The sequence below is a fragment of the Flavobacterium sp. W20_MBD1_R3 genome, from assembly GCF_052119725.1.
Classification (GTDB): domain Bacteria; phylum Bacteroidota; class Bacteroidia; order Flavobacteriales; family Flavobacteriaceae; genus Flavobacterium.
In genome coordinates, this window is the sequence record NZ_JBGQOR010000007.1 from 115343 (window position 1) to 160355 (window position 45013).

The window sequence follows — 45013 nt, forward strand, 5'->3', positions numbered from 1 at the left end:
TCAAATCAATAATAACCTCCAATCCATCATTCGATAAAACACGGACAGCATTACCACCGGCAATCGTACTTCCTTCGCTTTTTTCAGAAGCCATGGTATTATTTTGAGTTTGAATATCAAAATAAGTAACATCCATTAGCGGGTTAATAATATTTAAACCACTATTTAAAATATCAGGTTGGACTTCTCCATATAAAGTCTTAACACCCACTTTACCTGCTTCCACTTGTTTAAAAGCCGAGGAAAAAAGACCAAGAAAGATTATTACAAACCCTATTATTCTGGCAATAGTAGCATATTGTGTAAATTGATTTGGACTACTTTTAAGTGAAAAACTTACAATCACTAAAAGAATTCCGAGAATTATAATTAATATCATTTGAAATTATTTATCGTTAGATGCTAATTTACGGCTATTAAAATCGAATACAGAATTTTCAAACAACTTTGGGAGAACTTTAGTCTTTTGGATGTGCAGCGACTAACTTATTTGTTAATCTTACAAAACGAATATATAAAAACAGAGCAGCTGCCGTTAATCCTGCCAAAAGTCCGATCCAAATCCCAACTGCTTTTAGATTTGTATAAATTCCGAGATAGTATGAAATTGGAAAACCAATAACCCAATACGATACAAAGGTAATATACATGGGAATTTTAACGTCTTGCAACCCGCGCAAAGCGCCAAGAACAACAACTTGAACACCATCTGAAATTTGGAAAACAGCGGCTACCAAAAGTAATTTTGATGTGATACTGATAATTTCAGCATTATCCACCATTTGAGCTGAATCAGACATGTTTAGAAACAAATGCGGTAGGTATTTATGAAATGCCACGAAAATAATAGCAAAAATTGTTTCTAAAATGACAGCCAGCAAAAAGATAGAGCGGGCTACAACAATTAATTCTTTATAATCGCTCCTTCCTTTAGTATGACTCACACGGATCATGGCGGCTACACTCAATCCCATGGCAACCATAAATGTAGATGATGATAAGATGAGCGCAATTTGGTTAGCGGCTTGACTGTTTTTTCCAATCGCACCTGAAAGCCAAATAGCAGCGGTAAACAATGTTACTTCAAACAGCATTTGCATCGCAGAAGGTAACCCAAGATCAATGATTTTTTTTAGTACTGATTTACGAATTTCCTTGAAACTAAATTTTTTGAAATATACTTTTAATGCTGCATTTCTCTTGATTAGGTAATGCATAAAAACAACCATCATTATTCTGGAAATTACGGTTCCTAAGGCTGCACCCAAAATCCCTAATTTTGGAAAAAACCAAACTCCGTAAATCAATACATAATTAAAAAATATATGAACCACATTAGCCATGAGTATAGCATACATCGAATACTTAGTTTTTGCTAAACCATCTGCAAATTGTTTGTATCCCTGATAAATAATTACAGGAATCAAAGAAAAAGCAACCCAATCAATATATGGGGCAGCCATATCAGCCACCTCTTTGGGTTGGTGCATCAAATACATGATTTGTTTAGACAAAACGGTCATGATGAATAAAGCGATACCAAGCACGGTACACAAAAGCAAGCCGTGATGAAAAATAGAGCGGACTTTACCCTCTTCTTTTTCCGCATCAGCTTCAGCTACTAAAGGAGTGATAGCCGTTGAAAACCCTATTCCTATAGACAATGCAATAAAAATGAAACTGTTACCAAGTGATACCGCAGCCAGCTCCGTAGAACCTAATTTTCCAACCATAAAATTATCAACAATTCCTATTAAGGTATGTCCCAACATTCCTAAAATGATAGGATAGGCTAATTTTATATTATAAGAAAACTCTTTGAAGTACTGAGATAAATTCACTTTTTGCTTTTTTGTTGGCAAATATAATTAGATGCTTTTAATTGTGTCGATACTATTCGATTTATAAATGTTATTTTTTTGTGCAAACGAACAAGAAACTAGTAATTCTATAACATTACAGAATAATTATATAACTTTTTCAGTAGGTTTATTTCTACTTTTGCGCAGTTATTTTATAGGGTTGAAACCAACCTTAAATAGCAAATAAATTAAAAAATATTTATATGAAAATCGCAGGAAAAATTAAAATCGCGTTTGCAATTACAATCACAATGATGTTTGCAGGCAATGTTCAAGCACAAGAAACTAACACAGTAGCAGATTACGATCAAGGATTTCGTTTAGGAGTTGGTGCAAATGCTGGATATTCAGTAAATGACCCATACAAATTAGCACTTGGAGCAGACGTAAGAGGACAATATGATCTATCTAAGATATACTCTTTGACGTTGACTACAGGTTACACTAATTTATTTGTAAGCAAAGCTGATACGTTTCCTGGTCAAACAGAAGGAAAAGATTTAGGTATTATTCCAGCTAAAGCGGGTTTCAAAGCTTTTATTTGGAAAGACCAATTTTACGTTATGGGAGAAGCTGGTGCAGCATTTGCAGTAAGTAATGTAGACAATACCAGAGACAAAACTTCTTTATTGTTATCTCCAAGTATAGGTTATGCTACTAAATTCATAGATATTTCTTTGAACTATACTCACTACAATCATTTTGATCGTTTAAACAGTAACGGTTCTTTAGGTAGAGGAGTTGGACAAGTTGGTGTACGTTTAGCTTATGGTTTCAAACTATAATCCAAAAAAAATTCCAAAAAAAATGCGCTGAAATTCAGCGCATTTTTTTTTTGGTTTATTCTTTCTTCAACATGTCTTTATACATTTCAAAATTAGCTTTTACTTTTTCATCTAATTGTGGTTCTTTAATATCAGTCCGTTTTTGCATTTCTTCCCAAATAATTTTGGCCACTATATAACGCGCCATTTCCTTATCATCAGCAGGAATGATATACCAAGGCGCATTTTCAGTTGCCGTTGCATTGATCGCCTCCTCATAATATTGCATATATGCATCCCAATGCTCACGCTCTTTCAAATCTCCCGCCGAAAATTTCCAGTGGTGCTCTACCTCTTCTAATCTTCGCAGCAAGCGTTTGCGTTGCTCTTCCTTACTCATGTGAAAGTAAAACTTCAAAATAATAGTGCCGTTTTGCGTGATGTGTTTTTCAAAATTATTAATTTGCTCTAACCGATTGTCCCAAAACGCTGCTGGTATATCAGCAACTTTTTCTATTCCCGGCAAATTTTCATTCAGAATATATTCCGGATGCACGCGTGTAACCAAAACATTTTCATAATGTGTTCTGTTAAAAACCGCAAATTTCCCCTTTTCTGGCAAAGCCAAATAATGTCGCCACAAATAATCGTGCTCCAGTTCTGTTGAAGTGGGTGTTTTAAAACTATGCACCACAACCCCACGCGGATTAAATTCCTTAAAAACTTCGCGAATCAAGCTATCCTTGCCCGATGTATCCATACCTTGCAAACAAATCAAAACACCATACCTGTTGTGCGCATACATCACATCCTGCAACTCACTCAATTTCGCCTGCACCTTATCCAGTTTTTCCTCTTTGGCATCATCACTGGAATCATTGAACAAGTTGGTAGGGATTTTGGCCAAATCAATTTTGCCAATCACTTTAAAATCATCGGGATTTATTGACTTCATAACAAATAATTTATCTTTGTTTTTCAAATATAATAAATTATTAGCAGCATTTTCCAGCTATTCGTTGCAATATTTTATTATTTTAAGGAAAAATAATAAAAGGATTTTCACTACAAACAAAGTTCACTGAACTCCTATGAAAATAGAAATTAGGTGAAGTAATCTGGGCTAGGCATCCCTTTAAAAAACATAAATATGGAAAAATTTACACTCGAATTACTATTTCAAATCATCGGCATTGGTTCCGCATCGGGACTTATTTACAAAGACAATTCCCTACTGATTATTGGGGACAACAGCGGTTACCTTTATGAATACCACATCTATTCTCAGGATTTAAAACGCCATCCGTTGCTAGAAAATCCCACCGAAAACACACCCAAAAAAGACAAAGCTGATTTTGAATCCATCACTCATTTTGGCAATAGTATCTATGTTTTTGGTTCTGGTTCCACCGAAAAAAGGAACAAAATGATACAGGTTAGCTCCAGCCATAAAAAGGTGATTGCCTCAAATGACATTACTAATTTGTATGCAGTCCTGCAAAGTTTTGGAGCGATACAACCCGAAGATTTCAACATCGAAGGCGCCATCTACAATGGTGAAAATTGGTTTTTATTGAATCGCGGCAACGGAAGTTCCAACAAGAATGTGCTTTTTACCATTGAAGGCAAGAACCTCACTGATGATTTTGCTATTCTATCAAACGAATACAAACTTCCAAAAATACAAGGAGTCCGAAGCAGTTTTACCGATGGAATTTTAGTCGATAACCACATTTATTTTTTGGCGACAGCCGAAGACACCGAATCTACTTATGATGATGGCGAAGTTTTAGGAAGTCTTATTGGGAGCATCAATCTGAAAACCATGAAAATCGATTTCACTCAAAAAATAAGCAGTACCCACAAATTTGAAGGATTGACTTTATATTCTAATTCTGAACAAAAAATAGAATTCCTACTCTGTGAAGATAAAGACACTGAAGTTCTAGAAACGGATATTTTCAAATTGACTTTGGACAAAAAATGAAATCAACTTTGATTAAAAAATCTTTATTTCATCCAAAATAACAGAACGTTAAATTTAGATTAAATAGAAAATCAAAATAGATTTCAAACGTAAAACGCACTACTTTTACAGTAAACTGAGCCTTTTTATTGGCTCAAAATAAATTAAAAAATGACAGATTTAAAAAATAAAAATGCTCTAATCACTGGCGCAGGAAAAGGAATTGGAAAAGCAATCGCTTTGGCCTTAGCCAAAGAAGGAGTAAATGTAATTTTAGTAGCAAGAACGCAAGAAGAAATAGAAAGTGTAGCTGCAAAAGTGCGTTCATTACGCGTAAAAGCACTCGCAATAACCGCTGATGTTGCTGATATAAATTCAGTAAACGCCGCTGTGGAACAAGCTTTGGCTGAATTTGGAACTATTGACATTTTGATCAACAATGCAGGAATAGCCGCTTTTGGCAAATTCTTAGAATTAGAACCTACGGACTGGGAACGCATCATTCAGGTAAACTTAATGGGAACCTATTATGTAACGCGTGCCGTTTTGCCCAATATGATCGAAAGACAAACCGGGGATATTATCAACATTTCTTCTACAGCGGGATTGAGTGGTAATGCATTGACAAGCGCTTACAGTGCTTCAAAATTTGCCGTTTTAGGATTAACAGAATCGTTAATGCAGGAAGTGCGCAAGCATAATATTCGCGTAACGGCCTTAACCCCAAGTACCGTTGCCACTGAAATGGCCAAAGATTTAAAACTGACTGACGGGAATCCGGAGAAAGTTATGCAGGCAGAAGATATGGCCGAATTAATAATTGCGCAACTCAAACTAAACCGACGCGTGTTTATCAAAAACAGCAGTATTTGGTCTACGAATCCGTAAATTTTTTAAACATATAAGTCATTTAAGTTTTTTAAACCATTAAGGGATTTAAGATTAAAAGATAAAACCATTAAGAAATTAAGTTTTATTAAGTTTTGTTCTTAATTTTCTTAATCTCTTAATGGTTTTTTAATCTTTTGCTAATAAAACTTTTATATTAAAAACTTAAATGACTTACATGTTTTAAAACTATACCATAGTTGTAACAAAATCCATTCGCACACTACCGTCTTCATCGATTTTAGTCAAATTGATTTCGTGCAACGTATTCACTAATTCTGGATTCCAAGGTGTTTTTACTTTCACATAGTTTTCAGTAAATCCGTGAATATAGCCTTCTTTGTTTTCACTTTCGAACAAAACCGTTCTGTTACTTCCCAATTGGCTTTCATAAAAAGCACGGCGCTTTTTTACTGATAAACTGCGCATCATTTTGCTGCGTTTTGCACGAACATTGGCTGGAACGATACCAGACATTTCTGCTGCTTCGGTATTATCACGTTCTGAATAGGTGAATACATGCAAATACGAGATATCCATATTATTCACAAAATGATAGGTTTCCAGAAAATGTTCGTCTGTTTCACCAGGAAAACCTACAATCACATCCACACCTATACAAGCGTGCGGCATTACTTCCCGGATTTTATTTACCCTTTCAGTATAAATTTCACGTTGGTAACGACGCTTCATTAATTTCAATATATCATTGCTTCCCGATTGCAGCGGAATATGAAAATGCGGTACAAATGTTCTGCTTTTTGATACGAATTCTATCGTTTCATTTTTCAATAAATTGGGTTCTATAGACGAAATTCGCAATCTCTCAATCCCCTCGACTTTGTCTAATTCCTGAACTAATTCCAGGAAAGTGTGTTCGTGTTTTTTATTTCCAAATTCCCCTTTTCCATAATCACCAATATTTACTCCAGTGAGCACAATTTCCTTGATATTTTGTTTCGAAATTTCAGAAGCATTTTTCAGTACATTTTCCAGTTCATCGCTTCTTGAAATCCCTCGTGCTAACGGAATAGTACAATACGTACATTTATAATCACAACCATCTTGAACTTTCAAGAAAGCACGTGTTCTATCTCCTATGGAATAACTACCCACATAAAAATCAGCTTCAGAAATTTCACAGGAATGTACTTCGCCAAAATCATTTTTAGACAAATCATTGATATAATCAGTCAATTTAAATTTTTCAGTTGCACCAAGAACCAAATCCACTCCATCAACAGCGGCTAATTCTTCCGGTTTCAATTGCGCGTAGCAACCTACCGCCGCAACAAAGGCTTTGTTGTTTAATTTCATTGCTTTGCGCACGACTTGCTTGAACTGCTTATCCGCGTTTTCAGTTACAGAGCAGGTGTTGATCACATACATATCAGCCACTTCCTCAAAACCTACCCGATCAAAACCCTCGTCTTGAATGGTACGGGCAATGGTTGAAGTTTCTGAAAAATTCAGTTTACATCCAAGTGTATAAAAAGCAACTTTTTTTCTTTCTGTCATAAAATTTGTTCAAAATCTAATGTTTCTGCTTCATGATAATCCCCTCTAGAATATCTTTAAAGCAGGGTGCAAATTTACACACAATAATCAACAATTTGAAACTGATATTTAATTATATTTGTAATTGTTCCAATAAAACATGTGCCTTGCAGTCCGTTTAAATTCACTAAGATAGTCGTAAACTATTTTCTTCAGAAAGCAACAAAATAATTTTAAATGACACAGAAACTGAATCTATTTGTAACAGCAAAAAATTAAAAATCTTCCTAACAAATCAATTAAAAGCAGAATTTTTCCTTCTAATGTGTTCGACTTTCAGCAAATAAAAAATAAAATAATTAATGCGATTATTTCCAAAAATTCTTATTCTCGTTTTTGTTCTTATCCAGATTTCTTGTTCCAAAAAAACGAAAGAAAACAAGGATCATCTTGTTTTTCGGTACAATGAAAGCTCCAATATTACCTCGCTAGACCCAGCTTTCTCCAAAGTACAATCTAATATCTGGGCTTGTAATCATCTCTTTAACGGATTAGTACAACTTGATGACAGTTTAAACATTCAACCTGACCTAGCAAAATCTTGGACTATAGCTGCTGACGGAATAACCTATTCCTTTCTTTTGCGAAACGACATCTATTTTCACAAACACGTTCTATTTGGCAAAGACAGCACCAGAGCGGTAAAAGCGCAGGATTTTGAATATAGTCTTCATCGTTTGCTTGATGAAAAAGTGGCTTCTCCCGGCGGCTGGGTATTGCAAAACGTAAAACATTTCAAAGCAAAAAACGATAGTATTTTTGAAGTGCAACTCATCAAACCCTTTCCTGCCTTTTTAGGTTTAATGGCCATGAAATATGCATCTGTTGTTCCTAAAGAAATTGTTGCGCATTATGGAGCTGATTTTCGTTCGAATCCAATAGGCACCGGTCCTTTCCAATTCAAATTGTGGGAGGAAAATGTAAAATTAGTACTTCGGAAAAACCCGATTTATTTTGAAAAAGACAAAAAAGGTATCCAACTTCCATATCTGGAAGCGGTAGCAATCACCTTTTTACCCGACAAACAAAGTGGTTTTTTGCAATTTATTCAAGGTAAATTAGATTTTACTTCCGGTCTGGATCCTTCGTATAAAGACGAAATTCTAACTCAAAAAGGAGCGTTACAACCCAAATATAAAAACACTATTAATCTGATAAGCGGACCCTATTTAAACACGGAATATCTTGGTTTTAGAATGGATGGCAGTGACAAAGCCATTCTTGATAAACGCATTCGCCAAGCAATGAACTATGGCTTTGATCGCCAAAAAATGATTACCTATTTGCGAAATAATATGGGAACACCGGCCATAAATGGAATAATCCCAACAGGGCTACCTAGTTTCAACAAGGCGAAAGGATATGATTACGAAATTGACAAAGCAAAAAAATTAGTGCAAGAATACAAGAAAGATACGGGTGATCAAAATCCACAAATTACCTTAAGCACTAATGCCTCTTATGTAGATATTGGAGAATATTTGCAGCGAGAGTGGCAAAAAATTGGCTTGAATGTTCAGGTCGACATTAGTCCGCCTTCAACTTTGCGCCAAGCTATTTCTACCGGAAAAGTATCTTTTTTTAGGGCTAGCTGGATTGCTGATTATCCAGATGCCGAAAATTATCTTTCGCTATTTTACAGTAAAAACTTTTCGCCAAATGGTCCCAATTATACCCATTTCAAAAGCGATGCCTTTGATGCCCTTTATGAACAAGCGTTCAAAGAAACGGATAACGACAAGCGTTATGCTTTGTATCAAAAAATGGACCTAATAATCATCGATGAAGCACCGATAATTCCTTTATTTTATGATAAAGTAGCACGATTTACCAGAAAAGAAGTACACGGATTAGGAATCAATCCTCTGAATTTATTACAGTTAAAAAATGTTTGGAAAAATTAACTCGCAACAAAAATTCCTTTACTTAAACCTAAAAATCCTTGTCAACACTCAAATTGACAAGGCTTTTTGGGTTTTAAACAGCGAAATAAAACGCAGTTAATTTAAAATAAAACGTCTGACCACTTCCGCAACACCGTGATTATTGTTGGACGCAACAATAACATCGCCTGTATCGCGCAGTTCTGGATCTACATTATCAACCCAAACGCCCAATCCAGCATATTGAATCATTGTCAAGTCGTTTCCAGCATTTCCAACAGCTATAATTTCACTTTGAAGAATATTTAGTTTTTCTGCTAAAAACTTGATACTCGTTCCTTTATCAATTCCGTTTTGAGCTACTTCAAGAAAGAAAGGTTTTGACATGCTGACACTAAGATCTGGCATCACAGCTTTCAAATCTTTCTCTACTTCTTTAAGATAACTTGGCTCTTCAAGCAAAATACATTTCACAGCTGAAGATTGAACTTCCTCTTTGAAACTTACCACTTTATTGTGTTCTAAACCAGTGATATTTTTTTCGATTTCGATATATTCAGAATCCGTTTCGCTTACAATTTTTCCATTGACATAAGTAATAATGTGCGTATTACTTTTTACACTATAATCGTATAATTCATGGACTTGCTTTTGTGTCAACGTTTGCTCAAAAATAATTTTATCTTCTTTTAAATCGGTAATGACAGCGCCATTGTAAGAAATAATATACGAATTGTCTAATTGTAATTCTTTGGCGTAAGCAATCATTGCAGGAGTTGGTCGACCAGAAGCCAGAATTACATAAACCCCGAGTTCTAATGCCTTAGCCAACATCTCTTTATTTTCTTTTGAAATAGTATGGTCATCAGTCAACAAAGTGTCGTCCATGTCCAAAACCAGCATTTTATATTTCATTTTTATTATTTAAAGGTAGTAATTTTAATTACCGTAGATTTACAAATTACCTTTGCAATTTGACTGAATTCTGATGCGTATCAAAAATTTCAAGAATACGAATTTCCGTTTCAGATTGAAATTTCTAAATAACTTTATAATGTTGAACAATCATTCTTCTGTAAGGTTCACCTAAGAATTCATCTAGTCGATATTGTTCAACAAAAAGAATATTTTTACTTTGAAGTACTAGATCTATGATATCGTTTCTCCCCCCTTAAGGAGATTTTAACTTGATGAATTCAACTATTAATTTCAAATCGGCTTTGGCTTGATTATCCCGAAGGATGATAATTGGCTTTTGCCTATTACCACCTCTCGATTTCTTTTTCTAAATCTTCATTAGTTGTATATTTCCCCGATGAAATTCGTTCATCAGCCTCTTTTACCATAGTAACGTATTCTTCCTTATCAACTGGATAACCACTTATAGTATGAGCAACAACTTCTTGATCTAAAACAGCTTTAGGCGCAATTATTTTTTTTAGTTTACTTTCATCGTTAATATGAAGTAACCAATCCATTAATTCTATTTTTTTTGCAGCTAAATAGTTGGACCTATTTAATGTCATACTAAAAAAGGAGTGAAATAATATTTAACATATAAGTCATATAAGAATTAAACCTTAAATGACCTTATGATTGTTTAAGTTACACAAGGCTAATACAATCTAAACTTAAACTTACATGACTTATATGGTAAAAAAAATGCAACATTGTTTTATTCTTATTGCTTATGTCCATCTTAAAAAGATATTTGAATAACAAATATACTCATTTAAATACTCATTCTGAATTCTTCAATAACTGGGTTTACTTTTGAAAACTCGGTTTCCTGAACAAATAATTCAACCGCTAAATCTGAATTTCCAAATCCTCCCAATCGCGCTGATTGTATATTGTTTTTCACAACCACACTTACACCAATCGCTTCAATTTTTTCTTGTAACGCCATTGCTAAAATTTCACTTCCCGAAAACACTTTCATTAATCCCATTTTACTCTTTATTTAATTATTTAATACCGTTCTCATCGTCTTATAATTCCTCAAAATCATCTGTTTCATCTATTTCTAAGACATCATCTTCATCCTCGTCTTGCTCCTCATCCTCTTCGTCAAAATCGAATTCAAAAGGTTCCTCAAGCATTTTTTCTGCTAGAACTTCTATTCGTTCTGTGAATTGTTCCGAAAAAATAATACGCTGCGTTCTGACGATACTATTCGAAATACGCATAATTTTTGTTTCATGACGCAATTTCAAAATTGGATCTGCATCATCCAAAACAAACATTTTTAATCGGTTTACATTGAATCCTGCTGTTGTAAACATTTCGCTTAACTTATTCGGAGTACCAATCAAAACGTCAATTCCGCTAGAAATATAATTTTTATCATATTCCATATCGCCTTTGTCATGAACACCATACACTTCTAAATTAGAATTTTTTCCGTATTTTTCAAAAAGTGATTCCATTTCTAACACTCTAGCTTTGTCCTCAACAATAATCAAAGCTCTAGGTGATTCCTCAGTTGCACCTGCCAATTTCTGAATTACATTTAGCACAATTGTAGTCGATTTTCCGCTTCCCTTTGGTGCAATAACAATACAATCCGCACCACTTTTTAGTGTCGAAAATGTTTCTTTTTGCATCGCATTAGCTTCGGTTAAACCGTTTTCAATTAAGGCTTGTTGTAACTCCGCATTTATTTTTTTTAGTTTCATTTTTATTGTTTTTTACACGAAGATTCACCAAATAAAAAAAGATTCACGAAGATTTAATTAAAAAATTACTTTGTGTTTCTTTGCGTCAACTTTGTGAATCTTTGCGAAATAAATTATTTACTTGCGAACAGCTTCACATCATTTTCGGAAATTTCGCTTCCGCCAAGGATAATCAAACGCTCAACAACATTTCGTAATTCTCGGATATTCCCTGTCCAATCATATTCTTTCAGCAAATTAATCGCTGCTGCGGAGAATTTTTTGACCGCATTTCCTTGTTCCGAAGCAATTTTATCAGCAAAATGAGCAATTAACATCGGGATATCATCTCGTCTTTCATTTAAGGCAGGAACTTTGATTAAAATTACAGCCAAACGATGGTATAAATCTTCCCGAAAACGCCCTTCGGCAATTTCAGTTTTCAAATCTTTATTCGTTGCCGCTACAACGCGAACATCCACTTTGATATCTTTATCTGCTCCCACTCTTGTAATCATGCTTTCTTGTAAAGCACGTAATACTTTAGCTTGAGCCGAAAGACTCATATCTCCAATTTCATCCAGAAAAATAGTTCCTTTATCGGCTGCTTCAAATTTCCCTGCGCGGTCCTTCACGGCAGATGTAAACGCTCCTTTTACGTGACCGAATAGTTCGCTTTCGATCAATTCTGATGGAATCGCAGCGCAATTCACTTCGATTAAAGGGAAATTAGCGCGTTCGCTTTTCTCATGTAATTGATGTGCTACCAATTCTTTTCCGGTCCCGTTTGGTCCTGTGATTAAAACTCTGGCTTCAGTTTGTGCTACTTTTTCAATCATCATTTTAATATGATTGATCGCTTCGCTTTCGCCTATCATTTCGTAGTTTTTACTGACTTTTTTCTTCAGAATTTTATTCTCTACTACGAGTTGTTTTTTATCCAAAGCATTTCGAACCGTATTCAACAATCGGTTTAAATCAGGTGGTTTTGAGATGTAATCAAATGCTCCTAAACGCATCGTGTTAATTGCAGTTTCCATATCGCCATGACCAGAAATCATTACCATCGGGATTTCGGGTTTAATCTTTTTGACTGCTTCTAGTACCTCAACACCATCCATTCTGGGCATTTTGATATCGCACAAAACTAAGTCGTAATCGTTGTTTTTTATTTTTTCAAAACCAATTACGCCATCCTCGGCTTCTTCAACCTGATAAGTGTCGTTTTCCTCTGAAAGTATTTTCGTGAGAACTCGTCGAATTGCGGCTTCGTCCTCTATAATTAGTATTTTAGACATAAGAATTTAAAATTATGCATTGGGGTTAAAAAAATGAACATCTCTTTGTGGAAAGGGAATAATTATATTGTTGATTCTAAATTGTTTGTCAATTTCAAATCGTAAATCGCTTTTTATTCTTAAAACCGTAAAAGCATCATCTACAAAAAAGTATACAGCAAAATCAAGCGATGAATCTCCAAAATTTTCAAACATAACAATGGGCTCATAATCATTTAAGGTACCCGAAATGTTTTTCGCACAGGAAATTAAAAGTTGCTTTACCAACTCTGTATCCGACCCATACGCCACTCCTACAGCTACACTATCCCGAACTACATTGCTGTTTTGGGTCCAATTGAATAAAATATCAGACAAAAATTTATGATTTGGAATAATCATAACACGCTGATTTTGGGTTAATGCTCTAGTTGAACGCAGGCTTATTTTTTCGATTCGACATACCTTTCCATCCGTCTCGATAATATCGCCAACCTTTAGTGATTGCTCTAAAATAATTAAAATACCTGAAATTAAATCTTGAAAAAGTTGTTGCAATGCAAAACCTAACCCAAGAAAAATAGCTGCTGAAGCTGTTAGCAGCACACTAATATTAACCCCCGACGCATTCAGCGTAAACATGATTACAAACAAATACACTAGATATTGAACAAATTGAAAAATACTAATGAATTTATTTTGATCCTCAATTGGTATATTTCGTGTTATTACTTTTCTGATAAATTTTAAGACGTAACCCGTTGCGATAAAAGCAATTACTAATGCGATAACAGCCCCTACAGTTAGATTTACATCTTTGGTTTTAATTAAACTTAAACCAAACAAATCAATGATTTTGTTTATAATTTCCATCTTAATACTTTAACCATTTATACAATTCTGTCCAACTTGGTTTTTTGCCATACATGAGTATTCCTATGCGGTATATTTTTGCGGCAAACCAAACGACACAAAAGAAGCTTCCAAATAATAACGTTACTGATATTGCAATTTGCCACAAAGGTACACCAAACGGAATTCGCATCAGCATAACGATTGGTGAAGTAAGCGGAATCATTGAAAAAACAACAGCAACTGTACCATGTGGATCATTGATCACAGTAAAAAAACCAACGTAAACACTTAACATTAACGGCATAATAATTGGCAACAAAAATTGTTGTGAATCTGTTTGATTGTCTACAGCAGCACCAATTGCCGCATAAAAAGAACTGTATAGAAAATAACCGCCAATGAAATAAATTACAAAGCCACCAAGAATACTTGCAATCGGTAAATTCCATAATTCCTTAATATACATTTGGGCAGCTCCACTCATTTCTTGCTGTGCAGTTTGCATCATTTCTGGCGAAATACTTGCGGCTGGTCCAACATTTACACCAAAAAACACAGAGGCTGTAAACAATAACGACAATCCAATTATTGCCCAAATAAGAAATTGCAATAATCCTGCTAATGAAGTTCCTATGATTTTCCCCATCATCAATTGAAATGGTTTCACTGAGGAAATTATAATTTCTACAATTCGGCTTGTTTTTTCTTCGATGACACTTCGCATAACCATATTGCCGTAGATAATAATAAACATCATAATTAGATATCCAAATGCGCCGCCAATCCCAATTTTGATTTCGTTAAGCCCTTTAACACTCTCTTCACCAGAGGCTTTTGTCAAGCTGATATTCACTTTTGCCTGAGCATTTTTGATAGCCAGCGTATCTAAATTTGCTTTTTCCAAATTACTTTTAGTCAGTTTATTTGCAATTACATCCTGAACATTTTCAATAAAAGAAATACTGGGACTACTGTTTGAAATAAACTGGATTTTACTTTCAAAATCTTTGGTATTATCTGCTTTTGGAATGAATAACAAACCTTCGTAGCTTTCATTTGTAATACTGTCTTTGAGAAATTTTAAATCTATCACAGACAAATCAAGGTATTTGTATGCGTTATTTTTTTTGTTTTGTGATGTAAATTCATTTACAAACATCCCTGATTCATCATGAATTGCTATTCGTTTAGTCTCTGCTTTCATGGAACTCAAATACGCTACAAAAACAGCGATTCCAACAAATAATAATGGACTTAAGAAAGTCATCACAATAAAAGATTTATTGCGTACCTTAGAAATGAACTCTCTTTTTATAATTAATGATATGATGCTCATTTTAGATTATTAGATTAGCCCTCAACTGCCCGAAGGAGTAATTATGACAAGGGAATTTATTTATTTGAATTATTCGCACCTTAGTTTTAAGACTACTTTATTGTTCTCGCTCTTGGGGTTAGGAACCACTTACTGTTTGAATAAAAATATCATTCACACTTGGTATTTTTTCTACAAAATGCGTTATTTGACCGCACTGGGTCAAGATATTCAATAATTCATTTGGTGTGGCATTCCCTAGTTGTATTTCCAGTTTTAATTCATTGTTTAATGATTTGAAATAAGCTGGACCAACAGTAAATTTCTGAGTAATTGCGTACATCAAACCTTCTATGTTATCCGATAAAATACCTACTTCAAAACTATTGGTCTTGAACTGTCTTTTTACATCGTCTAGTTTTCCTTCAATCAGTTTATTGGATTTATCAATCAACGCAATATGATCGCATAATTCTTCCACACTTTCCATACGGTGTGTGGAGAAAATTATAGTTGCACCTTGTTCTCGTAACGCTAGAATTTCATCTTTTATAATATTAGCATTTACGGGATCAAAACCCGAAAAAGGTTCATCAAAAATCAACAGTTTTGGCTTGTGCAACACACATACTACAAACTGAATTTTCTGTGCCATTCCTTTAGAAAGTTCTTGAATTTTCTTGTTCCACCAACCTTGAATTTCAAATTTCTCAAACCAATACTCCAACTGTTTTTTAGCTTCAGCCTTTGAAAGTCCTTTCATTTGCGCTAAATACAAGCACTGTTCACCCACTTTCATTGTGTTGTACAATCCTCTTTCTTCTGGTAAATAACCTATATACTGCACGTGTTTGGGCTGCAGTTTTTCTCCATCAAGAATAACTTCACCGCTATCCGGTAATGTAATTTGATTTATGATCCGGATTAATGATGTTTTTCCAGCTCCATTTGGACCTAAAAGTCCATATATACTTCCCTTTGGAACCAGCAACGAAACCTCGTTCAGTGCAACATAATCACCGTATCGCTTCACGATTTTATTAACCTCAAGTAAATTATTCATGCTTGCTTTTTAGTTGGTGTAAAAGTAAAATAATTAGTGCCAAAATACTTAAAATAGTTTGATATATGTAACATTTACTTTTTAGTGTTCCCATATCATGCCGGCGTGTATTGATTGGTGTTTGTTAGCAGCATGCCAATTGGTAGTAGTGATTAAATAAAAAACCCATCCTTATCGTAACAAGGATGGGAAATGTATTTTTTAAATCAGTGGGACCTACTAATGTTTAGTTTGCAGTTATTTAGACGAAATCAACTATATCTAAATACAGTTTATTTTACGAGTTTATTGTTATGAAAACATGTCTTTGACTTTCTCAAAAAACGATTTGTCTGATTTTTCCGGATTGGGAATAAAATTCTCGTCACTAATATTTTTTTCGAAAAATTGTCTTTGATCTTTGTTCAATGTTTTTGGCGTCCAAACATTTACATGTACTAATAAATCACCGTTTCCATACCCATTGATACTAGGAATTCCTTTGCCTTTCAATCTCAAAATTTTACCAGATTGAATTCCTTCTTCTAGTTTAATTCTCACCTTACCGTTTATCGCTTCTATGTCTTTCGAAATTCCAAGAACCGCTTCAGCAATACTGATGTATAAATCGTAGTGTAAATTTTCTCCTTCGCGTTTCAAGAATTCATGCTCTAGCTCTTCAATAGCAACAATTAAATCACCCGGAATACTGTTTCCCGGAGCATCGTTCCCTTTATTAGAAACTTTTAACTGCATACCGTCTACTACACCCGCAGGAATTTTTATAGAAACCGTTTCATCTTCAAGAATCATTCCTTGTGAATCTGCTTCTGATGGTTTTTTATCTAAAATTTGTCCTGAACCACCACAAGTAGGACATGTAGATGCTGATTGCATTCTGCCCAAAATTGTATTGGTAACGCGCATCACTTGTCCTTGACCGTTACACGTAGAACACGTTTTGTAACTGACTCCGGGCGCTTGAACCTTACGTTTTACTTTTACTTTTTTCTCCACACCATTGGCTACTTCTTCCAGAGTCAATTTTACCTTGATGCGTAAGTTGCTTCCTTTGGCACGACGAACACCTCCGCCCCCGCCATTGAAACCACCAAAACCACCTCCAAAAATATCACCAAACTGACTGAAAATGTCATCCATATTCATTCCGCCATGGCTGCCACCACCAAATCCGCCAGATCCACCTGAACCGTCAAAAGCTTGGTGACCATATTGGTCATATTTAGCTTTTTTCTGAGGGTCGCTCAAGACTTCATACGCTTCCGCAGCTAGTTTGAACTTATCCTCTGCCGATTTGTCTCCAGGATTTTTGTCGGGATGGTATTGCAATGCGTTTTTTCGATATGCTTTTTTAATTTCAGCAGCATCAGCACTTTTAGAAATGCCTAATATTTCGTAAAAATCTTTTTTCATTTTTATTTTTTGTTTTGTAGAGACGTGCTCTTGTTGAGACGCACTGTAGTGTGTCTCAACCAAAATGCGTCTCTACCACACGTGGTATCAAAGATATTATTAATTCAGAATTTAATTACTGCCCAATAACCACTTTTGGAAAACGAATAATTTTGTCTCCTAATTTGTATCCTTTCTCCAGAACATCAACAATTTTACCTTTCATTTTGTCTGAAGATGCTGGGATTTGCGTAATTGCTTCGGCAAAATCAGCATCAAATACATCTCCTGATTTTACTTCTACTTGTTCTAATCCTTTAGCAACTAGGGTATTTTTTAATTTCTCATGAATCAGCTCCACTCCTTTAAGAAGCACTTCATCTTCTGATTTGCTGATCTCAGCGATAGCTCTGTCAAAATCATCTAATACCGGCAACATTGCTAATATAACCTCTTGGTTAGCCGTTTTGAATAATTCAATACGCTCTTTAGTTGTTCTGCGTTTGTAATTTTCAAATTCAGCAAATAATCGTAAATATTTATCTTTCTCTTTGGCTAAGTCTTGCGTCAATTGCTCTTCTACACTTAATTCCTCAACAATGATTTGCTCTTCGTTGGCATTATTCTCTAATGTCGACTCATCTAATTCTTGATCGATTTCTGTATTTTCGGTAGTCATAGTACTCATATTTTTAAAAATATTCTTAAACTTCATTTTTATTCTTTTTTGGATTGCAAAAGTACTGCCAATTCTTTTAAAATGTCAAATTGTCATCTTTTATCAGAATCAATTAAATACTTGTACTATTTTTAAATAATAACTGTTATTTCGTCCAACACAAAACCTACCTATTTGTTCTTTTTTCGCAAAAAACAAGTCTGCTAAATAAAATCTGACGCTGTAATTTCTCCTTTGTCGAAAAGAGGAAAACAGAAACTCTTAAAATTTTAAGATTATTTTAAGATTTTCTTGATTATGTTTTTTTAGTTTTGTCAAAATTTTTTATTTAGAACACTTTGTAGATAGTAAAAAACCAACGATTTTATTCTAAACAATTATTAATTCACTGTTACCTGATACTAAAAAAAAGCTTCGTTTACTAAAACGGAGCTTTTTTTATATCGTTACTCTTAGCAGTGCAGCAAGGCTTGTTGTAAACTTTCATAATCCAAAGCAGTTTGTTCGCCGGTGATTAGATTTTTAAGTACATACGTATTCGAAGTCATTTCCGCTTCGCCTACAATGACTGCAAAGGGAATGCCTCGTTTGTCCGCATGCTGAAACTGTTTGGCCACTTTGGCATTATCCGGATACAATTCTGCCTTTACCCCTTCAGCTCTTAATTTTTTGATGGCTTGCAATCCATAAAAAGCTTCTGTATCACCATAATTAATAAACAATGCTCTTGAAGTTTCCGCTACGGTTTGCGGGAATAAATTTAATTCTTCGATCACCAAATAAATGCGATCTAATCCAAAAGAAATTCCAACGCCACTCATGTTTTTTAGTCCAAAAATCCCAGTCAAATCATCATATCTTCCTCCCCCACCGATGGACCCCATCGAAACTGATTTTGGTGGAGCCACTTCAAAAATAGCACCGGTATAATAATTCAATCCTCGGGCCAAGGTTACATCTAAGTCTAAAATTGAATTGCTCAACTCCAATTTTGTTACATTTTCACAAATGAAACGCAATTCGTCCACGCCTTTCATTCCTTCCTCTGATTGGGCAAGCAAAACCGAAAGCTGGTTTATTTTCTCTGAAATAGTTCCTGTAAAATTAAATAATGGCTGTACTTTCAGAATCGCATCTTCCGAAATTCCTTTCTCTACCATTTCTTTCTTCACGCCGTCCTCGCCTATTTTGTCGAGTTTATCCAGCGCTACCGTGAAATCAATTAATTTATCTGATGCACCAATCACCTCGGCGATTCCCGATAATATTTTTCGGTTATTGATTTTGATGGTTACCCCTTCTAATCCCAAGGCCGAAAAAACAGTATCATATAATTGTACTAATTCCACTTCCTGCCACAACGACTTAGAACCTACCACATCTGCATCACATTGAAAAAACTCTCTGAAGCGTCCTTTTTGTGGGCGATCAGCCCTCCAAACGGGTTGGATTTGATATCTTTTGAACGGAAATTCAATCTCGTTTTGGTGTTGTACCACATAGCGGGCAAACGGAACGGTTAAGTCATATCGCAATGCTTTCTCGGAAATGCTTGCCGTTAATTTAGTACTGTCTTTATTTTCCAGATGTGTAGCGTTGGCTTTCGCCAAATAATCTCCGGAATTCAAAATTTTAAAAATCAAACGATCACCTTCTTCTCCGTATTTTCCCATTAGGGTTTCGGAGTTTTCAAATGAAGGCGTTTCTATGGGTTGAAAACCAAATTTCTCGAAGTTGCTTTTTATGATTTGGATGATATAGTTTCGTTTTGCCACCTCAGTTGGTGAAAAATCTCTGGTTCCTTTTGGAATACTCGGTTTTGATGCCATTTTAATTAATTACAAATTACGAAATACGAATATCAAAAAACAAAATCGATTTATTCAAAATCGTAATGGCTACTTTGAAAATCGTAATTCTCTCTGCAAATATCCTGATTTTAAAATAAAAAAAATTAGAAATTTCCAATTATCTCAAATTCCTTCTTTTGGTCTTTATTATCAGAAACTCGTTTCAAAAAATCTTTAAGCTCATTAGTCAAAGGCAATTGATTTTGATTGTTCCAAAAAGTTGCCGAATAAGGAAATTTAGCTTTAAAAACATCCTTATCAACAGCAAAATTGGATTCTACTTTTTCATTAGTAATAGAATTGGTTGTAAAATAATCCATTGTTAAGTTGTAATTAAATGACTCATCGCTATTTTTATCAGCCAATACTTCTACTTGTGCATTTAGTTTTGCTAAATTGAGATAATATTTATTTACTGTACTGTTTTTGTTGTATGTGACGAGTTTTTCGTATCGTGTGGTCCTATATTGTGTACTCGAAAGCTTAAATTTCTTAAAAGGTATTACTTCAGGATTGTCGTACATTGTTATGAAAAATTCGACAATTGCGTAATCATTCCTATTAATAATAAAATACCCTTTGCTAATTTGCCCCAAAACATTTTTCTGTTTGGCTTCAAATAAAAATTTTCTAAAATCAAAATCATTACAATCCACCTCGGTAAAAATATTTTGATCTAACGCTGGATAGAATCCACCAAAAAATTCTGTAAAATCTGGAAAGGCAAAATCAATCTGCTTCTTTTTTTCAAAAAAACTAGTTTTCCTCATATTTAAAACTTCGATCTCACTAAAATTTTTGGGTAATGAATTTTTACCCCTTTTGGCGTGAATATCCTGTAACACGACGATGCTGTTCCCTTTTTTGAGTACATTTCTTAAAAAAAAGTTTGATGTATACTTTGCACTATAATTGTCTACCATTTTAGCATAGACTTTTTTAATAAACGATTCATTATTAGCCACAACAACTTCCTTTAGTTCAAAGGCTTTGGCTTCCATAAAGATAGTGTCGTGACTTTCTATTCTTTCAAAGGTAGTTTTCAGAGAATTATAGCCCAGTAAATTAAAATTAATTTCGTTTTGCCCAGAAATAAACACAAATAATCCCTCTTGATTTGTTGTAGAATTGTCTTTATCATTGTAAATACTAACATTTTCTAAAGGTACTTTTGTTGTTTTATCAGCAATCATTTTAGTGATTTTAAAATTCTGGGAGTGCCCAACATTGCTAAAAAAAAGAATGTAGAAAAAAGCAAAAAAAATATTATTCATTACAATTAATTATAAGTTAAGGTTTTCAAAAAAATATTTCATCAAAATGAAAATTTCGATTTTATCCCACCAAATATATTCATTCGAAATAAATATTCTATCTTATAAAGCAAAATTGTAACAAAATTTGTATTTTCGTGTCAAACGTGTATGATGTTAAAATTATTCAAAGAAAATATTCGGATCGCACTAGGTTCCATCCGAACACAATTGTTGCGAACGGTGCTTACAGTGATGATTATCGCTATTGGGATCACGGCATTAGTTAGTATTCTGACGGTTGTTTCGGCACTTGAAAACACTATTTCCTCTGATTTTGCATCGATGGGAGCCAATACTTTCAATATAAAACAATACGAAAACACCACTCGAAATCGTGGCGGTGACGAGCGTGAAATAATTAACCCCATCATCTCTTATCCAGAAGCCGTTGCTTTTAAGAATAAATACAACTATCCTTTTACGGAAACATCGCTTTCTTTTACAGCGACCTCAGCCCAAGAAGTCAAATATGAAGCTACAAAGACGGATCCTGAAAATGCAATTCTTGGCGTAGATGAATTTTTTGTTACCAATTCTGGATTAGAAACTAGTGCCGGCCGAAACTTTACGAGATTTGACGTTGACAACAATGCCTATGTGTGCATTGTAGGATCTGATTTTGAGAAAGGATTACTGAAAGATATCAATCCCATTGATAAAATAATATCCATCCGAGGGGCTAAATTCAAGGTTATCGGAGTTTTGAAAGAGAAAGGATCCACGTTTGGGAACAGTCAGGATTTACGGGTTTTGATTCCCATACAGCTGGCGCGCTCCTTATTTACAGCACCTAGCATCAATTACACCGTTAGTGTGATGGTTGGCAAAAAAGAATTATTAGAACAAGCCATTGATAATGCGAATAGTACGATGCGCCGCGTTCGTAAACTGAGCCCCGTTGAGGACAATAATTTTGGAGTCGTGCGCAGTGATGACCTGATCAACCGAATCCTTGGAATCACCAAATACCTGGGACTGGCATCCTGGCTCATTGGTATCATCACCGTTCTGGGATCTTCGATCGCGTTGATGAACATCATGATCGTTTCGGTTACAGAACGCACCAGGGAAATTGGAGTCCGAAAAGCGTTGGGGGCCAAGAAAACCACTATTGCCGTTCAGTTTTTTATAGAAACACTGCTGATTGGTCAAATGGGCGGATTAGTGGGAATTATTTTTGGAATCCTGATCGGATTTGGTATTGCAACAGCCATGGATTTTGTATTCGTAATTCCGTGGGGAGCAATTATGGCGGCGTTTATCACCAGTTTCATTGTAGCAATTGCCTCCGGTTTATATCCCGCAATCAAAGCCGCTGTACTCGACCCTATTGAGGCCTTGCGATACGAATAATGTACCGTTTTCATCGCCATTGAAACCAACCCAATTCCTTTTCCGTGACAATTTGGGCGTGACCCCAGTACAAAAAAGGGGCTCACTTATGCTGCGTGCTAGTTGCCCCTTTACGTACTGCGGTCGGGTCATCCGCGTTACAAGGTAACCAGCTGCTACCCCTCACGCAAACCGTCTAAAAACAAATCTTTCACATCAAAGAACAAACAAAAGCTGGGTTCGATTGTTTTATTCCTCGCAGTGACAACTGATCATTCTGTCATTACCGTAAATATCCTTGCGCAATTCGATGTTTTTGAAGTTCATTCTTTCCAGTAAATCAACCATTTCTTTGCCCAAATACTGATTGATTTCAAAGTACAACTTTCCGTTTGGCCGCAAGTTTTTTTGAGCCAATTCCGCTATTTTTTTGTAAAAAATCAACGCGTCAGTATCTTCGACAAAAAGTGCCAAATGAGGTTCATTATCCAAAACATTTTTCTTGATTTCCTCTTTTTCTAAATTGCGAACATAAGGCGGATTCGATACGATAATATCAAATTGTTGATCTAACCCTTCGACCACGCTCAGGGAAACCACTTCAAGAATATTCTGATTGATAAAAGTAACATTCACAGCATTATTCTGCGCGTTTTTTTGGGCTGTAGCCAACGCTTTTTCAGAAACATCAATTGCAAAAACCTGTGCAAATGGCAGATTTTTCGCTAATGAAATAGCAATACAACCGCTGCCTGTTCCAATATCCAAAACACGTATCTTTTGACTTTCGCCTTTTGACTTTTGACTTTCTAAAATCCATTCGACCAATTCTTCAGTTTCTGGTCTTGGAATCAAAACAGTATCATTGACTTCAAAATCCAATCCGTAAAAACTCGTCTTTCCTAAAAGATATTGAATTGGAATTTCCTGTTTCAATTGTTCCAAAATCGAATTCCAAACGACAAGTTCGGCCTCCGAAAAAACCAAATCAGGATGCAACGCCATGTCTATTCTTTTCAGTTGATGCTTTTCTTCTAAAATTAAATAGAAAAAACTCTCCGCTTCACCAACATCATAAATTGGAGTCAGCTCCTCGATAAATTGGGCTCTGTATGCTTTAATTTTAAAGGTGCTGTTTTTCATTTATGATTTATAATTTTTTGAGCATCCAAATCGGACAACTGCTGTGACCGGTATTTCCCATAGGAGACTCCAGATATTCAAAACCTACTTTCTTATACAGTTTTTGGGCGTCAAGCATAAATGGCATGGTTTCGAGATAACATTTTTCAAAACCAAAACCCTTGGCACTTTCTAAACATTTCGCCATCATTTCGCTTCCTAATCCCAGCCCTCTAGTTTCCGGCAGAAAATACATTTTTTGAAGTTCGCAAATGGTCTCTACTCCATTTTCAAGAGGGGCAACCCCGGCAGAACCTATGATTTTTCCATCCTTTTCTAAAACAAAATATACTGATTTTGGCTTATTGTATTCCTCAAACATCAAATCTAAATAGGGATCTTCATAAGCCGTCCCTACTTTTGGGATGTTCATTTCGTCAAAAACGGAACGAATCAATTGCGCAACAGCAGTATTGTCTTCTTTTTTAATTTTTCTAATGTGGTACTTTTCCATGTTATTTCCGAAACTAATTTTTGTCGCAAAAGTATTAATTGTTTGTTGTTATTTTCAAAAGTATTACAACAATTCCCGCCGCAGAACATCAAAATTGGGCTACTATTCAAAAAGCATTACTTTTGCATTGTGAAAATACATGAAAAATATATCAAAAGGTGCATCGAATTAGCCAAAAACGGTCTTGGAACTACTTACCCAAATCCTCTGGTAGGCAGTGTGATTGTTTACGATGGTAAAATCATTGGCGAAGGCTGGCATCAAAAAGCAGGAGAACCTCACGCCGAAGTCAATGCAGTGAATTCCGTTAAAGACAAATCATTGTTAAAAAAAGCAACTATTTATGTGAGCTTAGAACCCTGCAGTCATTTTGGCAAAACCCCGCCTTGTTGTGATTTAATTATTGCCAATAAAATTCCGAACGTGGTTATAGGAACCGTAGATTCCAACGTAAAAGTAGCAGGAAACGGAATCAAAAAGCTGATGGAAGCCGGAACAAATGTTACCGTTGGGGTTCTGGAAGCGGAATGTAACGAACTTAATAAAAGATTTTTTACATTTCATGAAAAGAAAAGGCCTTATATAATCCTAAAATGGGCCGAAAGCCAAGACGGTTTCATCGCGCCACTGGAACGATCCGAAAATAAACCCGTTTGGATTACCAATCCTTACTCTAGACAAATGGTACACAAATGGCGCACTGAGGAGCAGGCTATTTTGGTGGGAACACAAACCGTTGTTGATGATAACCCAAAACTAAATGCCCGAGATTGGTATGGAAACGATCCTATCCGAATTGTTTTAGACCGAAGCAACCGCATTCCAAAAAATAGTCATATTCTTGACAATCAAGTTAAAACTATGCTATTTTCCGAATTTAGAATGGGTGTTGAAAAAGAAAATGTTATCTTTGAAACAATCGATTTTAAAAAAAACAGAGCTGAACAAGTCCTTCAGTCGCTGTACAAACAGCAAATACAATCCGTTATTATTGAAGGCGGAAGACAAACACTGCAAACTTTTATCGATGCCAATCTATGGGATGAAGCCCGAATATTTATTGGAAACATCCAATTTGAAACCGGAATCAGAGCTCCTGTTTTCGTTCATAAACAGTTCAGCAAACAGTGCATTGGTACAGACGAACTTCTAATTCACAGAAACCATGATTAACACTATTATTTTTGATTTTGGAGATGTTTTTATCAATCTAGATAAACAAGCCACCAGTACTGCTTTCAAAAAATTGGGCTTGAAGGAATGGAATGCGGACTTAGATCAATTGAGCACCGCGTTTGAAACCGGTAAAGTTTCTCGTGAGGATTTTCTTCTTGGCATTCAAAAGCACATTCCAGAAGCAAGTATAAAAGAAATTTTAGCAGCATGGAATGCTATTTTGCTAGATTTCCCTTTGTATCGATTGGAATTTTTGCAAATGCTTTCCCAAAAATATCGTTTGTTTTTGTTATCCAATACAGATGCCATTCACATTGAAACATTCGAACAGACCAATGGGATTTCTTTTTACAGGGATTTTTATCAATGTTTTGAAAAAGTCTATTTTTCGTTTGAGCTAGGCTTAAAAAAACCCAATCCCGAAGCTTTCCTTCATGTAATCAACAACCATGAGTTAGCGCCTAAGCGAACATTATTTGTAGATGATAAAAAAGAAAATACGGATGCCGCACTCGCATTGGGATTCGAGGTTTGGAATTTACAAGTGGGCAAAGAAGATGTTATTCATTTATTAGACAAAAAAATACTTTGACCGTAGGCCCTAAAAGCGACATCAATTATCAAATTTCACTCTTTTTTTTACATTTACATTGGAAGATACTTATAACACTATTGAAGATCCTTCAATAGAGCTGCTGTTAAAAGAAAAAAACAGCAAATTTTTTGGCTATGCCTACCCCATTCAATCGGAAGACGAAGTAAAGCCAATCATCGAAATACTGCGAAAACAACATCCCCATGCCGGCCATTTTTGTTATGCCTATCAAATAGGCACTCAAGAAGTGAGTTATAGAGCAAATGATGATGGAGAGCCAAGTCATAGTGCTGGCATGCCTATTTACGGCCAAATTCAGTCGTTTTCAGTCACTAATGTTTTACTGGTTGTTGTAAGGATCTTTGGCGGCGTAAAGTTAGGTGTAGGAGGTTTGATTACCGCTTACAAGACAACGGCACAATTAGTACTTGAAAGCTGCGAAATTGTTGAAAAAACAATCGACATCCATTTTAGCATTTCCTTTGATTACCAAAATATGAATAAAGTAATGCGAGTAATCAAGGAAAAAAAATTAGAAATTGTATCTCAAGAGATGGAAATAAATGAGATTACCGCACTTCCGATAGGTAAAATCGAGCTGAAAACCCGAAAAAAAAATGCCGAAATGGTATTCGACATTTTCAATTCGATGTTCGAAATCGGTATAAATCGGCTCTAATTATGATCCAAAATGGCTTCTTTTATACTTTATTCCATTGTTTTAAACAATTCTAAAATATAATCTGGCGGAGCTATTGGCCGACCCGTTTTTAAGGACACAAAAACCAGAATAAATTGGGCAGTTGTTAATAACTCATCAGATTCATTATATATAGCACAATCAAATTCTATCTTAACGGAGCTCTGACTTTTGAAAACCGTGTGAACCGTTAACAACTCATCATACCGCGCTGATTTTTTATAATTTATATTCATAGAAACAATAGGAAGTGCTATGCCGCTTTCCTCCATGATCTTATAGGAGATCCCTTTGTTTCTAAGCCATTCCACCCTTCCTATCTCAAAATAAGGGATATAATTCCCGTGATATACAACCCCCATTTGGTCGGTTTCAGAGTAGCGTACCCTAACTTCTATTTGATGATCTTTCATTACTTATGTATTAAAAATTTGAAATTTAAAAAGCCTCTTACAACAATAATTCGTGAAATTTTAACCCCATATATTTTTTTTTACAGAAATTTGTTCACATATTTGTTACCCCGATAAATAATAGTAAAACACCTTTTTTTTAGTAAGATAATAATTACCAATTAAAAACAATTTAAAAGAATATATGAACAAAACTGCTCAATCAGTATGGGAAAACTGTTTGTCTTTCATAAAAGACAACATCCAAGACCAAGCGTACAAAACTTGGTTCGAACCAATCAAATCAGTTGAACTTACCGATAACGCATTATATATTCAAGTTCCTAGCAAATTTTTCTATGAATGGTTAGAAGAGCACTATGTAAAATTACTAAAAGTGGCTCTTACTAAAGAACTTGGAAAAAATGCTAAGTTACTTTATAAAATCAGAATGGAAAACACTTATGGCAATAAACAACCGTTTACAGAACAGTTGCCAAGTGCTAATAGAGTTCCAATGAAACCGCAGGAAGTTGATGCTCCATTTAAAAACTTAAACCCGGAATTAAAAAATCCATTCGTAATCCCAGGAATCCGTAACCTAAAAATTGAATCACAACTGAATGCTAATTACAGTTTTGACAATTTTCTAGAAGGAGATTCAAATCGATTGGCTCGTTCTGCCGGTATGGCTGTGGCCAATAAACCTGGGGGAACCTCATTTAACCCGTTGCTTATTTTTGGTGGAGTTGGTCTTGGAAAAACGCACTTGGCGCATGCCATTGGCGTAGAGATAAAAGACAAATACCCTGAAAAAACTGTTTTATACATTTCTGCTGAAATTTTTACACAACAATACATTGATTCGGTTAAGAAAAATAACCGGAATGATTTCATTCATTTCTATCAGTTAATTGATGTTTTAATTATTGATGATGTGCAATTCCTTTCTGGTAAATCAGGAACTCAGGATGTGTTCTTCCATATTTTTAATTATTTACATCAAAACGGCAAACAAGTCATCTTGACTTCGGATAAAGCGCCAGTTGACATGCAAGATATTGAGCAACGCTTACTTTCTCGTTTCAAATGGGGATTATCCGCTGAATTGCACCAACCGGATTATGAAACTAGAATCTCGATCCTTAAAAATATATTGTACAGAGATGGTGTCGAAATCCCAGAAGAAATCATTGAGTACGTAGCCCGCAACATTAAATCGAATGTAAGGGAACTAGAAGGAGCTATCATCTCATTGATTGCGCAATCCTCTTTTAACAAAAAAGAAGTAACGCTGGAACTTGCAAAAAGTGTCGTTGAAAAATTTGTAAAAAATGTAAAACGAGAAATTTCTATCGATTACATCCAGAAAATTGTATCGGATTATTTCCAATTGGATTTAGAAACCCTACAATCAAAAACCAGAAAAAGACACGTGGTGCAAGCCCGACAGTTAGCAATGTTTTTCGCTAAGAAATTCACGAAAGCATCATTGGCTAATATTGGCTCTCAAATTGGAGACCGCGATCATGCAACAGTATTACACGCCTGTAAAACGGTTGACAATTTAGTAGCGACTGATAAGCAATTCAAAAAGTTTGTCGAAGATATCAATAAAAAATTAACGCTATAAACCCAGCATGTCCACAAAAATTTTAATGGTTTGTTTGGGAAATATTTGCCGTTCCCCACTAGCCGAAGGTATATTAGCCTCGAAACTTCCTAAAGATAAGTTCATCGTAGACTCGGCAGGAACCGGTTCTTGGCACATTGGCCATGCACCTGACGAGCGTTCTATTGCGGTTGCAAAAAAAAATCAGATCCAGATTTCACATCAAAAAGGAAGACAATTCAGCACAACTGATTTTGACAATTTTGATTACATCTACGTAATGGATAATTCTAATTACACTAATGTCATCGCACTTGCTCAAAACCAGCAACAATCAGATAAAGTCAAGCTGATTTTGAATGAATTATTTCCAGATGAAAATGTTGATGTTCCCGATCCCTATTTTGGTTTAACCAACGGATTTGAGATCGTTTACAACATGCTTGATGAAGTTTGTGCCGTTATTGCTAAAAAACTAGTCGAGAAACATCTTTAATTTTTAAAGTAAGTTGTCTTACACTCATTATTACCAATTCCTTACCACACCCCACTGAGGAACAACAAACACAGTTATGAAATCAAATTCAGTTTTTGGAAAACTCTATCTAATTCCCACCACTATGGGAGATTGTGATCCTTTGGATGTTTTGCCGCAAACCATAAAAAGAAGTATTGATCTCATTGATTATTATATTGTTGAAAACGATAAAACTGCCCGTAAATCGATCAAAAGTGTTAGTCCCGAGAAAAAACAATCTGAGTTAAAACTTTTTGTTTTGAACAAACACACTGAAATCAAAGAGCATTTAGACTTTATACAACCGTTGCTGGAAGGTCACAACATGGGTTTAATGAGCGAAGCCGGATGCCCCGGAGTTGCTGATCCAGGTGCTGTGATTGTCAAGTTAGCTCACGAAAAAGGTATTCAAGTGATTCCTTTAGTAGGTCCTTCTTCTATTCTATTGGCAATGATGGCCTCTGGAATGAATGGACAAAGCTTTACTTTTCATGGCTATTTGCCTATTGAAAAAGACGAAAAGAAAGCCAGTTTTAAAACCTTAGAAAGAGTTTCTTTTGAAAAAAACCAGTCTCAGATTTTCATTGAAACTCCATATCGCAATAATAAATTACTAGAGGATTTGATTCAAACATTGCATCCTGAAACACACTTGTGTATTGCGACGGATATTACATTACCGACAGAATACATCAAAACTAAAAAAATTGCGGCCTGGAAAAAAGAATCTATCGATTTGCACAAGCGCCCAACCATTTTTATTATCCACAAAATGTAGTGCGACCTGATCCGTTTAGAGGTTGTGATCCCGAATTTATTTTTAAATTTACAAGCCGCAAAAACAATACCGAAAACACAGATTTTAAACTTTAAAAAATACAACTAATTTTCTTATTTACCTTGTAATCAATTGATATAAAGTATTTTATAGTTTTATTTATTTTAAAAAATAATGCCTATCCATTCTGTTTTTGAGTATTAAAATGGATTTTCCTGCTAAAAAGATTCTAGGAAATAAGCACTCCTCTTAACACTATTTACAAAAAAATTAACCGCGCCACTTCTAAAAAAGGGCTACATTTACTATTGCCCAAGATCTATTTTTGAACACAAATTCAAGAAACAAAACCTGCTACTGTTTTGAAAATTATTGAATAAATACCTTTAAAAAAACAAAAGGGGAAGAAAATAGCAAACCTTACTAAATTTATTTAATCAATAATAAACGTGTATTAAATTTAAATTTAAAGGAAAATATCATGAAAGCAATTAGTATCGTTTTACTTTTTTTAAGTAGTATCACAGCATCTTTTTCTCAGGATAAAGCAAGTACATCCACGAAAGGGAGCATTAGGATGGAAGAACTACCAGCCGTTGTTATTAAGAGTGCAGGGAAAGATTTTTCTGTGTACCTACCCGATAGAAATCCAGACCCAACGGTGAGAGAAATTGAAGACCAATTTATCGCTTACGATTTAGGGAGAGATTATGAAGGTTTTGAAAGTTATTTAGTCATTATGGAAACCGCCAAAGGCTCCTTGACTGCAACCTATAATCAAAACGGAAAACTAACTAGTGTGGTTGAAAATTACAAAGATATCAAACTTCCCACAGCGGTTATTTACTCCATTTACAAGTCATTTCCGGGTTGGCAAATTATAAATGATAAATATTTATATGAACAAAAAGAAGGAGATGTGGTTAAAAAAGAATACAACATCCGAATAAAAAAGGAGAAAGAAATTCGCAAATTAGTGGTTTCGCCTTTTGGTGAAATCATTAAAGAAAAGTAAAAATCCAGTTTTTGAAAAGAAAGCTGCCTTTTTGGTGGCTTTTTTTATTATGTAAGCTCGTTGTCTGCTGAGCGGACTACAATTTGAAAACAATAGCACACGGATAAAACGGATTAAGTGCATTTGCGCTAATCAAATACCTCTATACTTTCTAAGTGATAGAATTGCAAATGGTGTACTGCCGGTATAATATAAAAGTATTCAATTGTTATAGACAATAGCAGTCTGCCGACAGCCAAATTGAAAACATCATCTTTATTAGAACATGTTTCGAAATTTAAATATAAAAATCTACTTTAAATTTTTACAATTAGTATCATCCGTATACCAATCCTAATTTTATATGACTATTCGTTACTACTACCATTGCGTTTTATTTTATCCTTTCGACGAAGGAGAAATCACATCAGTTGCTCTCGTTAAGTGATTTCTACCGTTGGTCGCAATGACAAAATAGTTAAATTTCATTCGTAAGATGTAGTTTGGTACAAGTAATGAACAACCATATAATTTTATATACTTGTCCCTTAAGATTCTCAGGTAACTGTTTTTATCGGAAAGCAATAAAAAGGAATCCTTTGTAGTAGTGAATATAGGTCCTAATTTGCAAAATTTGTCTCCGCTTTTATGTTGGATACTACCCAGAAAAAATACTGTTTCTAAAGAACGAAAGCTAAGCTTTTAGAAGTGTTCTCCACGCTTCATTGCGAGCCAACGGCTGAAAATTTATATGTTTAAGACTATTGCTTGCCTGTATACCGGACTATTTCAACATCAAAACACTCTACTTTATTTTTTCAATAAAGGAAAAAACAGATACATAGCAAAATAATTTGCTTTGGCATTTGCCGAAAAGATTTAATAGAAAGTATTGGTAATCATTATGAACGCTCCGATAATTTGTATTTATTATGCGTGCATACTATGTAATTTTACTATATTTACTTTCTAAAACATACAAAAAATGAGCTACACAGATAAAATGTTACGAGATGATGCCTTAAAAGGCAAAGTAATTGTTGTAACCGGGGGCGGCAGCGGTTTAGGAAAGGCGATGACTAAATATTTTTTGGAATTGGGTGCGCAAGTTGCCATTACTTCCAGAGATTTAGAAAAACTACAAAATACTGCTGCAGAACTGGAAGCAGAAACCGGTGGAAAATGTTTACCAATTCAGTGCGATGTGCGACATTACGCAGAAGTAGAAAACATGTTGCAAGCAGTTTTGAAAGCTTTTGGGAAAGTTGATGTTTTGCTTAATAATGCCGCCGGAAATTTTATTTCACCAACCGAAAGATTGTCTGCTAATGCTTTTGACACTGTGATTGATATTGTTTTAAAAGGGACCAAAAACTGTACGCTTGCCTTTGGAAAACATTGGATTGACAGCAAGCAGCAGTCGTCTACCATTTTGAATATCGTGACCACTTACGCTTGGACTGGTTCCGCTTATGTAGTTCCTAGTGCTACTGCAAAAGCTGGCGTTCTGGCCATGACACGAAGTCTTGCTGTAGAATGGGCAAAATACGGAATTCGTTCTAATGCAATTGCTCCGGGACCCTTCCCTACTAAAGGCGCATGGGACCGATTGCTACCGGGAGATTTAGCCGAGAAATTTGATATGGCCAAAAAAGTACCGCTGAAACGCGTAGGTGATCATCAAGAATTAGCCAATTTAGCGGCTTATTTAGTGTCTGATTTTTCAGCGTATGTCAATGGTGAAGTTGTTGTTATTGATGGTGGCGAATGGCTTAAAGGTGCTGGACAATTCAATATTCTTGAAGCAATACCAGAAGAACTTTGGGATCAATTAGAGCTGTTGATTAAAGCAAAGAAAAATAAATAATCCTATTCTCGACTTATAACTTCAAAAAGAGATGTAAGTAGTTGCACCTATTTAATGTCATAGTAAAAAAGGAGTGAAATAATATTTAACATATAAGTCACATAAGAATTATACCTTAAATGACCTTATGATTGTTTAAGTTACACAAGGCTAACACAATCGAAACTTAAACTTATATGACTTATATGTTAAAAAAAATGTAACATTGTTTTATTCTTATTGCAAAATTTAAGCTACCTTAACCATCACTTCGAATACTTTAGAACAGTAATCTGAAAGCGTTACTGTTCTAAATTGTATCGAACGACGGGCAAAACGCAGGGCTTTTCGATACATCCTAGCAATTTTCTATCGCAAATTCCTACTCAACTCGAACTGACGAATTGGTAATTTAATGACATTGACTATCAAAAAACGAAGTCGAAAGTTCAAAAATCATAAAATCAAACCAATTTAGTCGGATCTTGAGATCAATTAATTACTCATTTATCTCCTTTAAAAACACTTGCTCTGCACTAATTTTAACTTGCACTGACTCTCGCTAATCCCGCAAAAGACCGAACAATTAAAAGAGAAATATTGTCATGTACACAAATACTCATTTATTGATTCTACAAACTGATTGGTCACCTCATAAAATGTGTATTTACTGATTGGCTTCCTATAATTTGCGCTATCCTCCAATCGCAAAACCAATTACTTTTTTGCTACCTTTGCAAAATGTTTTCATTATTCAAATCCAAGCCCGTCTTAAAGGACCTGATTCCGGACCATCACATAGACATTCACTCTCATCTTTTACCAGGAATTGATGATGGTGCCAAAACGATTGAAGATACCTTGCGACTAACGCGCGCACTAGAAGGTATTGGAATTTCCGAATTCATAACAACTCCTCACATCATTCAACATGTTTGGGATAACACACATGAACAAATTCTTGCTAAGAAAGCAGCTACAGCAGCTGCACTGGAGGAGAATCACATTACGGCTCCGTTTCGTGCAGCAGCAGAGTATTTGATGGACGATCAATTTGTCCGACTTTTTCAATCCGGTGAACTATTGACGTTAAAGGATAAGTATGTACTTGTTGAAATGTCATATATCAATGCGCCCATCCAGCTGTATTCTATCCTTTTTGATCTGCAGGTTGCAGGCTATATTCCCGTTTTAGCTCATCCCGAGCGCTATCTTTTTTACCACAATAATTTTAATGAATACACAAAACTTCAAAGAGCAGGCTGCTTATTCCAGTTAAATCTACTGTCTGTTGTGGGGTATTACGGGGCTGGTATCACTAAAATAGCAGAGCAGTTACTGCAAAAGGGTATGTACACTTATGTAGGATCTGATGTACATCACGACAACCACATTGCGGCTTTTAACCAAAAAGTACAGCTAAAAGACATAATACCACTGAAAGAAGCTATTGCCAATAATCAATTTTTTAAATTCGGAGAATGATTTTTCGCAGGGAATATCTGCTGATTACGCTTTTTTATATGAGTGCAACGCTTTGAACGAATTTTTTCAATGCTACTTTTATCCGTTATAAAAAATTTTATGGCAATGTACAGAAAGTTGTTTATTTGAACAAATTAGCTTTTAATAATTGGTGTTTTAGTTTATAAAAAGTATGGTTTTGAGTAGAGCTTCGAACATCGGAACTTATCTCTCTGGTTTATTGCTTTGAAATGACAACAAAAAAGAAGATTGGCCACGGATGACGAGGATTAAACGGATTTTCGCTGTTCGTTAGTCAGTGCTTACTTCTCTCTTTATTCATTATTCTTTCTCTTTGTTCTTTTCTCTTCTCACATCTCACTTCTCACTTTCCAAAATAAAGAAATCAATGATCACAAAAAAAAGGTATCTAATGAAAAAATTTCATTAGATACCTTTTTTGAAAGTGTTTGCTCGACTGTTACATTTTGAATATTCTTTTGTACCAAGGGTCTTTTTCTACTTTGGATCCGTAGCCGTAGCCGTAACCGTAGCCTTTAGTCGAATCGGTGTCGTTGAGCAACAGACACATGTTTGGCAATTTCTGCTCTCGGTACAGCGTGTTTGCTATGTTTAGCATTCGTTTTTCTAAGAAATTTGCTCGTGCAACATAAATGAAACAATCTGCATGCTTCGCAATTAATAATGTATCGGTGACAAGACTCACCGGAGCGGTATCGACAATTATATAATCGTACTGATTTTTTAATGTTTCAAAAAGCGTATCTACTTTCTTATTCATCAATAACTCTGCTGGGTTTGGAGGAATTACACCGGCTGGCAATATATAAAAATTCTCATACCCGTCATATTTCACGATTAGATCTTCCAACACTAAATCTTTAGCCGACAAATAATTAGTAACCCCACGATCCGGAAGACTCAAATACTCATCTAGCCTAGGATTCCTAATATCCATTCCTATTAACAAGACTTTCTTGCCTGACAATGCGAAAGTAGCGGCCAGATTTGCAGACACAAAGGTCTTTCCCTCTTTAGGAAAAGTAGAGGTTAAAAAAATGGTTTTAGCCTGATCCTCAGGCACCTTACTGACCATGAATTCTAAGTTGGTACGAATGATTCTCAATGCTTCGGCTGAGCTAGTGCGGCTTTCTGCCTTTATAATTTCTGAAGGAGTGTTAGAAGTTGGCACATCCCCTATAAATGGTATCAGTGTTTTTCCTTCCAGATCCAAACGGCTTTTAATTTTTGTATCTAATAAATCCATCAGGTAAATAATTCCAAAAGGGACTAAAAGTCCCAACAGGAAAGCACCTAGATAAATGATATTCTTTTTTGGTGCTACAGGAACATCAGATCCTTTAGCAGCATCAACTACTCTTGCATTCGCTTCTGTTGCCGACATTAAAATAGCGGTTTCTTCTCTCTTTTGTAACAAATACAAATACAACTCTTCTTTTACTTTTTGTTGTCTGGCAATGACTCTAAACTGACGCTCTTGGACTGGTATTTTTCCAATCTTACGATTCAAAAGTCCTTCCTGACTGTTCAAATCTCTTTTTTGAATATTTAAATTTGACTGCATTCGCGTCAGACTGGCGGCAACATTTGACTTTAAGGAGGACAGCTGCTGCTCCATTTTGATCACCGTAGGATTCAATTCAGTTGCTGATTTTAAAATTCGGTTCCGATCCAACACCAGTTGGTTATAAGATCCAATTAAATCCGTGGCTTCCCCACTTACGATATTGGTAGGCAACAAGTCCGATTGTTTGCTTTTTTTTATAAAATCCAGCATCGAACCAATCACATTGAGTTGGATCTCTGTTTCAACTCCCCTTTTATCGTATTCATTAGACCCTTCAATAAAAAGTTTTGCTTCGGTTTCAATGTCCGTTAATTGATTACTGTTTTTAAATTGCTCCACATTTTGTTCCACCCCGTCCAGTTCATCGGTAATCAAAGCCAATCGGTTCGCTATAAATTTAGATGTATTTTCAGAGATAAAATTTTTATCGGCAGCAGCTTCTTCATTGTAATTTTGAACCAGATTATCTAGGAAGTACTCCGCTTTTTCAAGCACCGGATCTACAATAGAAAGCTCGACAATACTGCTGGTTTTACTAAGAGGTGCCACGCTTAATCTCGCTCTAAAACTAGCCGCTACGTTTTCTAAGGGGCTGATCAAAATAGTAATCGGTTTATCATTTGTACTAAAGGCGCGTGTATTTGACAATGCTTTATTAATAACCAGCGTCCCAAATTTTGTTGCTATTTGCTGACCATACCGATATGCGTTTGCATCGGGCTGTAGAATATTTCCTTGTCCAGACAGGTCTTCTAACTTAAATGCAGTGGCTGAAACTGCTGTATATTGATAAGATCGTCTCGTGGTATAAAAATCTGGTTTTTGTTCTATAAAAGTCACCATGATCGGTGAATTTTTAAAAAGGTCGGTATTGAGAATCTTGCCTTCGACAACAAAAGCAATATTGAGGTTCATTTTACGAACGGTATTTTCGATTAAAGTTCTGGATTTTAGAATTTCAATTTCGTTATCCAGATTACTTTTACCACCACCAATTCCCATGTCGGCAAAAGCAGCTAACTCAGAAGACAATCCCCCTTTTTTCTCATCTTTCACTAATATGGTGGTGGAGGCTCGGTACTGCGGAACAGTATATCGTAAATAGACATAAGCGAAAGACAAACTGATGAAGGCTCCTAATACAAACCATTTCCAATGCGATGCATATTGCTCTATAATAGCTCTGATTTGAAAATCTTGATCTGAATTATCGTTTAATAAATTATTTTCCATGAAAGCGCTTTATTTTGAAGTAGTAATTATAAGTGTCGCTAAGGCAACCAAGATAGAAGTTATCGAGAAAATGATACTGGTACTTGGTCCTATTGCCGATCCATTTATTTTGTTCTGGTTGGGCTCTACATAAACCACATCATTCTGAGCCAAATAATAAAAGGGAGAATTCATAAAGCCTACTTTAGTAATATCAACTCTGTTGTACGATTTAACACCATCGATTTCTCGTATAACCAATATATTGTTTCGTTTACCATAAACAGTCAAATCCTTAGCCAACGTCAGAGCTTCAACTAAGGTAACACGTTCTGACACTATTGCAAAGGTTCCGGGAGCAGTAACTTCCCCTTGCACAGATACTTTAAAATTCATGATGCGCAAATTAACAATAGGACTTTTAATATAGTTTCCTATCTGATCCTGTAATTTGCTTAGAAAATCTGATCGGGTTAATCCGCTTACTTTTAATTTTCCTAAAATCGGAAATTGTATATACCCTTGGGCATCCACTAAATACAATAGTGAACTTTGTTGTCCCACAGCATCAGGTCTAGCTGCAGAAGCAACGTTAGCCATTGCTAAATTGAACGGCATGGCTATTTCAGGATCTTCCGCTGACACTAGTATCATTAGCAGATCATCGGGTTGTATTTTAATTTCATAGGAATTTGATTTTTCCTGAGTTCCCAAATTATCAACATCTTGGTAATAAATCATGTCTTTTTTTGAAGCACAAGAAAACAATACTGCTAAAAAGAAAAAAGGGATTAATTTTTTGAATACGAAAAAATATTTCATCTATTTTATTTTTTTTGGGAGCAAATATAACCATTCACCCGTTGGGTATAATTAGTTTTCTGTACTATTTTTTTATAGTTGTCGTAATTTGAATAAAAAACATCGTAAAGAAGACTGTAACTGATGGTTAGGAGGTTAATTGGTTAAATGTTTAATCGGTTAACTGGTTAATTGGTTAACTGGTTAATTGGTTAGTTTGTTTTTTCGAAGAATTACATTTTTCGCCAACAAGCCGTTTGGCATAGTAGTTTTGTATTATAATTTTCGTCACTTTGAGTGCGAAGCGTATCGAGAAGTTACATTCCGTTTTAACTCACAAAAAATACTCGAACTGAGGGTTAGGTGGTTAATCGGTTAAATGGTTAATCGGTTAACTGGTTAATTGGTTAATTGGTTAATTGTTTAGTTTGTTTGTTCGAACAGTTACATTATTCACTAATAAGCCGTTTGGTGTAGTAGTTTTGTATTATAATTTTCGTCACTTTGAGTGCGAAGCATATCGAGAAGTTACATTTCGTTTTAACTCACAAAAAACACTCGAACTAAGGGCTAGGTGGTTAGGTTGTTAGGTTGTTAGGTGTTTAATTGATTAACTGGTTAATTGTTCAAAAAAAAGAAAACTTTATGGTTTTGAGCGGATAAGAAAGGTAAAAAAGAGACGTTTTAGACTTTACTTATCTTGATGACTTACTGGTTTATAAGTATCTACTGGAATTTGATCCTGCTGTTTAAAAAACACAAGTATTATAGTTCGCTTTCCACAGAAGGAACAGTCAAGGGCTCCTCTTGTTTGTCTAACACTTCATAAGCAGAATTCATACTTTTAAATTCAGGTACAATCTTTTTCATTTGGGCCACCATAGACTCATTGGCAAACAAATTAGCAATGCTGATTAATTCATCAACATCAGTGTGCAGATTTTCAAACTCTTCCTGAATTTCCTGTGCAATCATGATTTTAGCATGGTGCGTAGGAATCGATTTAGAGGTATCGTTGAGCAATTCTTCGTATAATTTCTCTCCGGGGCGTAGACCCACAATTTGTATTTTAATATCTTTTTCTGGAATGAATCCTGCTAGTTTGATCATCTTTCGAGCCAAATCCATAATTTTAACCGGTTTCCCCATGTCAAAAATATAGATTTCCCCGCCATTTCCCATTGCACCGGCTTCCAACACTAATTGACAGGCCTCCGGGATTGTCATAAAATACCGAATAATATCTTTATGGGTGATGGTCAGCGGCCCTCCTTCGGCAATTTGCTTTGTAAACAACGGCACAACAGAACCATTAGATCCTAATACGTTTCCAAAACGTGTTGTAATAAATTTGGTCGCTGCGGAACCTTTCTCCAACTGATCTTTCAGCTGCAAGGACTGCACATACTTTTCGGCTATTCGCTTGCTTGCTCCCATCACATTACTGGGATTTACGGCCTTATCTGTGGAGACCATCACAAATTTCTTCACGTTGTAGCGACAGGACAAATCAGCTAAATTCTTGGTTCCTTCAATATTAGTAAAAATAGCCTGACAGGGATTTTCTTCCATCAACGGTACATGTTTGTAGGCTGCGGCATGAAAGACCACATGCGGACGGTAGGATTTGAAGATCTCCTCCATCGCCTCGCGGTTTCTGACATCCCCGATCACTGTGCGTATTTTGGCTGTGGTATTGATGCTTTCGGTTTCCAGTTTTAAGTGATGCAACGGGGTCTCCGCCTGATCCAGAATAATAATTTTCTTAGGATTAAAAACTAATATTTGGCGGACGATTTCACTTCCTATAGATCCTGCCGCACCGCTGATCAGAATAACTTTGTCTTTGAGTTGTTTTGAGATGCCTTTGTTGTCCAGCACTATTGGTTTTCTTTCCAGTAAATCTTCAATCTGAATGGTTTTTACTTTTTGAGAAATTTCTTTTTGATTTTCCCAATCGGAGATCAAAGGGACGGTAAATACTTTGTAATTGTATTCTAAACACTGATCTACGATGATAATTTGTTCTTCTTTGGACAAACTTTTATCGGCTATAATGACACTTTCAGCACCTACAGAGCGCATTAGAGTAGGCAGCTTTTTCTTTTGGATCAAAATTGGCAGATTCAACATCCGTTTAGAGGAATTTTGATTGTTCTTATCGACAAATCCTACAATTTTAAAACGGCTGGGGGTTTCAAATTTTAAGGCATTGGCAACCGATATTGCGTTGGCATCGGTACCAAATATTATAGTTCGTATTAATTTATTAGTGTTTTTTTCTGAAAAATATAACTCAAAGGTTTGCTTCACCACTACTCGGTATAAAAATAACCCACAAAAAGACAGCACTAAATTGATAAAAAGAGCCGTGTTCAGGAATGCTTTCTCTTTAAAAAACACTTCAAACAGAAAATTACCAATAAAAAAGATAATCAAAACCGACATTTGCGAAAACAATAATTTCACCGCATCAATATTAGAAGAGTGCCTGATGATCCCGGAGTATGTTCGGAACAGCCAAAAGAAAAACAGATTCGTTCCAAAAAAACTAAAAAGTAAAATTACACTGTGGGTCGTAATAATGTAATTCATTCCTATTCCTTTGAATATCAAAAAAGTAAAAATAAACGAAGTGGTAAGAACCATAAAATCAATCATGACTATAATCCATCGGGGTAAATACGCCAAATTGTGCATGTTTAGTCTTCGATTTATTCTTGAAAAAGAATCAGAAATAAACTGAGCTACATTTTTGTTTATATCAGCATTCAAAATTGGTTGGTTTTAGGTTTTGGATTTTAAACCAAATTATTTTCAAATATACAAAAATAAAACATTTTCTTATTCTTAAGTGTTATTGGTGTAGAAAAAAAGAAGTGAATGGCGTTTTGGTGCGTAGTTAAAAGAAGAGTAGATCCGTTTAAACCGCGGCATCTGTGGCTACTAGTTCGTGGTGAAAAGTGGAAAGTAAGAAGAAGAAGAAGAAGAAGAAGAGTAGATCCGTTTATTCCGTAACAGTATAGCCTACCAGTGATTGGCAAAAAAAAGTAAAAATTTAGATATTCTTACCAAAAACAGCTTGCTGTAACTAAATAAACTCATTGCCCCCAATAAATTCCTTGCAAGCTGTTTGGTAAGAGGAACTCCAAATCTGTTGCGAATGTAAAATGTAAAGATTGAAGTATTAATTTTTACATTATAATTTCAAAAAATATACTAATAATTTAAATTTTGAGTTGGTGGAGGAGAAAAGGGAAAAAATAAATTCGTTTAATCCGCGTCATCTGTGGCCAAACCTTTTAAAAAATAGACAAAGAAATAACAGCTTTCACGATTAGTGGCTTAAATAATTATATTGCTGGATTTTGATGCAATAAACCATTATGAATTTGCCGGCCATAATTTTTGTTCGCAGACGTAAAGCCTTCACGATTACAAGCCTGAACGGAAAAGTTAAACCGCAGATTCGCAAATTTTTTATAATTCTATGGTTTTAACTTGCGAATCGGTGGCAACTATTTTTAGAAGTTAAAGCAAAATACACTTAAGCGCATCGTTTTAAACTCTCTCTGAGACCAATAAATTCAGTAAGGCACTCTTTATTCTATCCCGGTCTTCGTTGGTTAGGTTAGAGCCTGAAGGCAGACACAGTCCATTTTCAAAAAGTTCTTCAGCCACTGTAGTCCCGTAGAATGCGTATTTTTCAAAAACGGGTTGCAAGTGCATCGGTTTCCACAACGGTCGGCACTCGATGTTTTCAACTTCTAGTGCCAATCGAATAGTTTCTCTGGTTATTCCGTTGGTTTTTTTAGGATCTACTAAAATTGCACTCAGCCAATAATTAGCAAAATAGTCGGCATTCGGTGCCGTAAACACTGTAACCCCCGGAATTTCTTTAAAAATTGTGGCATAGAAATCGTGCATTAGTCTGCGTTGGTTCACATGATCATCCAATACTTCCATTTGGCCCCGACCAATACCGGCACAAATATTACTCATGCGGTAATTGTAGCCTATTTCGCTATGCTGGTAATGCGGTGCAGCATCACGCGATTGTGTAGCAAAAAAAATGGCTTTTTCTTTAAGGGCTGCCGTAGGCGTCACAATTGCGCCACCTCCTGAGGTTGTGATGATTTTATTGCCATTAAAAGACAATACACCAATATCGCCAAAAGTTCCACACTTTTGTCCTTTGAAACTGCTTCCTAAAGCTTCGGCGCTGTCTTCTAGTATGGGTATTTGGTACGCATCGGCAACGGCACGAACTGCTTCAATTTGGTACGGAACGCCATATAAATGCACGGCTATAATGGCTTTGGGTTTGGTTCCTTTGGCTATTTCACACACGATGGCTTCCTCGAGCGCTATCGGACATAGGTTCCAAGTCTCCCATTCGCTATCAATAAATACGGGCGTAGCACCTTGGTATAAAATAGGATTTGCCGAGGCGGAAAACGTCATGCTCTGACACAGTACGACATCGCCTGCTTGCACGCCTAACAGCACAAGTCCTAAGTGAATGGCTGCTGTTCCGGAGCTCAAAGCACCAACGGCAGCATCATTGCCCAAATAGGTTTCCAGATCCTGTTCCATGCCCGTAACATTTGGTCCTAACGGAGCTACCCAATTGGTATCAAAAGCTTCCTGTACATATTTTTGTTCGGTTCCGCCCATGTGTGGGGAAGAAAGCCATATTTTTGAATTATTCATGTTCTATGTTGTATTTTATAATTTTACCTGGATTTCCTACCACTACTGCATAATCCGGAACGTCACTAATAACCACTGCTCCGGCTCCTATGGTTGCCCATTTCCCAATTTTGATTCCTTGAATTATTACAGCTCCTATGCCTATGTGGGTTCCCTCACCTACTGTAACGTCTCCTGCTAAGGCCGCCTGGGGAGAAATGTGTACAAAACTACTTATTTTGCATTCGTGTTCAATCACTGCTGCTGTATTAATGATGCAATGCTGCCCAATAACTGCATCTGGATTTATTACAGCCCCTGCCATGATAACGGTACCCTCGCCAATAAAAGCATGGTTTGATACTATAGCTCTGGTATGAACAGCGATAGGATATTGAGCTAATAACTGGTTAACAATTTTTTTTCTGGTGCTATTATCTCCCACAGAAACAATAACTTGCTTATCTGAAAAGGTTTGAAATATTTTTGTGTTGTAAACAGGAATAGTAAAAATATCATCATGCTTGGGATGGTCATCTACTATTCCTTCAATCGTTAAATCTGGTGTAGAAGCGATAATGTCAATTATAACTTTGCAGTGCCCGCTGGCGCCAAATAAATACATATTAATTTCCTTTAAATGGTTCTGTTGTAGCTGTGTTTACCGTATTTATACCCTCGCGAACAAGTACTTTTTTGAAGGTTAGAAAAAATATTCTAGCATCCAAATTAAACGAAAGGTGCTTTACATACCACACATCCAATTCAAATTTCTGTTCCCAGCTGATTGCATTGCGGCCATTGACTTGGGCCCATCCCGTAATCCCAGGCTTCACGTCATGCCGTCTTTGTTGTACTGAATTGTACAGCGGTAAATATTCGGGTAGTAGTGGTCTTGGGCCTATCAGGCTCATTTCTCCTTTCAGTACGTTCAGCAGTTGCGGGATTTCATCCAAAGAGGTTTTGCGCACAAAAACCCCTATTTTAGTCAGCCTATCCTTATCCGGCAATAGGACTCCATCATCGTCTTTTTTATCATTCATCGTTTTGAACTTGATGATATTAAAGAGTTGGCCCTTTTTGCCAGGACGTTGTTGAAAGAAAAAGGGTTTTCCATTGTTGGCGAAATACAGGCCAACGGTAACGGCAATGAATATTGGCGCCAATAGCAACAGTCCGATTACTGCTCCGACCCCGTCGATGGTTCTTTTGAAATAGGATTTGTACATGAAGCTACTGCGATTTTTTTTTAACGATACAAAAATAGCAGTTATTTATGAGTTTGTATATCTGTGGGCTCATTTATTTGACTGTTGGGCAATAAGATGTAGTTAGAACGTCCTAAAAACAGGGTTGTAATCGTTTTTACCAGTTTACTTTGCTGAAGGTATAGGGTTTTGTTTTTTCTTGTTTTACATTTTGGCACTGGTCGGTGTTGGTCTCTGCCGTACTTTGCTGCTGTATGGGGTTATTTTGGGTTTTTCTTTTAGCAGCATTTTTATTTTCAAATTCGTCAGTGGCCTGCATGGCATAATTGAGTTCTTCCGACTTCACATTATAGTATTGACAAAAGTCCCCAATGGTAATAGGCTGGAACGCTTTTTTGAGAAAGTGTTTTCTCAATTCGCCCATCATCTTGAAACTCTGGCGCTCTTTTTTGCCAAAAAAGTTTTGGATGTCTCTTGCTTTTACGACTTGTCTGCTTGTTGTCATCATTGCTCCTTCTTGTTGTTTCTTATCTTAGGTATGAATGCGGTCTTTTGTAATTATTTTTCAAAATTAGTTGGTATTCGTTTGGAAGCCCCGCTTAAATTGGAGAGTTTACTAAATGGAATCAGAGAGTTTACTCCCCATTTTTGTTAATTGCTTATTATGAGGTGTTTAGATATTGGAGTGCGGGGGGGGACCCCTTGCCCCCTAAAGGGGGAATGGATTGCGGATGTTGAGGGGGTGGTGTGGTTCCAATTGAGTGTGGATGGGACGCGGATTTGACGGATTGAGCGGATTGGCGCGGATTTTTTTGTTTTGTTCGTGTCTTGGTGGTGTGGAGTAACCGTCACTTCGAGTAATTTTGAATAGTAATGCGAAAGCTTTACTGTTTAAAATTGTATCGAGAAGTCTTTAAAACACAAGTGTTCTCGATACTTCGCAGCAATTTTCTATCGTAAATTACGGCTCAACTCGAACTGACGAATTCTTTACTTAATGACATTGTGCTCGAGATGAGAATGGTTCTTGCCCTACCCCTTGCCCTACCCCCTTGCCCCCTAAAGGGGGAATGGATTGCGGATGTTGAGGGGGTGGTGTGGTTCCAATTGAGTGTGGATGGGACG

At 35.8% G+C, this 45013-nt stretch carries 41 protein-coding genes (1 of these 41 only partly in view); 15 read left to right on the forward strand and 26 right to left on the reverse strand.

The features are described from left to right. Positions 1-379, reverse strand: the beginning of a protein-coding gene (locus ACEN2F_RS10895) for a prohibitin family protein (protein ID WP_441738998.1). 533 nt of this gene lie to the left of the window's left edge; only the first 379 of its 912 coding nucleotides appear in the window; its start codon is at positions 377-379; its stop codon lies beyond the left edge, outside the window. A 79-nt stretch (positions 380-458) separates the two neighbouring features. Then, positions 459-1841: an MATE family efflux transporter gene (locus ACEN2F_RS10900; protein ID WP_441739000.1), complete on the reverse strand. Its 1383-nt coding sequence runs from the start codon at positions 1839-1841 to the stop codon at positions 459-461. A gap of 224 nt (positions 1842-2065) precedes the next feature. On the opposite strand from ACEN2F_RS10900, the gene ACEN2F_RS10905 reads away from it, so the two are divergent. Further along, on the forward strand, positions 2066-2647 hold the full coding sequence (locus ACEN2F_RS10905) for a hypothetical protein (protein ID WP_441739002.1): 582 nt from the start codon (positions 2066-2068) through the stop codon (positions 2645-2647). 55 nt (positions 2648-2702) lie between these two features. On the opposite strand, the gene ACEN2F_RS10910 is transcribed toward ACEN2F_RS10905, so the two are convergent. Continuing rightward, a complete protein-coding gene (locus ACEN2F_RS10910) occupies positions 2703-3581 on the reverse strand; it encodes a PPK2 family polyphosphate kinase (protein ID WP_441739004.1) in 879 nt (292 codons plus the stop codon). Between the two features lie 195 nt (positions 3582-3776). Between ACEN2F_RS10910 and ACEN2F_RS10915 the strand changes: the two genes are divergently transcribed. Both ACEN2F_RS10915 and ACEN2F_RS10920 read left to right on the forward strand, forming a co-directional pair. Then, positions 3777-4613, forward strand: coding sequence for a DUF6929 family protein (locus ACEN2F_RS10915; protein ID WP_441739006.1), 837 nt, complete (start codon positions 3777-3779; stop codon positions 4611-4613). Between the two features lie 150 nt (positions 4614-4763). Next, positions 4764-5480, forward strand: coding sequence for a 3-ketoacyl-ACP reductase (locus tag ACEN2F_RS10920; RefSeq protein ID WP_441739007.1), 717 nt, complete (start codon positions 4764-4766; stop codon positions 5478-5480). A gap of 189 nt (positions 5481-5669) precedes the next feature. On the opposite strand, the gene mtaB is transcribed toward ACEN2F_RS10920, so the two are convergent. Then, entirely contained in the window at positions 5670-6998 is a 1329-nt protein-coding gene (mtaB, locus tag ACEN2F_RS10925; RefSeq protein ID WP_441739009.1) for a tRNA (N(6)-L-threonylcarbamoyladenosine(37)-C(2))-methylthiotransferase MtaB, read from the reverse strand. Positions 6999-7339: 341 nt separating this feature from the next. On the opposite strand from mtaB, the gene ACEN2F_RS10930 reads away from it, so the two are divergent. Continuing rightward, positions 7340-8941 carry an ABC transporter substrate-binding protein gene (locus tag ACEN2F_RS10930; RefSeq protein ID WP_441739011.1) on the forward strand — a complete coding sequence of 534 codons (1602 nt, stop codon included), beginning with the start codon at positions 7340-7342 and terminating at the stop codon, positions 8939-8941. A gap of 96 nt (positions 8942-9037) precedes the next feature. On the opposite strand, the gene ACEN2F_RS10935 is transcribed toward ACEN2F_RS10930, so the two are convergent. The 12 genes from ACEN2F_RS10935 to ACEN2F_RS10990 all read right to left on the reverse strand — a co-directional run bounded on the left by ACEN2F_RS10935 (position 9038) and on the right by ACEN2F_RS10990 (position 21282). Further along, complete coding sequence (locus tag ACEN2F_RS10935; RefSeq protein WP_441739013.1) at positions 9038-9835, reverse strand: Cof-type HAD-IIB family hydrolase; 798 nt, start codon at positions 9833-9835, stop codon at positions 9038-9040. A 347-nt stretch (positions 9836-10182) separates the two neighbouring features. Continuing rightward, positions 10183-10446, reverse strand: a complete 264-nt coding sequence (locus ACEN2F_RS10940) for a hypothetical protein (RefSeq protein ID WP_441739015.1) — start codon at positions 10444-10446, stop codon at positions 10183-10185. A gap of 206 nt (positions 10447-10652) precedes the next feature. Continuing rightward, a complete protein-coding gene (locus ACEN2F_RS10945) occupies positions 10653-10871 on the reverse strand; it encodes a DUF2007 domain-containing protein (RefSeq protein ID WP_441739016.1) in 219 nt (72 codons plus the stop codon). 40 nt (positions 10872-10911) lie between these two features. After that, positions 10912-11598 (reverse strand): DEAD/DEAH box helicase, encoded by a 687-nt coding sequence (locus ACEN2F_RS10950; RefSeq protein WP_441739018.1) that lies wholly within the window; start codon positions 11596-11598, stop codon positions 10912-10914. 113 nt (positions 11599-11711) lie between these two features. Next, positions 11712-12875, reverse strand: coding sequence for a sigma-54-dependent transcriptional regulator (locus ACEN2F_RS10955; RefSeq protein ID WP_441739020.1), 1164 nt, complete (start codon positions 12873-12875; stop codon positions 11712-11714). Positions 12876-12887: 12 nt separating this feature from the next. Next, positions 12888-13727, reverse strand: a complete 840-nt coding sequence (locus ACEN2F_RS10960; RefSeq protein ID WP_441739022.1) for a mechanosensitive ion channel family protein — start codon at positions 13725-13727, stop codon at positions 12888-12890. A 1-nt stretch (position 13728) separates the two neighbouring features. Further along, the gene (locus tag ACEN2F_RS10965; RefSeq protein WP_441739024.1) at positions 13729-15045 is read right to left on the reverse strand and encodes an ABC transporter permease; all 1317 of its coding nucleotides are present in this window, start codon (positions 15043-15045) and stop codon (positions 13729-13731) included. A 118-nt stretch (positions 15046-15163) separates the two neighbouring features. Next, entirely contained in the window at positions 15164-16087 is a 924-nt protein-coding gene (locus tag ACEN2F_RS10970) for an ABC transporter ATP-binding protein (protein ID WP_441739025.1), read from the reverse strand. Positions 16088-16378: 291 nt separating this feature from the next. Next, positions 16379-17500: a molecular chaperone DnaJ gene (dnaJ, locus tag ACEN2F_RS10975; RefSeq protein ID WP_441739027.1), complete on the reverse strand. Its 1122-nt coding sequence runs from the start codon at positions 17498-17500 to the stop codon at positions 16379-16381. 115 nt (positions 17501-17615) lie between these two features. Further along, positions 17616-18194 (reverse strand): nucleotide exchange factor GrpE, encoded by a 579-nt coding sequence (locus ACEN2F_RS10980; protein WP_441739029.1) that lies wholly within the window; start codon positions 18192-18194, stop codon positions 17616-17618. A gap of 416 nt (positions 18195-18610) precedes the next feature. Next, entirely contained in the window at positions 18611-19987 is a 1377-nt protein-coding gene (gene hisS / locus ACEN2F_RS10985) for a histidine--tRNA ligase (RefSeq protein ID WP_441739031.1), read from the reverse strand. 125 nt (positions 19988-20112) lie between these two features. Beyond that, a complete protein-coding gene (locus ACEN2F_RS10990; RefSeq protein ID WP_441739033.1) occupies positions 20113-21282 on the reverse strand; it encodes a hypothetical protein in 1170 nt (389 codons plus the stop codon). Between the two features lie 150 nt (positions 21283-21432). On the opposite strand from ACEN2F_RS10990, the gene ACEN2F_RS10995 reads away from it, so the two are divergent. Continuing rightward, a complete protein-coding gene (locus ACEN2F_RS10995) occupies positions 21433-22677 on the forward strand; it encodes an ABC transporter permease (protein WP_441739035.1) in 1245 nt (414 codons plus the stop codon). 228 nt (positions 22678-22905) lie between these two features. On the opposite strand, the gene prmC is transcribed toward ACEN2F_RS10995, so the two are convergent. Both prmC and ACEN2F_RS11005 read right to left on the reverse strand, forming a co-directional pair. Further along, positions 22906-23799, reverse strand: coding sequence for a peptide chain release factor N(5)-glutamine methyltransferase (prmC, locus tag ACEN2F_RS11000; protein WP_441739036.1), 894 nt, complete (start codon positions 23797-23799; stop codon positions 22906-22908). A gap of 7 nt (positions 23800-23806) precedes the next feature. Next, a complete protein-coding gene (locus ACEN2F_RS11005; protein ID WP_441739038.1) occupies positions 23807-24292 on the reverse strand; it encodes a GNAT family N-acetyltransferase in 486 nt (161 codons plus the stop codon). A 129-nt stretch (positions 24293-24421) separates the two neighbouring features. On the opposite strand from ACEN2F_RS11005, the gene ribD reads away from it, so the two are divergent. The 3 genes from ribD to ACEN2F_RS11020 are packed head-to-tail and all read left to right on the forward strand — an operon-like array spanning position 24422 to position 26742. Continuing rightward, entirely contained in the window at positions 24422-25465 is a 1044-nt protein-coding gene (gene ribD / locus ACEN2F_RS11010; RefSeq protein WP_441739040.1) for a bifunctional diaminohydroxyphosphoribosylaminopyrimidine deaminase/5-amino-6-(5-phosphoribosylamino)uracil reductase RibD, read from the forward strand. Beyond that, on the forward strand, positions 25458-26060 hold the full coding sequence (locus ACEN2F_RS11015; RefSeq protein WP_441739041.1) for an HAD family hydrolase: 603 nt from the start codon (positions 25458-25460) through the stop codon (positions 26058-26060). Before ribD ends, ACEN2F_RS11015 begins: the two co-directional genes overlap by 8 nt. 58 nt (positions 26061-26118) lie before the next feature. Then, positions 26119-26742 (forward strand): IMPACT family protein, encoded by a 624-nt coding sequence (locus ACEN2F_RS11020; RefSeq protein ID WP_441739043.1) that lies wholly within the window; start codon positions 26119-26121, stop codon positions 26740-26742. 29 nt (positions 26743-26771) lie between these two features. On the opposite strand, the gene ACEN2F_RS11025 is transcribed toward ACEN2F_RS11020, so the two are convergent. Next, positions 26772-27176, reverse strand: coding sequence for an acyl-CoA thioesterase (locus ACEN2F_RS11025; protein ID WP_441739045.1), 405 nt, complete (start codon positions 27174-27176; stop codon positions 26772-26774). Between the two features lie 184 nt (positions 27177-27360). Here ACEN2F_RS11025 and dnaA point away from each other — a divergent pair, with 184 nt between their 5' ends. The 6 genes from dnaA to ACEN2F_RS11055 all read left to right on the forward strand — a co-directional run bounded on the left by dnaA (position 27361) and on the right by ACEN2F_RS11055 (position 34387). Beyond that, a complete protein-coding gene (gene dnaA / locus ACEN2F_RS11030) occupies positions 27361-28788 on the forward strand; it encodes a chromosomal replication initiator protein DnaA (protein ID WP_035674283.1) in 1428 nt (475 codons plus the stop codon). Positions 28789-28795: 7 nt separating this feature from the next. Then, positions 28796-29263: a low molecular weight protein-tyrosine-phosphatase gene (locus tag ACEN2F_RS11035; protein ID WP_441739047.1), complete on the forward strand. Its 468-nt coding sequence runs from the start codon at positions 28796-28798 to the stop codon at positions 29261-29263. 76 nt (positions 29264-29339) lie between these two features. Further along, on the forward strand, positions 29340-30062 hold the full coding sequence (locus ACEN2F_RS11040) for an SAM-dependent methyltransferase (protein ID WP_441739049.1): 723 nt from the start codon (positions 29340-29342) through the stop codon (positions 30060-30062). 481 nt (positions 30063-30543) lie between these two features. Further along, positions 30544-31077 (forward strand): hypothetical protein, encoded by a 534-nt coding sequence (locus ACEN2F_RS11045; protein WP_441739051.1) that lies wholly within the window; start codon positions 30544-30546, stop codon positions 31075-31077. A gap of 964 nt (positions 31078-32041) precedes the next feature. Then, a complete protein-coding gene (locus ACEN2F_RS11050) occupies positions 32042-32923 on the forward strand; it encodes an SDR family oxidoreductase (RefSeq protein WP_441739053.1) in 882 nt (293 codons plus the stop codon). A 720-nt stretch (positions 32924-33643) separates the two neighbouring features. Next, positions 33644-34387: a tyrosine-protein phosphatase gene (locus ACEN2F_RS11055; RefSeq protein ID WP_441739055.1), complete on the forward strand. Its 744-nt coding sequence runs from the start codon at positions 33644-33646 to the stop codon at positions 34385-34387. A 460-nt stretch (positions 34388-34847) separates the two neighbouring features. On the opposite strand, the gene ACEN2F_RS11060 is transcribed toward ACEN2F_RS11055, so the two are convergent. The 3 genes from ACEN2F_RS11060 to ACEN2F_RS11070 form a co-directional block, all read right to left on the reverse strand. Next, on the reverse strand, positions 34848-37208 hold the full coding sequence (locus ACEN2F_RS11060; protein WP_441739057.1) for a GumC family protein: 2361 nt from the start codon (positions 37206-37208) through the stop codon (positions 34848-34850). A 9-nt stretch (positions 37209-37217) separates the two neighbouring features. Further along, entirely contained in the window at positions 37218-38009 is a 792-nt protein-coding gene (locus ACEN2F_RS11065; protein ID WP_441739059.1) for a polysaccharide biosynthesis/export family protein, read from the reverse strand. 744 nt (positions 38010-38753) lie between these two features. After that, complete coding sequence (locus ACEN2F_RS11070; protein ID WP_441739074.1) at positions 38754-40688, reverse strand: polysaccharide biosynthesis protein; 1935 nt, start codon at positions 40686-40688, stop codon at positions 38754-38756. Positions 40689-40871: 183 nt separating this feature from the next. On the opposite strand from ACEN2F_RS11070, the gene ACEN2F_RS11075 reads away from it, so the two are divergent. Beyond that, positions 40872-41006: a hypothetical protein gene (locus ACEN2F_RS11075; RefSeq protein WP_441739061.1), complete on the forward strand. Its 135-nt coding sequence runs from the start codon at positions 40872-40874 to the stop codon at positions 41004-41006. Between the two features lie 543 nt (positions 41007-41549). Here the strand turns inward: ACEN2F_RS11075 and ACEN2F_RS11080 are convergent. The 4 genes from ACEN2F_RS11080 to ACEN2F_RS11095 form a co-directional block, all read right to left on the reverse strand. Beyond that, a complete protein-coding gene (locus ACEN2F_RS11080) occupies positions 41550-42701 on the reverse strand; it encodes a DegT/DnrJ/EryC1/StrS family aminotransferase (protein WP_441739062.1) in 1152 nt (383 codons plus the stop codon). Continuing rightward, positions 42694-43305: an acetyltransferase gene (locus ACEN2F_RS11085; protein ID WP_441739064.1), complete on the reverse strand. Its 612-nt coding sequence runs from the start codon at positions 43303-43305 to the stop codon at positions 42694-42696. Before ACEN2F_RS11085 ends, ACEN2F_RS11080 begins: the two co-directional genes overlap by 8 nt. 1 nt (position 43306) lies before the next feature. After that, positions 43307-43909 (reverse strand): sugar transferase, encoded by a 603-nt coding sequence (locus tag ACEN2F_RS11090; RefSeq protein WP_441739066.1) that lies wholly within the window; start codon positions 43907-43909, stop codon positions 43307-43309. A 136-nt stretch (positions 43910-44045) separates the two neighbouring features. Further along, positions 44046-44396: a hypothetical protein gene (locus tag ACEN2F_RS11095; protein WP_441739068.1), complete on the reverse strand. Its 351-nt coding sequence runs from the start codon at positions 44394-44396 to the stop codon at positions 44046-44048. Positions 44397-45013: the final 617 nt, after the last annotated feature.

What these genes read in the sequence shown, in the direction of transcription:
- ACEN2F_RS11080 (WP_441739062.1), bottom strand. Translation starts at nt 42,701, where the DNA reads ATGAATAATTCAAAAATATGGCTTTCTTCCCCACACATGGGCGGAACC.
- ACEN2F_RS11070 (WP_441739074.1), bottom strand. Translation starts at nt 40,688, where the DNA reads ATGCACAATTTGGCGTATTTACCCCGATGGATTATAGTCATGATTGAT.
- dnaJ (WP_441739027.1), bottom strand. Translation starts at nt 17,500, where the DNA reads ATGAAAAAAGATTTTTACGAAATATTAGGCATTTCTAAAAGTGCTGAT.
- ACEN2F_RS11055 (WP_441739055.1), top strand. Translation starts at nt 33,644, where the DNA reads ATGTTTTCATTATTCAAATCCAAGCCCGTCTTAAAGGACCTGATTCCG.
- ACEN2F_RS10995 (WP_441739035.1), top strand. Translation starts at nt 21,433, where the DNA reads ATGATGTTAAAATTATTCAAAGAAAATATTCGGATCGCACTAGGTTCC.
- mtaB (WP_441739009.1), bottom strand. Translation starts at nt 6,998, where the DNA reads ATGACAGAAAGAAAAAAAGTTGCTTTTTATACACTTGGATGTAAACTG.
- ACEN2F_RS10965 (WP_441739024.1), bottom strand. Translation starts at nt 15,045, where the DNA reads ATGAGCATCATATCATTAATTATAAAAAGAGAGTTCATTTCTAAGGTA.
- ACEN2F_RS10990 (WP_441739033.1), bottom strand. Translation starts at nt 21,282, where the DNA reads ATGAATAATATTTTTTTTGCTTTTTTCTACATTCTTTTTTTTAGCAAT.
- ACEN2F_RS11050 (WP_441739053.1), top strand. Translation starts at nt 32,042, where the DNA reads ATGAGCTACACAGATAAAATGTTACGAGATGATGCCTTAAAAGGCAAA.
- ACEN2F_RS11035 (WP_441739047.1), top strand. Translation starts at nt 28,796, where the DNA reads ATGTCCACAAAAATTTTAATGGTTTGTTTGGGAAATATTTGCCGTTCC.
- ACEN2F_RS10915 (WP_441739006.1), top strand. Translation starts at nt 3,777, where the DNA reads ATGGAAAAATTTACACTCGAATTACTATTTCAAATCATCGGCATTGGT.
- ACEN2F_RS10970 (WP_441739025.1), bottom strand. Translation starts at nt 16,087, where the DNA reads ATGAATAATTTACTTGAGGTTAATAAAATCGTGAAGCGATACGGTGAT.
- ACEN2F_RS11005 (WP_441739038.1), bottom strand. Translation starts at nt 24,292, where the DNA reads ATGGAAAAGTACCACATTAGAAAAATTAAAAAAGAAGACAATACTGCT.
- ACEN2F_RS11060 (WP_441739057.1), bottom strand. Translation starts at nt 37,208, where the DNA reads ATGGAAAATAATTTATTAAACGATAATTCAGATCAAGATTTTCAAATC.
- ACEN2F_RS10910 (WP_441739004.1), bottom strand. Translation starts at nt 3,581, where the DNA reads ATGAAGTCAATAAATCCCGATGATTTTAAAGTGATTGGCAAAATTGAT.
- ACEN2F_RS10945 (WP_441739016.1), bottom strand. Translation starts at nt 10,871, where the DNA reads ATGGGATTAATGAAAGTGTTTTCGGGAAGTGAAATTTTAGCAATGGCG.
- ACEN2F_RS10930 (WP_441739011.1), top strand. Translation starts at nt 7,340, where the DNA reads ATGCGATTATTTCCAAAAATTCTTATTCTCGTTTTTGTTCTTATCCAG.
- ACEN2F_RS10980 (WP_441739029.1), bottom strand. Translation starts at nt 18,194, where the DNA reads ATGAAGTTTAAGAATATTTTTAAAAATATGAGTACTATGACTACCGAA.
- ACEN2F_RS10955 (WP_441739020.1), bottom strand. Translation starts at nt 12,875, where the DNA reads ATGTCTAAAATACTAATTATAGAGGACGAAGCCGCAATTCGACGAGTT.
- ACEN2F_RS11025 (WP_441739045.1), bottom strand. Translation starts at nt 27,176, where the DNA reads ATGAAAGATCATCAAATAGAAGTTAGGGTACGCTACTCTGAAACCGAC.
- ACEN2F_RS11015 (WP_441739041.1), top strand. Translation starts at nt 25,458, where the DNA reads ATGATTAACACTATTATTTTTGATTTTGGAGATGTTTTTATCAATCTA.
- ACEN2F_RS11090 (WP_441739066.1), bottom strand. Translation starts at nt 43,909, where the DNA reads ATGTACAAATCCTATTTCAAAAGAACCATCGACGGGGTCGGAGCAGTA.
- ACEN2F_RS11095 (WP_441739068.1), bottom strand. Translation starts at nt 44,396, where the DNA reads ATGATGACAACAAGCAGACAAGTCGTAAAAGCAAGAGACATCCAAAAC.
- hisS (WP_441739031.1), bottom strand. Translation starts at nt 19,987, where the DNA reads ATGGCATCAAAACCGAGTATTCCAAAAGGAACCAGAGATTTTTCACCA.
- dnaA (WP_035674283.1), top strand. Translation starts at nt 27,361, where the DNA reads ATGAACAAAACTGCTCAATCAGTATGGGAAAACTGTTTGTCTTTCATA.
- ACEN2F_RS10960 (WP_441739022.1), bottom strand. Translation starts at nt 13,727, where the DNA reads ATGGAAATTATAAACAAAATCATTGATTTGTTTGGTTTAAGTTTAATT.
- ACEN2F_RS11065 (WP_441739059.1), bottom strand. Translation starts at nt 38,009, where the DNA reads ATGAAATATTTTTTCGTATTCAAAAAATTAATCCCTTTTTTCTTTTTA.
- ACEN2F_RS10940 (WP_441739015.1), bottom strand. Translation starts at nt 10,446, where the DNA reads ATGACATTAAATAGGTCCAACTATTTAGCTGCAAAAAAAATAGAATTA.
- ACEN2F_RS11075 (WP_441739061.1), top strand. Translation starts at nt 40,872, where the DNA reads ATGGCGTTTTGGTGCGTAGTTAAAAGAAGAGTAGATCCGTTTAAACCG.
- ACEN2F_RS11040 (WP_441739049.1), top strand. Translation starts at nt 29,340, where the DNA reads ATGAAATCAAATTCAGTTTTTGGAAAACTCTATCTAATTCCCACCACT.
- ACEN2F_RS11045 (WP_441739051.1), top strand. Translation starts at nt 30,544, where the DNA reads ATGAAAGCAATTAGTATCGTTTTACTTTTTTTAAGTAGTATCACAGCA.
- ACEN2F_RS10935 (WP_441739013.1), bottom strand. Translation starts at nt 9,835, where the DNA reads ATGAAATATAAAATGCTGGTTTTGGACATGGACGACACTTTGTTGACT.
- ACEN2F_RS10905 (WP_441739002.1), top strand. Translation starts at nt 2,066, where the DNA reads ATGAAAATCGCAGGAAAAATTAAAATCGCGTTTGCAATTACAATCACA.
- prmC (WP_441739036.1), bottom strand. Translation starts at nt 23,799, where the DNA reads ATGAAAAACAGCACCTTTAAAATTAAAGCATACAGAGCCCAATTTATC.
- ACEN2F_RS10950 (WP_441739018.1), bottom strand. Translation starts at nt 11,598, where the DNA reads ATGAAACTAAAAAAAATAAATGCGGAGTTACAACAAGCCTTAATTGAA.
- ACEN2F_RS11085 (WP_441739064.1), bottom strand. Translation starts at nt 43,305, where the DNA reads ATGTATTTATTTGGCGCCAGCGGGCACTGCAAAGTTATAATTGACATT.
- ACEN2F_RS10920 (WP_441739007.1), top strand. Translation starts at nt 4,764, where the DNA reads ATGACAGATTTAAAAAATAAAAATGCTCTAATCACTGGCGCAGGAAAA.